Source organism: Nesterenkonia sedimenti, assembly GCF_012641515.1.
GTDB lineage: Bacteria > Actinomycetota > Actinomycetes > Actinomycetales > Micrococcaceae > Nesterenkonia > Nesterenkonia sedimenti.
In genome coordinates this window covers 1-57671 of the sequence record NZ_JABAHY010000002.1, presented here as the reverse complement: position 1 = coordinate 57671, position 57671 = coordinate 1, and the positions used below count along the sequence as shown (strand labels likewise).

The 57671-nt window shown below is 63.7% G+C and carries 55 protein-coding genes and 3 tRNA genes (1 of these 58 running past the window's edge); 26 read left to right on the top strand and 32 right to left on the bottom strand.

Annotated features, from left to right (window positions below):
- From HGQ17_RS03185 to HGQ17_RS03175, 3 genes are all read left to right on the top strand, one after another.
- Nucleotides 1-527, top strand: partial view of a pyridoxal phosphate-dependent aminotransferase gene (locus HGQ17_RS03185; RefSeq protein WP_168886524.1) — the end only. It extends 682 nt beyond the left edge of the window; only the last 527 of its 1209 coding nucleotides appear in the window; its start codon lies off the left edge, out of view; it ends in the stop codon at nt 525-527.
- 125 nt (nt 528-652) lie between these two features.
- Entirely contained in the window at nt 653-1684 is a 1032-nt protein-coding gene (locus HGQ17_RS03180) for a 6-phosphofructokinase (RefSeq protein ID WP_168886523.1), read from the top strand.
- Between the two features lie 165 nt (nt 1685-1849).
- Complete coding sequence (locus tag HGQ17_RS03175; RefSeq protein ID WP_168886522.1) at nt 1850-3730, top strand: InlB B-repeat-containing protein; 1881 nt, start codon at nt 1850-1852, stop codon at nt 3728-3730.
- Between the two features lie 438 nt (nt 3731-4168).
- Here the strand turns inward: HGQ17_RS03175 and ygfZ are convergent, their stop codons facing one another.
- From ygfZ to HGQ17_RS03165, 3 genes are read right to left on the bottom strand one after another with little or no spacing between them, the layout of a single operon-like run.
- Nucleotides 4169-5398, bottom strand: coding sequence for a CAF17-like 4Fe-4S cluster assembly/insertion protein YgfZ (ygfZ, locus tag HGQ17_RS03170; RefSeq protein ID WP_456093927.1), 1230 nt, complete (start codon nt 5396-5398; stop codon nt 4169-4171).
- Nucleotides 5398-5520, bottom strand: coding sequence for a hypothetical protein (locus HGQ17_RS15470; protein ID WP_267873132.1), 123 nt, complete (start codon nt 5518-5520; stop codon nt 5398-5400). Before HGQ17_RS15470 ends, ygfZ begins: the two co-directional genes overlap by 1 nt.
- 35 nt (nt 5521-5555) lie before the next feature.
- Nucleotides 5556-6398, bottom strand: a complete 843-nt coding sequence (locus HGQ17_RS03165) for a hypothetical protein (protein WP_168886521.1) — start codon at nt 6396-6398, stop codon at nt 5556-5558.
- A gap of 172 nt (nt 6399-6570) precedes the next feature.
- On the opposite strand from HGQ17_RS03165, the gene HGQ17_RS03160 reads away from it, so the two are divergent.
- The 12 genes from HGQ17_RS03160 (at nt 6571) to HGQ17_RS03110 (ending at nt 17965) form a co-directional block, all read left to right on the top strand.
- Nucleotides 6571-7275, top strand: a complete 705-nt coding sequence (locus HGQ17_RS03160; RefSeq protein WP_168886520.1) for a response regulator transcription factor — start codon at nt 6571-6573, stop codon at nt 7273-7275.
- Nucleotides 7276-7337: 62 nt separating this feature from the next.
- Nucleotides 7338-8324 carry a mycothiol synthase gene (gene mshD / locus HGQ17_RS03155; protein WP_168886519.1) on the top strand — a complete coding sequence of 329 codons (987 nt, stop codon included), beginning with the start codon at nt 7338-7340 and terminating at the stop codon, nt 8322-8324.
- 173 nt (nt 8325-8497) lie between these two features.
- A complete protein-coding gene (locus HGQ17_RS03150) occupies nt 8498-9514 on the top strand; it encodes an NUDIX hydrolase (RefSeq protein ID WP_324615167.1) in 1017 nt (338 codons plus the stop codon).
- A gap of 54 nt (nt 9515-9568) precedes the next feature.
- Nucleotides 9569-9904 (top strand): GNAT family N-acetyltransferase, encoded by a 336-nt coding sequence (locus tag HGQ17_RS03145; RefSeq protein ID WP_168886518.1) that lies wholly within the window; start codon nt 9569-9571, stop codon nt 9902-9904.
- Between the two features lie 31 nt (nt 9905-9935).
- Nucleotides 9936-10742: a thymidylate synthase gene (locus HGQ17_RS03140; RefSeq protein ID WP_168886517.1), complete on the top strand. Its 807-nt coding sequence runs from the start codon at nt 9936-9938 to the stop codon at nt 10740-10742.
- Nucleotides 10743-10746: 4 nt separating this feature from the next.
- The gene (locus HGQ17_RS03135) at nt 10747-11496 is read left to right on the top strand and encodes a dihydrofolate reductase (RefSeq protein ID WP_168886516.1); all 750 of its coding nucleotides are present in this window, start codon (nt 10747-10749) and stop codon (nt 11494-11496) included.
- A gap of 52 nt (nt 11497-11548) precedes the next feature.
- Entirely contained in the window at nt 11549-12751 is a 1203-nt protein-coding gene (asd, locus tag HGQ17_RS03130; protein ID WP_211090400.1) for an aspartate-semialdehyde dehydrogenase, read from the top strand.
- Between the two features lie 278 nt (nt 12752-13029).
- A complete protein-coding gene (locus tag HGQ17_RS03125) occupies nt 13030-14748 on the top strand; it encodes a sodium:solute symporter family protein (RefSeq protein WP_168886515.1) in 1719 nt (572 codons plus the stop codon).
- 5 nt (nt 14749-14753) lie between these two features.
- A complete protein-coding gene (locus HGQ17_RS14990) occupies nt 14754-14885 on the top strand; it encodes a putative transporter small subunit (RefSeq protein WP_211090399.1) in 132 nt (43 codons plus the stop codon).
- A 78-nt stretch (nt 14886-14963) separates the two neighbouring features.
- Nucleotides 14964-15932 carry a Bug family tripartite tricarboxylate transporter substrate binding protein gene (locus HGQ17_RS03120; protein WP_168886514.1) on the top strand — a complete coding sequence of 323 codons (969 nt, stop codon included), beginning with the start codon at nt 14964-14966 and terminating at the stop codon, nt 15930-15932.
- Nucleotides 15933-15938: 6 nt separating this feature from the next.
- Complete coding sequence (locus HGQ17_RS03115; protein WP_168886513.1) at nt 15939-16406, top strand: tripartite tricarboxylate transporter TctB family protein; 468 nt, start codon at nt 15939-15941, stop codon at nt 16404-16406.
- Nucleotides 16403-17965 (top strand): tripartite tricarboxylate transporter permease, encoded by a 1563-nt coding sequence (locus HGQ17_RS03110; RefSeq protein ID WP_168886512.1) that lies wholly within the window; start codon nt 16403-16405, stop codon nt 17963-17965. The genes HGQ17_RS03115 and HGQ17_RS03110 overlap by 4 nt, the downstream gene beginning before the upstream one ends.
- A gap of 53 nt (nt 17966-18018) precedes the next feature.
- Here the strand turns inward: HGQ17_RS03110 and HGQ17_RS03105 are convergent, their stop codons facing one another.
- From HGQ17_RS03105 to HGQ17_RS03015, 19 genes are all read right to left on the bottom strand, one after another.
- Nucleotides 18019-19086: an aldo/keto reductase gene (locus tag HGQ17_RS03105; RefSeq protein ID WP_168886511.1), complete on the bottom strand. Its 1068-nt coding sequence runs from the start codon at nt 19084-19086 to the stop codon at nt 18019-18021.
- Nucleotides 19087-19089: 3 nt separating this feature from the next.
- Nucleotides 19090-20232 carry a UDP-N-acetylmuramate dehydrogenase gene (locus HGQ17_RS03100; protein WP_324615166.1) on the bottom strand — a complete coding sequence of 381 codons (1143 nt, stop codon included), beginning with the start codon at nt 20230-20232 and terminating at the stop codon, nt 19090-19092.
- A 21-nt stretch (nt 20233-20253) separates the two neighbouring features.
- Entirely contained in the window at nt 20254-21018 is a 765-nt protein-coding gene (locus HGQ17_RS03095; RefSeq protein ID WP_168886510.1) for an amino acid ABC transporter ATP-binding protein, read from the bottom strand.
- Nucleotides 21015-21860, bottom strand: a complete 846-nt coding sequence (locus HGQ17_RS03090; RefSeq protein WP_168886509.1) for an amino acid ABC transporter permease — start codon at nt 21858-21860, stop codon at nt 21015-21017. Before HGQ17_RS03090 ends, HGQ17_RS03095 begins: the two co-directional genes overlap by 4 nt.
- A gap of 47 nt (nt 21861-21907) precedes the next feature.
- The gene (locus tag HGQ17_RS03085) at nt 21908-22825 is read right to left on the bottom strand and encodes a substrate-binding periplasmic protein (protein WP_168886508.1); all 918 of its coding nucleotides are present in this window, start codon (nt 22823-22825) and stop codon (nt 21908-21910) included.
- A gap of 117 nt (nt 22826-22942) precedes the next feature.
- Nucleotides 22943-23404: a MaoC family dehydratase gene (locus HGQ17_RS03080; protein WP_168886507.1), complete on the bottom strand. Its 462-nt coding sequence runs from the start codon at nt 23402-23404 to the stop codon at nt 22943-22945.
- Nucleotides 23404-23859 carry an FAS1-like dehydratase domain-containing protein gene (locus HGQ17_RS03075; protein WP_168886506.1) on the bottom strand — a complete coding sequence of 152 codons (456 nt, stop codon included), beginning with the start codon at nt 23857-23859 and terminating at the stop codon, nt 23404-23406. The genes HGQ17_RS03080 and HGQ17_RS03075 overlap by 1 nt, the downstream gene beginning before the upstream one ends.
- A gap of 4 nt (nt 23860-23863) precedes the next feature.
- Entirely contained in the window at nt 23864-24124 is a 261-nt protein-coding gene (locus HGQ17_RS03070) for a hypothetical protein (protein ID WP_168886505.1), read from the bottom strand.
- A 22-nt stretch (nt 24125-24146) separates the two neighbouring features.
- Nucleotides 24147-24551 (bottom strand): DUF4333 domain-containing protein, encoded by a 405-nt coding sequence (locus tag HGQ17_RS03065; protein WP_168886504.1) that lies wholly within the window; start codon nt 24549-24551, stop codon nt 24147-24149.
- Nucleotides 24552-24740: 189 nt separating this feature from the next.
- Nucleotides 24741-25298, bottom strand: a complete 558-nt coding sequence (locus tag HGQ17_RS14985; protein WP_211090398.1) for a hypothetical protein — start codon at nt 25296-25298, stop codon at nt 24741-24743.
- A gap of 93 nt (nt 25299-25391) precedes the next feature.
- Nucleotides 25392-25465 (bottom strand) — tRNA-Met (locus tag HGQ17_RS03055).
- Nucleotides 25466-25560: 95 nt separating this feature from the next.
- A tRNA-Thr gene (locus HGQ17_RS03050) sits at nt 25561-25632 on the bottom strand.
- Between the two features lie 161 nt (nt 25633-25793).
- Entirely contained in the window at nt 25794-27590 is a 1797-nt protein-coding gene (locus HGQ17_RS03045) for a DEAD/DEAH box helicase (protein ID WP_324615165.1), read from the bottom strand.
- Nucleotides 27591-27903: 313 nt separating this feature from the next.
- Nucleotides 27904-30423, bottom strand: coding sequence for a hypothetical protein (locus tag HGQ17_RS03040; RefSeq protein WP_168886481.1), 2520 nt, complete (start codon nt 30421-30423; stop codon nt 27904-27906).
- A 190-nt stretch (nt 30424-30613) separates the two neighbouring features.
- Nucleotides 30614-32425, bottom strand: a complete 1812-nt coding sequence (locus tag HGQ17_RS14980; RefSeq protein WP_211090397.1) for a hypothetical protein — start codon at nt 32423-32425, stop codon at nt 30614-30616.
- A gap of 179 nt (nt 32426-32604) precedes the next feature.
- A complete protein-coding gene (locus HGQ17_RS03030; protein WP_168886503.1) occupies nt 32605-33243 on the bottom strand; it encodes an MBL fold metallo-hydrolase in 639 nt (212 codons plus the stop codon).
- Between the two features lie 37 nt (nt 33244-33280).
- Nucleotides 33281-34378 carry an S-(hydroxymethyl)mycothiol dehydrogenase gene (locus HGQ17_RS03025; RefSeq protein ID WP_168886502.1) on the bottom strand — a complete coding sequence of 366 codons (1098 nt, stop codon included), beginning with the start codon at nt 34376-34378 and terminating at the stop codon, nt 33281-33283.
- Between the two features lie 91 nt (nt 34379-34469).
- The gene (locus HGQ17_RS03020; protein WP_168886501.1) at nt 34470-37007 is read right to left on the bottom strand and encodes a GcvT family protein; all 2538 of its coding nucleotides are present in this window, start codon (nt 37005-37007) and stop codon (nt 34470-34472) included.
- Between the two features lie 103 nt (nt 37008-37110).
- Nucleotides 37111-37884, bottom strand: coding sequence for an IclR family transcriptional regulator (locus HGQ17_RS03015; protein WP_168886500.1), 774 nt, complete (start codon nt 37882-37884; stop codon nt 37111-37113).
- A 140-nt stretch (nt 37885-38024) separates the two neighbouring features.
- On the opposite strand from HGQ17_RS03015, the gene HGQ17_RS03010 reads away from it, so the two are divergent.
- The 9 genes from HGQ17_RS03010 (at nt 38025) to HGQ17_RS02970 (ending at nt 48542) form a co-directional block, all read left to right on the top strand.
- Nucleotides 38025-38369 carry a bifunctional 3-phenylpropionate/cinnamic acid dioxygenase ferredoxin subunit gene (locus HGQ17_RS03010; protein ID WP_168886499.1) on the top strand — a complete coding sequence of 115 codons (345 nt, stop codon included), beginning with the start codon at nt 38025-38027 and terminating at the stop codon, nt 38367-38369.
- On the top strand, nt 38369-39664 hold the full coding sequence (locus HGQ17_RS03005; RefSeq protein ID WP_168886498.1) for an NAD(P)/FAD-dependent oxidoreductase: 1296 nt from the start codon (nt 38369-38371) through the stop codon (nt 39662-39664). Before HGQ17_RS03010 ends, HGQ17_RS03005 begins: the two co-directional genes overlap by 1 nt.
- A gap of 12 nt (nt 39665-39676) precedes the next feature.
- Nucleotides 39677-40873 carry an aromatic ring-hydroxylating oxygenase subunit alpha gene (locus HGQ17_RS03000; protein ID WP_168886497.1) on the top strand — a complete coding sequence of 399 codons (1197 nt, stop codon included), beginning with the start codon at nt 39677-39679 and terminating at the stop codon, nt 40871-40873.
- The gene (locus tag HGQ17_RS02995; protein ID WP_168886496.1) at nt 40873-42090 is read left to right on the top strand and encodes a sarcosine oxidase subunit beta family protein; all 1218 of its coding nucleotides are present in this window, start codon (nt 40873-40875) and stop codon (nt 42088-42090) included. The genes HGQ17_RS03000 and HGQ17_RS02995 overlap by 1 nt, the downstream gene beginning before the upstream one ends.
- Before the next feature lie 13 nt (nt 42091-42103).
- Nucleotides 42104-42373, top strand: a complete 270-nt coding sequence (locus tag HGQ17_RS02990) for a sarcosine oxidase subunit delta (RefSeq protein WP_168886495.1) — start codon at nt 42104-42106, stop codon at nt 42371-42373.
- Complete coding sequence (locus tag HGQ17_RS02985) at nt 42370-45297, top strand: 2Fe-2S iron-sulfur cluster-binding protein (protein WP_168886494.1); 2928 nt, start codon at nt 42370-42372, stop codon at nt 45295-45297. The genes HGQ17_RS02990 and HGQ17_RS02985 overlap by 4 nt, the downstream gene beginning before the upstream one ends.
- A complete protein-coding gene (locus tag HGQ17_RS02980; RefSeq protein ID WP_168886493.1) occupies nt 45266-45877 on the top strand; it encodes a sarcosine oxidase subunit gamma in 612 nt (203 codons plus the stop codon). Before HGQ17_RS02985 ends, HGQ17_RS02980 begins: the two co-directional genes overlap by 32 nt.
- Nucleotides 45878-45916: 39 nt before the next feature.
- A complete protein-coding gene (purU, locus tag HGQ17_RS02975) occupies nt 45917-46849 on the top strand; it encodes a formyltetrahydrofolate deformylase (protein WP_168886492.1) in 933 nt (310 codons plus the stop codon).
- A 130-nt stretch (nt 46850-46979) separates the two neighbouring features.
- Nucleotides 46980-48542 (top strand): OFA family MFS transporter, encoded by a 1563-nt coding sequence (locus HGQ17_RS02970; RefSeq protein ID WP_229503279.1) that lies wholly within the window; start codon nt 46980-46982, stop codon nt 48540-48542.
- A 23-nt stretch (nt 48543-48565) separates the two neighbouring features.
- Here HGQ17_RS02970 and fdhD read toward each other — a convergent pair whose 3' ends face one another.
- Genes fdhD through cysK form a run of 5 tightly spaced genes read right to left on the bottom strand, consistent with a single transcriptional unit; the run spans nt 48566 to nt 52648 of the window.
- Nucleotides 48566-49423 (bottom strand): formate dehydrogenase accessory sulfurtransferase FdhD, encoded by an 858-nt coding sequence (gene fdhD, locus HGQ17_RS02965; protein WP_168886491.1) that lies wholly within the window; start codon nt 49421-49423, stop codon nt 48566-48568.
- On the bottom strand, nt 49411-50661 hold the full coding sequence (locus HGQ17_RS02960) for a molybdopterin molybdotransferase MoeA (protein ID WP_168886490.1): 1251 nt from the start codon (nt 50659-50661) through the stop codon (nt 49411-49413). The genes fdhD and HGQ17_RS02960 overlap by 13 nt, the downstream gene beginning before the upstream one ends.
- Nucleotides 50658-50963 carry a DUF6457 domain-containing protein gene (locus tag HGQ17_RS02955; protein ID WP_168886489.1) on the bottom strand — a complete coding sequence of 102 codons (306 nt, stop codon included), beginning with the start codon at nt 50961-50963 and terminating at the stop codon, nt 50658-50660. Before HGQ17_RS02955 ends, HGQ17_RS02960 begins: the two co-directional genes overlap by 4 nt.
- Nucleotides 50964-51008: 45 nt before the next feature.
- The gene (gene mobA / locus HGQ17_RS02950) at nt 51009-51674 is read right to left on the bottom strand and encodes a molybdenum cofactor guanylyltransferase (protein WP_168886488.1); all 666 of its coding nucleotides are present in this window, start codon (nt 51672-51674) and stop codon (nt 51009-51011) included.
- 5 nt (nt 51675-51679) lie between these two features.
- Entirely contained in the window at nt 51680-52648 is a 969-nt protein-coding gene (gene cysK, locus HGQ17_RS02945; protein ID WP_324615164.1) for a cysteine synthase A, read from the bottom strand.
- A 58-nt stretch (nt 52649-52706) separates the two neighbouring features.
- Between cysK and HGQ17_RS02940 the strand changes: the two genes are divergently transcribed.
- Complete coding sequence (locus tag HGQ17_RS02940) at nt 52707-53789, top strand: DNA-3-methyladenine glycosylase family protein (protein WP_229503278.1); 1083 nt, start codon at nt 52707-52709, stop codon at nt 53787-53789.
- Between the two features lie 95 nt (nt 53790-53884).
- Here the strand turns inward: HGQ17_RS02940 and trxA are convergent, their stop codons facing one another.
- The 5 genes from trxA to HGQ17_RS02915 form a co-directional block, all read right to left on the bottom strand.
- A complete protein-coding gene (trxA, locus tag HGQ17_RS02935) occupies nt 53885-54268 on the bottom strand; it encodes a thioredoxin (protein ID WP_168886486.1) in 384 nt (127 codons plus the stop codon).
- A 127-nt stretch (nt 54269-54395) separates the two neighbouring features.
- Entirely contained in the window at nt 54396-56396 is a 2001-nt protein-coding gene (locus tag HGQ17_RS02930; protein WP_168886485.1) for an amidase, read from the bottom strand.
- A 120-nt stretch (nt 56397-56516) separates the two neighbouring features.
- Nucleotides 56517-56598: transfer RNA gene (locus tag HGQ17_RS02925), tRNA-Tyr, on the bottom strand.
- A gap of 36 nt (nt 56599-56634) precedes the next feature.
- Entirely contained in the window at nt 56635-56850 is a 216-nt protein-coding gene (locus HGQ17_RS02920) for a threonine/serine exporter family protein (RefSeq protein WP_168886484.1), read from the bottom strand.
- Nucleotides 56829-57020: a hypothetical protein gene (locus HGQ17_RS02915; protein ID WP_168886483.1), complete on the bottom strand. Its 192-nt coding sequence runs from the start codon at nt 57018-57020 to the stop codon at nt 56829-56831. The genes HGQ17_RS02920 and HGQ17_RS02915 overlap by 22 nt, the downstream gene beginning before the upstream one ends.
- Before the next feature lie 378 nt (nt 57021-57398).
- On the opposite strand from HGQ17_RS02915, the gene HGQ17_RS02910 reads away from it, so the two are divergent.
- A partial coding sequence (locus HGQ17_RS02910) for a homocysteine S-methyltransferase family protein (RefSeq protein ID WP_211090395.1) occupies nt 57399-57671 on the top strand: 273 nt, incomplete at its 3' end.

Genomic DNA, 57671 nt, shown 5'->3' with positions numbered 1-57671 from the left:
CGGAGCTGGCGGATCAGGTGGTCATCCTCTCCGGTGTGGCCAAATCCTTCGCGATGACCGGCTGGCGAGTCGGCTGGATGACCGGTCCTGCTGATGTCATCAAGGCCGCCACAACACTGCAGACCCATCTGACCTCGAATGTGGCCAATGTGTCCCAGCGGGCTGCCCTGGCGGCGATCACCGGCCCCACGGAGCCGATCGATGCCATGCGGGAGGCCTTCGACCGCCGGCGCAAGACCATCGTTGAGAAGCTCAACCGGGTCGCCGGCTTCGAAACCCCAGTGCCCAAGGGCGCCTTCTACGCCTATGTGGATGCCCGCGGCGCTCTGGGACAACCGATTGCCGGGCGCACCCCCGAGACGACCACCGAGCTGGCCGAGATCATTCTCGAAGAGGCCAAAGTCGCCGTCGTCCCCGGTGAGGCCTTCGGCCCCTCCGGTTACCTCCGGCTGTCCTACGCCCTGGGTGATGAGGATCTGGCAGCAGGAATCGACCGGATCGAGAAGCTGCTGGGCAGCAAGAGCTGACCCACACCAGCCTGAGCCAAGCAGACGACGACGCCGCCGACTGCGTAGACTAGCGCTGCAGATACCTGCCGAGGATGTCAGGACCTGAAACGTTTTTTCGTGAACGAGAAGGAAGTGAGGCATCCATGCGCATCGGACTGCTGACCTCCGGGGGCGACTGCCCGGGACTCAATGCCGTGATCCGCTCGGCCGTACTGCACGGTGTGAAGAGCTACCGGGATGAGTTCGTCGGCCTCAAAGCGGGCTGGAAAGGTCTTATCGAGGCCGACTACACCGAGCTGACCCGCCACGATGTGCGCGGTATCGCCCGCGAGGGTGGCACTATCCTGGGCACCTCCCGCACCCACCCCTATAACCACCCCGAGGGTGGGCCCGAGAACATCCTCAAACAGATGAAGCGGCACGATATCGATGCCGTGATCGCCATCGGCGGTGAGGGGACTCTGGCCGGGGCCAAGCGCCTGGCCGATGATGGCGTGCCGGTAGTGGGTGTGCCCAAGACCATCGACAACGACCTGCGTGCCACCGACTACACCTTCGGTTTTGATACTGCGGTCTCTATCGCCACCGACGCCATGGACCGGCTGCGCACCACCGGCGAATCCCACCACCGCTGCATGGTCGCCGAGGTCATGGGCCGGCATGTCGGTTGGATTGCCCTGCACTCCGGAATGGCCGCCGGTGCACACGCGATCCTCATCCCGGAACAGCGGCTGAGCCTCGATGAGATCTGCGAGTGGACCGAGCAGGTGCATTCCCGTGGCCGGTCTCCGCTGGTCGTCGTCGCCGAGGGCTTCATTCCTGAAGGTGCCGAAGAAGCCCTGGCAGATAAGGGCACCGAGGCCGATGGTCGTCCGCGGCTGGGCGGCATCGGGGAGTTCATCACCACCCAGATCGAAGAGCGCACCGGTATCGAAACTCGTAATACGACCCTGGGGCATATTCAGCGCGGGGGTAACCCCACCGGCTATGACCGGGTCTTGGCCACCCGGTTCGGCATGAGGGCCCTGGATCTGGTCCACGAAGAGGCCTGGGGTCATATGGCTGCCCTGCGTGGCACTGAGATCGTCAAGGTGGATCTCAGCGCAGCTCTGGACGGACTCAAAGAAGTTCCCACTGAGCGTTACGAGGAAGCAAAAATTCTCTTCGGCCGGTGAAACTCCCGGAAATCTGTGCTTTCCCTGTGCGGTTTGTGACATTTACGACTTTTGGCTAGACCGTGTCCGACATGGGGCTATAGAGACTCCGATCACAGAAACGTAACTTTTCAGCATCAGCACCGTTTCAGTGAGGAACTCACTCTGGCTGCTGCCGATGACCCCGTGTGGGGCGCATTCGAGCAGCACATCAACCCCGGTGATGTCACGGTTGAGCTCTACGATTATTCCGAGGAGGCAATAGCCTCCACGACCATGGAAGCGGTCACCATCACTCTGGAGGACAATCCGCAGGTGATCGGCGTCAACGCTCCGGAGCAGACCGGGAACACTATCGAGATCCCGGAAGTTGAGGGAATCACCTATTTTGTCAATGGTGAGCAGGCTGAAGCCGGCGAACTCCCGGTTCCGATGGAGGGCTTCACCGTTACTGCTGAGGCCAACGAGGGCTACGAGTTCCAGCACGGTGCCATCACCGAATGGGACTTCGAGTTCGACCCATGGGCGATTGACCCGGAGCTCAGCATCGATCCCGAGGTCATCATTCCGGAATCCGACTTCACCATCACGATCTCCGGCCTCGAGGACATAGCCGGTGAGACCGTGGAGTCCGCTCTCTGGTTCGACGCTGAGATTACTGACCAGCGCACGTTCGTCACCTGGCCCGATGAGTCCGATACTCAGGTCACAGTCCCCGAGGACGGCGTGGTAACCCTGGATCAGACTGCGATCCCCGCCGAGGCATTGGAGCCGGATCCATGGGAGGCTGCCGATGAGGGGGCAACCCTGACGGCAACTCTCGTCCAGGACGACGGCAATATTCTAATGGGTGAGCAGTCCGTGGAACTGGCCCTGGAGGCTCCGCCTGAGGTTGTCACTCCGATCGAGCCCGAGCACAACCCTGAGGCCAACCGGATCTACATCGCTGATCAGGAAGGCATCTCCTGGAGCACCGGTACTGGCGTCCACGATATTCCTGAGGAGGGACTGACCGTCACCGCAGAGCCGGAGGATGGTTACACCTTCGACGGAGCTCAGGACGAGTGGCACTTCGACTACACCCCGGAGGAGCCCACACCCGAGATGGCCACCCCGGTCGCACCGGCCCAGGACGGTAACTCTGTGACTGTCCCCGAGGTCGAGGGCGTGGAGTACTCCGCTGAGGGAACTGTAGACATCCCCGAGGAAGGTCTCACCATCGAGGCCACCCCCGCCGAGGGCTACGAATTCCCCGAGGACGCCACCACCAGCTGGACCTTCAACTACATCGACAGTGAGCCCGAACTGGTAGAGGTGGAGCCTGAGGCTCCCAGCCAGGACGGCAACACTGTCGTGGTCCCCGAGGTTGAGGGCGTGCTGTACTTCCCGGAGCCCGGTGAGCACAGCGTTCCCGAGGACGGCCTGACCGTCACCGCGGAGCCTGCTGAGGGGTACACCTTCCCCGAGGGCACCGATGCGGAGTGGAGCTTCTCCCACATCGAAGAAGACGATGATGATGACGACGACACCACACCGCCGCCATCTGACGACGACGATACGCCGCCGCCTTCAGATGACGGCACTCCCCCACCCTCGGACGATGACGACACCCCTCCGCCCTCAGATGATGACGACACTGTTGCCCCGAGCATCACTGTCGACGTCGACGAGGTGCGGGCCGGTGACGACCTCTCCATCGAGGGTGAAGGCTTCCCTGCCGGGGAGTCCGTGGAGTTCAGCCTGAACCCCGAGCTCGGCTCTGCTGAAGCCGACTCCGGGGGCACACTCAGCGCTACGGTCACCATCCCCGAGGACCTCGAGCCCGGTGAGTACACGCTGACCGCCACACCGGAGACCGGTGACGCGGCCACTGCGACCATCACCGTGCTGGAGCCTGAGGATGCAGGTGCCGGACCCGCAGGTGATGATGTGTCCGATGAAGAAGATCTCGCAGCAACCGGTACCATCCAGGGAGCAATCATCCTGGCACTGCTGGCACTGGCTGCAGTGAGCTTCGGCACGATGGCACTGATCATCGCTCGGATGCGGCCTCAGGAAATCGCCTGATCTGACCCGCTGACAGTTGAAGGCCCGGGCCCCATTGGGGTCCGGGCCTTCAACTATGTCTGGGACCTTATCTAGGCCCTTCCTCCTACCCCAAAGAAGTTCGTAGGGTTTTGCACTCTTCGTAGGGATATAAGCCTATGAAGAGTGCAAAACCCTACGACAAATGTGGGGACCGCGCTTGGAGACCGACCACGGCAGACCAAATGGGGAGAGGTTCACCATCGGGGGCCCAAATGCGGCCGGTGGTCGTGGGGTTGTTGGCCTTTCGCGTCCTTATAGGTATGCGGCATCCCAATAACCCCACGACAAGTAGTGGGCTACAAGGGTTGGGCCCGCTGAGACATGCTCAGGGAGAGCTCAGGCTTGCTCAACGGGCTTCACGCGAGAAATCACCCGTGGGAGAGTAGCCAGTCGTCTGTCTGGCGGGCTGACGGAGGCTCAGCGGGGTTTGCGCACGAAGTCGCCCTTGGGGCGGCCGACCTTCTGGCCGGCATCAGGACGGACGATGAGCTCCTGGGAGGCCGCGTAGTACACCGGAGTCGGCTCCTGTGCCTCTTCCTCGGCGGCTGCCTGCTCCTCGGCGCTGTCGGCGTCGTCGTGCTCTGTCTGCTCCGGGATATCCCGGACCACCAGAGTCGCCTCGGTATCGACCTTGCGTTTGACCAGGGCCAGGGCAATCGGCCCAGCCTCATGGTGGCGGGCCACTGAGGTCACCACACCGACGGCACGCTCACCGGCCAGCGAATCGCGGTCGCTGGGGTCCTTGGGCGCCAGCACATCGGATCCCGGTGCCGGCAGCGTGTGCTCGGAACCGTCCAGGTGCAGGAAGACCAGACGCCGTGGCGGGTGGCCCAGGTTATGCACCCGGGCGATGGTCTCCTGACCCTTATAGCAGCCCTTGCTCAGATGCACTGCGGTGCGGATGAGGTCCAGCTCGTGCGGGATCGCCTTGGCATCGACCTCGCTGGCCAACCGCGGGCGCCAGGCGGCAACTCGCAGCGCCTCAGCTGCCAGGGATCCGGCTACTTTCCAGCCCTGGTCCTCACAGCCGGCGACGACGGCCTCAAGCTGTTGACGCGGCAGGATGGTCAGCTGCCAGCTGTAGTCCTGCCCTGGGTGGTCTTCCTCGGCCACCGCGGCATATGATTCAGCGCCCACGCCCAGCTGGGGCCAGGGGTCCTGCCAGACCACGGGGGTCAGCTCGCCCAGGGCTTCTGGGGGTAGGGGGGCGGTGCTGCCGACTACGGCGTATTCCTCAGTCCGGTCGGTGATCTCGACCCGGAGCATGAACTTCATGGAGTCCAGCCACTGGGCCAGTGCAGCACCGTGTGAGGCTTCCGTGATCAGCCAGGCGGTCTCACCATCGTCAGTGATGGCAGGTGCCTGTTCAATCCGCCCTGAGATGTCCAGCAGCAGCAGTTCGGAGGACTCCCCCGGCTTCAGGGAAGCCACTTCCTGGGAGGACAGGGTCGTCAGCCAGGACAGCCGGTCGGGTCCGGTGACGGTGACCACCGACCGGTTGGAGAGGTCCACAAGGGCCTTCCCGGTCTCCAGGGCACGCTGTTCGGGAACCGGCTGGCCGTAATGGGCGGCTACACCAGCATCAATGCCCGCGCCGGCTACGGCGCCAGGCCGGTTCAGCAGCGGCGAGATACTAGGGGTAGTGATCAGCGCTGTCCTTTGAACAGACGGGAGAGCACAACAAAGCTGATCCAACCGATGACCAGCACGGCCGAGACCAGGAGGCCGATGAAGAAAATCTCCAGCGCAAGAATCTGTGCGTCGCTCATAACAGACAAGCCTACCTCAGAGAACGAATCGCTCCCTAGACGAACAGCAGCCGTTCAGTGAAGTAGACGACAGCGCCCATTCCGGCAATCGGGGCAGCACCTACTGCCAGTCGGGAGAGCAGCTGCTCGGGCGGGCCCTGCAGCACCAGGAATCGACGGAAGCTGGCCAGCAGCACACCTGCAGCCAGGCCAAGGACTCCGGCGAAGAGCAGGGTCAGCTCACCCCAGAGCAGTGCGATGCCCAATGCGGCCAGGGTGCTGGTGAGCACAATCAGCGGCAGCACGATCCGGTCGCGCACCGGCAGACAGGCCACTGCACAGCCGGCCAGCAGGCTGAAGGCCGCCAGGGCGACTACGGACAGTTCACCACCGGGGCCGGTGACCCCCAGGACCTCCCAGTCCTCATAGGGGAAGAGTCCGCGCACGCGCAGCATGCCCAGACCATCGCCCTCATCAGTTCCTGCCATACCTGCCGGATAGCGCAGTCCGGCGACCCAGCCAGCTGCCGTCGTCGTAATAACTACACCAGCGCAGGCACCCAGGGTGGATTCCAGGCGATGGGGACGTTCCGAACCGCGCAGGACCTGAATGATGAATACGATCATCACCCCGAAGGCCAATGCCACAGATGACCAAAAGAAGAGGCTCTCCACTTTGGTAACAATCCCGGCGCCTACCGCGGCCACCACACCGGTGGTCAGAATCACCGCCGAAAGTGACTTCCGGGCAGTGACCCCCATCAGCTGTGGCCAGCCCAATGCCACCACCAGGCAGAGGGCGCAGACCACCACTGTCATCGCGGCGACTCCCAGCCAGGAGGCGCCTGCTAGAGCGGCAGCAGCGACGACGGCGGCCAGGGCGACAGGCGAGTATTTCACTCCTCCATCCTGCCAGAGCCATGAAGATGGCTATACTCACTACGTTCACTCAATCGCTTTTCATAATGCGGAAAAGTTGCAGTGCATGATGCATCTCACGCTGTAATTCCGTGTGCCGAAACCGGCTGAGTGCGACACTTGATGACTACGTCAACTGAGGGAGGATGCACGGATGGCTCAGGTGCTGCTGCTCTCTGATGCCCCGGAAGACACCCTGCCGTCTCTGGAGCTGCTCAACCACCGAGTACGTCCCTTTCCCGCCGAGGCGGCCTCCATTGTGCGCGCACCGAATGCCGACATCACGCTGATCGATGCTCGTAGCAATCTGGCCCACGCCCGCTCACTGTGCCAGCTGGTGAAGTCCTCGATGCTCTCCCCGGTGATCGTTGTGGTCTCCGAGAGCGGCCTGGCCACACTCAATGAGACCTGGCAGGCCGATGACTTCGTGCTGACCACCGCCTCCCCCGGTGAGGTGGATGCGCGAGTCCGCATGGCCGCAGTCGAAGCCGAGGATGAAGCCCCTGCCGGGGAGATCCGCGCCGGTGCGATCGTGATCGATGAGACCACCTATATGGCCACTATCCACGGCAAGCTGCTGAACCTGACCTATAAGGAGTTCGAGCTGCTGAAGCATCTGGCTCTGCACCCGGGTCAGGTCTTCACCCGCGACCGGCTGCTGCACGATGTCTGGGGCTATGACTACTTCGGTGGTACCCGAACAGTGGATGTGCATATTCGACGCCTGCGCTCCAAGCTCGGACCCGAACATGAATCCCTGATCGGCACGGTCCGCAATGTCGGCTACCGGCTGCTGGCCGAGGGGGCGGAGACCCCGGAGTCCGAGGATGAGGACAACGGCAGCATCAGCGCTGCCTGAGACACCGGACCCATAGGCTTCGGCTATATCCGAGGCGCACTGCGTCACGCTACCCTGGGGCTGTGACTGATCAACACCTTGCTGAAGACGACCAGGATCTCACCATTGATCTGCTCCGGGGCGCCCCGGATACCCCGCAGCAGCGCGCACTGCGCCAGCTGGCCTCTGCGGCCCAGGATGCTGATGGAGCCCCGCCCTTCGGTGATCAGACCTGGGTGGAGCTCAGCAAAGGCAATGCCACAACTGCTTATGCCTGGGTGACCCCGGAATCTGGTGATCCTGTTCTGGCTGCGGCCGCCGTCGTGGTCGCCGGTTCTGATCAGGAGGGTGCTGAGACTGCCGAGGCAGAGCCTGACGTGCTGGAACTTGTGGTCCACCCCGACCACCGCGGCTCCGGTATTGCCACGCACCTGGGGCAGGCGTTGCAGGAGGCCGAGGAGCTGCAGGCTGAATCCGATCACCCCCAGCGCGCCTGGGCCCATGGTGGGCACCCCGGGGCACCGCGCCTAGCGGAGAATTTCGGCTGGCAGCCGGTGCGGGAGCTGTGGGTGATGCGGTTGGAGAACTCAGTTGAGCTGCCTCAGGCTGAGCTTGCCGAGGGTGTGCAGCTGCGCAGTTTCCAACCCGGTGTCGATGAGCAGCGATGGCTGGAGGTCAATGCTGCCGCATTCGCCGATCACCCGGAGCAGGGCAGCCTCACCCTGGAGGATCTCGAGGCCCGCAAGGCAGAGGATTGGTTCTCTGCTGAGGGATTCCTCATGGCCTGGGAGCCCACCGCCGCCGGTGAAGAGCTGCTGGGCTTCCACTGGACGAAAATCCCTACTGATGCCGGTGAGTATATCGGCGAGGTTTACGTCGTCGGTGTCTCCCCCACGGCACAGGGTCGGGGCCTGGGCGCTGCGCTGACCGTGGCCGGTATTGACCATCTGCGCCGCCAGGGAGTGGATGCGGTCATCCTTTACGTGGATGCCGGAAATACGGCGGCCGTGAAGCTGTATCAGAAGCTGGGCTTCGAGGTCTGGAAGACCGACACCCAGTACGCCCCGTGATGGAAGCGGGTGCCCTCCGGTGCGAACCCTCCGCTTCTGCGTGAACTGCAACTGAGCCTGTGAGGCACGAGCGCAGCGATGTGCCGACTTTAGGCCCGAAGCTCCGCGTAAGCGGAGCGAGAGCGGCCGCGACATGTGCGCGGCCGCGGGACAAGCACTGGTAGATTTCAGATGTGAACACTTCGCAGTCCATGACTGAGGTTCCGCGCCGCCGCGCCGCCAGAATCGCCGACGACGGCATAGACGCTCAGGTCATTGCCGCAGGTGCGGTTATTTGGCGGTTGTATAGGGGCGAGCTGCAGGTCCTTTTGATCCACCGCCCCCGCTATGACGACTGGTCCTTCCCCAAGGGCAAGCTGGACCCTTCAGAGACCATCCCCGAATGCGCCGTGCGGGAGGTTTCCGAGGAGGTCCGCCTCAAGGTGCGGCTCGGTGCCCCCCTGCCGATCACCCGTTACGAGGTCACCAAGCACACCAAACAGGGTGAGGTCACGCGGTCCAAGGCTGTCTGGTACTGGGCCGCCCAGGTGCTCGACGGCACCGCGGAGCCCGATGGTGAGGAGACTGACGAGGTCAGGTGGGTCACCCCTGAGGAGGCTCGCGACCTGCTGACCAATGAGGGCGATGCCGAACCATTGGCCGAGGTGGAGAGGCTGCATGAGCACAACAGCCTCAATACGGTGCCGTTCATTGTGCTGCGCCATGCCAAAGCCAAGCCGCGCTCATCCTGGTCCAAGGCTGAGTCTGAACGGCCTCTGGCGGCCACAGGCAAGCGCCAGGCCAAGGCAGTGGAGCGGCTGCTCGCCGCCTGGCGGCCCCGCCAGGTGCACTCCAGCCCTTGGAAGCGCTGCGCGGAGACCATCGCCCCCTATGTGAAGAAACACCGGCACCGGATCAAGTACCGCAAGCCGCTGACCGAGAAGCGCGCCCGGCAGGCCCCCGGCAAGACCGTCGCCCGGGTGCGGAAGTCCTTGGAGTGGACCCAGCCATCGCTGATCTGCACCCACCGTCCAGTGCTGCCGATTGTCCTCGGGGAACTGGCCCGCTGGGTCAAAGACCGCGAGATCGGTGCCGCACTGCCGCGGGAGGATCCATATCTGAAGCCTGGGGCCGTCGTCGTCGCCCAGCAGGCGGTGGACCGCGGCGGCGAGGTGGTCTCACTGGAGATCTACGAACCCTACGAAGACTGAGACCAATCCCACCCGTGGGTGACGTATGTCATACCTCAACGGTAAGGTTGGCACATGAGTGAGCAGAAGAACGTCCACCCGCAGGCTGAGCTGGTCCTCGACACCGATCGTTGCCGGGCCGAACTGTGGGACGTCATCGACGGCGAGCGCACCTTTATCGGGTTCATCGGCTATGCGGAGGAGACTATCGGCGGCGAGCCGGTCTGGCTGCTGATGCACACGATCGTCAACGAGCGCTTCGGCCGCAAGGGCTACGCACGCGCCCTGGTCACTCTGCTGCTGGATCATCTGGCCGCCGAGGGCAAACGCTTCACCTCCGAATGCACCTATATCGACCAGTTCCTGACTCGTTACCCCGAATACCGTAAACACCAGGCGCTCTTAGCCTGAGCGCTCAGCCGAAGTAGCTACACTAAGCGGCGTGACGTCAACTCCCACGCCCTATGAAGACCTGCTCGCTGATGTACTCGCCAATGGTGCGCAGAAAACCGACCGGACTGGCACCGGTACCCGCAGTGTCTTCGGGCGGCAGATCCGCTACGACCTCTCTGAGTCCTTTCCGCTGATCACCACCAAACGGGTGTATTTCAAAGCCGTCGCCCTGGAACTGCTGTGGTTCCTGCGCGGAGATTCCAATGTGCGCTGGCTGCAGGAACGCGGCGTGCGAATCTGGAACGAATGGGCTGATGAGAACGGCGATCTCGGACCCGTCTATGGAGTCCAGTGGCGCTCTTGGCCCACTCCCAATGGTGAGGAAGTTGACCAGATCGCCCAGCTGGTCGAGCAGCTCAAAGCCAACCCGGACTCCCGCCGCCATGTGGTCACCGCCTGGAACCCCGGGCAGGTCAGCGAGATGAACCTGCCGCCCTGTCACATCCTCTTCCAGTTCTATGTGGCCGACGGCAAGCTGTCCTGCCAGCTTTACCAGCGCAGCGCCGATATGTTCCTCGGGGTTCCCTTCAATATCGCCAGCTACTCGCTGCTGACCATGATGATCGCCCAGCAGGTCGGCCTGGAACCTGGCGAGTTCATCTGGTCCGGTGGGGACTGCCATATCTACGACAACCACCTCGAGCAGGTCCGTGAGCAGCTCAGCCGCGAGGCCCGCCCCTACCCGCAGCTGCGCATCAATCGGCAGCCGGAATCCATCTTTGACTACGACTACGAGGACTTCGAGGTCCTCAACTACGATCCGCATCCGACGATCAAGGCAAAGGTGGCTGTCTGAACGTATGAGCGAGACCCTGATCGGTGCCATTTGGGCCCAGACACCTGAGGGTGTCATCGGAGCCGATGGGCAGATGCCCTGGCATGTACCGGAGGACCTCACCCATTTCAAAGAGACCACCGCCGGCTCACCGGTGATTATGGGACGCAAAACCTGGGAGTCCCTGCCCGAGCAGTTCCGGCCCCTGCCGAAGCGGATCAATATCGTCATCACGCGCGACGCCGACCGCGCCACCGAACTGCAGTCCGCCGGTGCGATGACGGCCTCCTCATTGGAAGAGGCTATTGAACTGGGGTCTGCCCAGGCAAGCGGGCCCGATCCAATGGTGTGGATCATGGGCGGCGGGGCCATCTACGCCGAGGCCGTGGAGAAGGACCTCATTGATATCGCCTCGGTTACCACTATTGAAACCCCTGCCCCAGGTGATACCTACGCCCCGCAGCTGAACGCGGACAAGTGGGAGCAGGCCGAACCGGCTCCGGAGTGGGAAACCTCCCAGACCGGACTGCGTTACCGCTTCAACACTTATCGCCGTCGCGGTTTGAAGAAATCCCGGGGGTCCAAGGTCGCCGCGATCTTGATGATCGTGCTGGGCTCATTCCTCTTTCTGGCATCGGCCGCGGGCAATCGGGCCACCGAGGAGCGCTCTGGGGATACGGCGTATTTGGTGACCGGTGTGGTCCTCAATGTTCTGCTGCTGCTGATTGTGATCTGGGGCATTGTGATTCTGGTGCGCAAGCCTCGCCGCCGCTGATCGGGACGGGAGCCCTGACCAGAGCCCGGCGAAACTCGTTAGGCTAGAGTCCATGACTTCTGCTTCTGCTGAAACCTCTGCTCTGTCCGCTGCCGCCGGTGAGTCCCGTTCCGTGGGCCTGATCGGCTGGCGAGGAATGGTCGGCTCCGTGCTGATGCAGCGCTTCGTTGATGAGGGCGACTTCGCCCACTTCAACCCGGTGTTCTTCTCCACCTCCGCTGCCGGCAAGCCCGCCCCTGAGTTCCAGGGCGCGACCCCGGAGACCGCGGAGCTGCAGGACGCCTACGATATTGAGACCCTGGCGAAACTGCCGATCATCGTGACCATGCAGGGTGGGGACTACACCAAGGAGGTCTACCCCAAACTGCGCGAGGCCGGCTGGAACGGCATCTGGATCGACGCGGCCTCCTCACTGCGGATGTCGGAGTCCTCGATCATCGTGCTGGACCCCATCAACCGGGACGTCATCGACGCCGGCCTGGCTGCCGGGGTCAATGAGTTCGTCGGCGGCAACTGCACGGTCAGCTGCATGCTGATGGGTCTGGGCGGACTGTTCAAGAACGACCTCGTTGAATGGGGCACCGCCATGACCTACCAGGCGGCCTCTGGGGGTGGCGCCCAGCATATGCGGGAGCTGCTGAACCAGTTCGGCGCTCTGCACGGAACGGTGGCTGATGAGCTGGCTGATCCGGCTAGCGCGATCCTGGAGATCGACCGTAAGGTCCTGGCAGCCCAGCGTGGGGAACTGGATGCTTCCCAGTTCGGCGTTCCGCTGGCCGGTTCACTGATTCCTTGGATCGATGCCGACCTCGGCAATGGCACCGCCAAGGAAGAGTGGAAGGGCGGGGTTGAGACCAATAAGATCCTCGGCCGCGGCGATAACCTGGCCCCGGGCGTGGAGCGCCGCGGCGGCGCAATCCCCTTTGAGTCCCTGTGCGTGCGAGTCGGCGCCCTGCGTTCCCATTCCCAGGCCCTGACCCTGAAGCTGCGTGAGGACCTCTCGGTGGATGAGATCGAAAAGATCATCGCCGAGGGCTCGGATTGGGCCAAGGTGGTTCCCAATGAGAAGGAAGCCACTATGGAGCACCTCACTCCCGTGGCAGCCACTGGTGAGCTGACCATCCCGGTGGGCCGGATCCGCAAGCTAGAAATGGGCCCGGAGTACATCAGCGCCTTCACCATTGGTGACCAGCTGCTCTGGGGTGCCGCCGAACCGCTGCGCCGCATGCTGCTGATCACCCTCGACAAGCTCTGAGCCGCCCACAGGGCCTTTTTCCTATGGTATAACTCACATTCTTAGCCAGGGCCCCGGTGTTCCCCATGGAGCACCGGGGCCCTTTTTCGCCTTATGGAATAAGGCCATCAGCAGTATCGACGAACTCCAGAACCCCCAGAACCCCTCTCTGACCTGCACAGTCGCGGACCCTATGATGACCGACGGCTCAAATACTGGAACTCCAGTGAGAACGAGCTGAGTAGAAACTGGAAACTTTTGGCTCATCACCTGCCGCAGGGTATTACAGAAAGGACCGCATGGAGGAGACTGGTTCACCAATCCTCAGCACGGCAACTGTCGTCTTGCTGTTAATCGCGTTCTACGGGCTGACGCTCTACGTCGCCTTGCGCATCCGCAAACGCAAAGAAAACGCGGATGCCTATATGACCGCCGGCAATAAAGTCGGCTTCGGCGTTGCCGCCGCAAGTATGACCGCCACCTGGATCTGGGCGTCATCGCTTTATGCCTCTGCCACCTCTGGCTACAACTACGGGATCTCAGGCCCCATCCACTATGGCCTCTGGGGCGCCCTGATGATTCTGTTCATCTACCCCTTCGGCCGCCGTATCCGTCAGGTCGCCCCGCGGGCTCACACCCTCGCGGAGGTCATGCGAGCCCGCCACGGAAGTTCCAGTCAGCTGCTGCTGGCCGGATCCAATGTGGTCGGCAGTGTGATGAGCCTGATGACCAACTTCGTAGCCGGCGGCGCTCTGATCGCCATGTTCTCACCCCTGAACTTCGTCCAGGGCGTGATTGCCGTGGCTGCCGGTGTGCTGCTCTACACCTTCTGGTCAGGCTTCCGGGCCTCTGCCCTGACCGACTTTATGCAGGTTCTGGCCATGCTTCTGCTGGTGGGCGTGATCATCCCCATCATCTTCTTCGCCGCAGGCTTCCCCGAGGCCTTTGAGACCGGCTCGGCCAACCTCACACCCGAACAGGGCAATTTCTTCTCCTCGGAGGCGTTCCTTGAACAGGGCGCCCCCTATATCGCAGCAGTTCTGGCCTATGCCATCGGCAACCAGACCATCGCCCAGCGCCTCTTCGCAGTACGAGAAGACCTCATCAAGAAGACCTTCGTCACCGCCACAGTCGGCTACGGCGCAATGGTGATCGGCGTGGGCATGCTCGGTGTGATGGCGCTGTACCTGGGACTGGAACCCGTCGACGGCGACAGCAACAACCTGGTGCCGCAGATGGCCGCGGAGTACCTGCCGACCCTGCTGATCGCGCTGTTCCTGATCATCATCATCGGCGCACTATCCTCCACCGCTGACTCCGATCTGTCTGCCCTGTCCTCAATTGTGATGGCCGATATCTATGGTCAGAACATCGCCAAACGGGGCCGGGCCAACCCCAAGACCATGCTGTTCGTCGGCCGGATCACCATGATCGTGGCAACTGCCACGGCAGTGGTCATCGCGGGTCTGCAGCTGGATATTCTCGACATGCTGGTCTTCGTCGGAGCGCTCTGGGGTGCATTGGTCTTCCCGGTGATCGCCAGTTTCTACTGGAAGAAGGTCACCAACCCCGCCTTCGTAACCTCGGTGCTGGCAGCCCTGGCAGTATTCCTGCCGGTGCGCTTCGACTGGGTCCCGATGGATGTGGCCATCTTCGCTATCGGTATCGACCTCCTCAACGCCATCGGTATCGGCGTGATCCTGGGGCTTATGGCCTTCGGGTTCTTCGGCCTACGAATCGGGCAGATCACCGGTGTAGCCGCCACTGTGATCAGCCTTCCGTTGGTCTTCGGCTGGATGCATGAATACACCGTGCTCAGCGCCTCCCTGGTGGCCTACGCAGTCAGCACGATCGTCTGCATCGCCATGTCAGTGCGCAGTGGCGCCTCCTTCGACTTCTCACTGATCAAGGAGCGGGTCGGGGACTTCGACCGGCGCGAGGAGACTGACGAGCCGGCCGCAGCGACCACTGAGTCCGATGACGCCGACTACCAGACAACTGCTACCGGAAGGAGCTAAGCACCATGGAGACCATTCTTCTGACCCTGTACGTTCTCGTCTGGCCGGTCATTGTGCTGGCAGTGCTGGGAATCTTGGTCAAAGGGTTCATCGTCGACTGGCGCCAGGCCCGCCGCGACGGCGAGAGTCTCATCTGAGACGCCCCTCACAGTAAAATGTTACGCCCGATTGCGCGCCAGCAGCAGACAGGAGCCCGGGGGGTAAAATTGACTCTTATGTCCCCAAAAACCTCCCTTAAGGTTGCCAGTGTGCTGGCTGCCTCCAGCCTGCTGCTGGCCGCCTGCGGCGATAACGGCGATTCCGACGCCGACTGGCCAGACTCCAACCTCGAAATGCTCATCGGCTTCGAAGCCGGCGGAACCCCCGATCTGCTGGGCCGCGGCATCGCCGATCAGCTCGAGGACGAGCATGGCATCAACGTAACCTCCACCAACCGCACCGGCGGAGCGAGCACTATCGCATTGAACGAGGCGCTCTCCGCTGAGGCAGATGGCACCACCCTGGCCCTGGCCACCTCGAATGTGCTGCTCTGGCAGCCCCTTGTCGAAGAGGGCCTGGAGTACACCCAGACTGAGGGCTACGAAGCTCTGGCCAAGGTCGGCGAATCCGCCTTCTCCCTGATGGTGGCCGCAGATGGCGAATTCGACACTATGGATGACTTCATCGAGGCAGCCGAGGCCGGTGAAGAGCTGGGCGTGGCCGTCACCGGTGAGGGCGCACAGACTGACCTCACCGTCCAGCTGCTCAATGAGCAGAACGGTTGGAACCTGCGCAGTGTCCCCTACACCGACGGCGCAGGGGAAGGCATTCTGGCTGTCCTGCGCGGTGAGGTCGACGCCCAGATCAGCACTACTGCCGGTGTGCAGGGACAGATCGACTCCGGTGAGATCGAGATCCTGAGCATCCTGGCCGATGAGACCGAGCCGCTCAACCCCGATGTCCCGACCCTGGACGAGTTCGGCCTAGAGGTCCCCATGGGCACCACCTTCTACGTGGTGACTTCCGATGAGGTCGACGAGGAAGTCCGCGAGGATATGGCCGATGCTCTCGAGGACATCGTGGAGTCCGAGGATTGGGCTGCGCATCTCGAAGAGATCGGACTGCCCAACGCGGTGCTCGACTACGATGACACCCAGGATGAAATCGAAGACCTCATATCCCAGTACGAGCTCCTGGAGCCCTAGGAACTTATGAGCCAGGAATCCCTGGACGAGCCCCAAACTGATCAGAGACCGGCGACTCTCCCTTGGATTGTCGCCGGTCTCCTGGGTCTATCCCTGGCCGGGCTCACCGCCTGGGTGGGGTGGAACAACTACGATCTGGGCACACTAGACCGCCCCGGACCCGGATTCTTTCCCCTGCTGGTGGCCGGGTTCCTGGCCCTGACCTCGGTTATCGCGCTGCTGGAATCCCGGTGGGCGCGTTTTTCCGATGAAACCATTCCCTGGCGCCGCTTCGGCATCGCCGTTGCCATCATCCTCGGCGGGGCACTGGCGCTGCCCTATATCGGTTTCCTCGCGGTAGCCTTCATCGGCGGAACAGTGCTCGCGGTACTGATCGAAGGCAGCTTCCGCTGGCGGATCCCCATCGCGATGGCTGTGATGACTGTGGCCGTCTGGCTGATCTTTGAATACGTCCTGGAGATCAATCTGCCATGAACCTGTTGAACACCGTCATGGCCATGGGCCCCATGGAGGGCCTGCTCCACGGACTCAGCATCGCCCTGAGCCCTGAACTTCTGCTGGCCGCCCTGGTCGGTGCCCTGCTGGGCACCATCATGGGTCTGGTCCCCGGTATCGGACCGGTCACCGGTGCCGCCATCCTGCTGCCGCTGACCTATGTCTTCGATCCGCTGACCGGGATGATCGTCATCGCCGGAATGTTCTACGGGATCATGTACGGCGGCTCCACCACCTCAGTGCTGCTGAATATGCCCGGTGAGGCACCCTCCGTAGTTTCCTCATTCGAGGGCTATCCCCTGGCCAAACAGGGCCGGGCCGGTCCCGCTCTGGGTGTCATCGCCATCGCCTCCTTCGTCGCCGGAACCGGCGGTGTGATCCTGATGAGCTTCGTGGCCGCTCCGGTCGCCCAGGCCGCCGTGGTCTTCGGCTCCGCAGAATTCTTTGCCCTCACCCTAGGTGGGCTGATCGTGCTGGCCCGGATTATGGGTGGGTCCCTGGCCGGGGGCCTGCTGCCCCTGGCGTTCGGTCTGTTCCTCGGCATCCTCGGAGAAGACGCCATCAGTGGAGCGGCCCGCTATACCTTCGGCGTCCGGGAGGTCTCCCAGGGTGTGAGCATCGTGGCCCTGGCCGTGGGGCTCTTCGGCCTGGCCGAGCTGCTGCGGATCATCATCCACCGCGGCGATACCCCCTATGTCGGCTCCCTGCGCTGGCGCAGCCTCATCCCCACCCGCGACGATGTCCGCAACTCCTGGGGCAGCTGGTTCCGCGGCGGCGGCATCGGCTTCGGCATGGGACTGCTGCCCGGCCCCAGCATCTCGCTGGCCACCCTGCTCAGCTATAAGGTGGAGTCCCTGTTCGGCCGGGACCGCAAGAAGTTCGGCAAGGGCGCCATCTCGGGCCTGGCCGGCCCGGAGGCAGCCAATAACGCCGCCGCCACCTCCTCGATGATCCCGCTGCTGGCCCTGGGTCTGCCCTTTTCCGCAACCCTTGCGGTGATGCTGGTGGCCATGCAGGTCCACGGCATTCAGCCCGGCCCTCAACTGGTGAGCACCAACCCCGATCTTTTCTGGGGGCTGATCGCCTCCCTGCTGATCGGCAACATCATGCTGCTGGTGCTCAATGTGAACTTCATCCGCCTCTGGGTGGCCATGCTGCGGGTGCCCAACTGGATCCTGTTGCCGACTGTGGTGGCCCTGTGCTGGGCCGGCATCTACGCCTTCCGGCTCAGCTGGTTCGACCTCGCAGTCGCCGCGGTACTGGCGATCCTCGGCTTCTTCATGATCCGGTACAACTTCCAGATCGTCCCTGTGCTGCTGGGCGCACTGATCGGCCCCCTGGTGGAGCGGCATTTCCGTCAGGGACTCACCGCCGCCAATGGGGATCTCACCTATTTCTTCTCCCAGCCCATCGCCGTCGGCATCTGGATCACCGTGGCTGTACTGGTGCTGGGCCTGCCGATCATGCGCTGGTTGATGATCCGCCGCGAGAACTCTGAGAGCTCGGCTGCGACGACTCCCCCGGCAGCAACCAGCTAGCGGTCAACAAGGCCCGACGACGACGCAGCTGAGCCGCAGCGCCCTCTGGCCACTCAGGGGCGGGGCACTAGGCCCTCACGGCCCCCGGAGACCCAACCGGAGTTGAAGCTGCGCTCACCGGCCACCTCGGCGGCCAATCCCTCGAGCTGTTCCAGGGCCGCGGCGCTGACGGTTCCTCCGCTGCCATCGGCACCGAGTCCAGCCTGCAGCTCATTCCAGTGCTTGGCGTACCGGGTCCCCGGAATCGGTGAGATCGTCGCACCGAAACCTGCTGCCTTCTCGAACAGCCAGCTCAGGGCCAGTGCTGCAGTGGGGACACTGACCTCGGCGGCAATTTGCCGAACCTTCTGCGCCAGCTGCTGGTTATGTGTGAGGTTCTCTCCCTGGAACCAGGGGAAGTTATGTCGACCATCGCCCTCGGTGAGGTCATCGGGGCTGAAATGGTCAGTCAGCAGTCCTCGTCCCACCGGGGAGTAGGGAACGAAGCCGATACCTAGTTCGGCCACTGCAGGCAGCACGTGGACTTCAACGTCCCGGGCGAAGATGCTCCATTCGGACTGCACTGCACTGAGCGGGTGCACCGCATGGGCCCGCCGGATCTCTTCTCCGGTGGCCTCGGACAGCCCGATGCCGCGAACCTTACCGGCCTCGACCAGTTCCCCCAGTGCCCCGGCGCTCTCCTCGATGGGCACCTCGGGGTCCACCCGGTGGAGGTAGTAGAGATCCACATAGTCAGTGCCCAGCCGGCGCAGACTGTGGTCGATCTGCTCTTTGATGTAGGCAGAGTCGCCGCGTGCCCGGCGCTGGCCGACTCCCCCGCCCTTTTCGATGCCGACCTTGGTGGCGAGGACGAACTCATCCCGGCGTCCGGTGAGGAATTTGCCGACGATTTCCTCGCTGACCCCGTCGCCGTAGATATTGGCGGTGTCGATGAAGTTCACACCGGATTCGGAGACATGCTCCAGCAGCTGAAGTGCCGCGTCCTCGGCGATGCTGCCGTAGGCGCCGGCGATCGACATGGCGCCGTAGCCGATATTGGTGGTGGTCAGCGCAGCCTGACCGGTTCCGAGAGTGACAGTGGCAGGTGTTGGCAGGGTCTCAGGCTGTGCGGAATCAGTCATGCATCAGAGATTACAGCCAACCAGCACCGGTTCGGGATGCAGTGTCACATTGAAGCGCTCCTGCACCTTCTGCTGGGCTGCCCGGGCCACTGTCATGAGGTCTGCGGCCGTGGCCTGCCCGCGGTTGGTCACTGCCAGTGTGTGTTTGGTGGACAGGGAGGCCCGCCCATCGGTGAGCTCAGCACCGAAGCCTTTCTGGCAGCCTGCCCGGTCGATCAGCCAGGCCGCAGAGAGCTTCACCAGCGGCTCCCCCTCCGCTGAGGTGCCTGCGGGGAACAGGGGTGCCCCCTCGGGCAGTTCAGGAAGCGACGAGGCCGGCAGGATGGGGTTGGTGAAGAAGGATCCGGTGGACCAGGTGTCGTGGTCCTCGGCGTCGAGGACCATGCCTTTGCCGGCACGCAGCTGGAGCACCTTCTGCCGGACCTCGGCCAGCGGGGCTCGGCGCTGTTCCTCCTGTGCGGCAGGGTCCAGGCCGAGGCTTCTGGCGAGTTCGGCGTAGCGGACCGGTGCTGAAAGCGCCTGGCCGGCACGGTGGGTGAGCCGGAACCGGACCGAGAGAACAACGTAGCGGGGTGAGCCGTTGATCGTTTCGCGTTTGAGCAGGGAGTCCCGGTAGCCGAATTCCAACTCGGCGTTGCTCAGCTCAACCAGTTCGTCCTCGGCGCGGTCCCATGCCCGGATGTCCAGCAGGGTCTGGGAGACCTCGGCACCATAGGCTCCGACGTTCTGCACTGGGGTGGCCCCGGCTGCCCCGGGGATTCCGGAGAGCGCCTCGAGGCCGGTCAGGCCACGTTCGACGGTCCAGGCCACGGCCTGGTCCCAGTTGTGTCCGGCTGCCATGGTGACGGTGACGGCGTCGTCGTCGGTGTTTGTGGCTGGTTCGGCGCTGATACCGGTGAACGCCAGTTGCAGGACGGTTCCGGGGAAGCCCTTGTCATTGACCACCAGGTTGGATCCTCCGCCGAGCACCAGGAGGCTGTCCTTACCGGCGGCGCGCTCAGCCGCAGTGGGCAGGTGGTGTTTCTGCAGCACCTCGCGGGCGGTGGACTCATCCTCGGCGAGGATCCACTCCCCTGCCGGGCCGCCTACCCGGACGGTGGTATGGTCCCGGAACTGCCGGGGGGTGCTCTGGTTCAAAGTGGTCACAGCGGATAAGCCTACCGGCGACTATTCGCCCAGGGGGTTGAGCACGCGGCGCAGGAAATCCTGGGTGCGGGGCTGGCTGGGGCTGCCGATGACCTCATCAGCGGGGCCCTCTTCGACGACCACGCCTTGGTCCATGAAGACCACCCGGTCGGCGACCTCGCGGGCGAAGCCCATTTCGTGGGTGACCACGATCATGGTCATTCCGGCAGTGGCGAGGTTACGCATAATGCCCAGAACATCGCCGACGGTCTCCGGGTCCAGTGCGGAGGTCGGCTCGTCGAAGAGCATCAGGGAGGGTTTCATGGTCAGCGCCCGGGCGATGGCCACGCGCTGCTGCTGTCCGCCGGAGAGCTGTGCCGGCCGCCGGTCGGCGAGGTGGTCCAGTCCCACCAGCTCCAGCTGGTGCATGGCCCCCCGCTCGGCATCGGCCTTGGGCTGCTTGAGCACCCGACGGGGGGTGATGGTGCAGTTCTCCAGGACTGAGAGATGCGGGAAGAGGTTGAACTGCTGGAAGACCATGCCGATCTGCCGGCGCATGGCATCAAGGTTCACATCGGGATCGGTGGCCTCGAACTCGCCGACGGTGATCCGCCCGGAGTTGGGGTCCTCGAGCCGGTTCACACAGCGCAGCAGGGTGGATTTGCCGGAGCCGGAGGCGCCGATGAGGCAGACGACTTCGCCGGGGTTGACGGTGACGCTGATGCCTTTGAGCACCTCGTTATCGCCATAGGACTTATGCAGGTCCTCGATGACGACGCCGGCTGGTGCGGTTACTTCTGTGCTCATTTGACCCCTGCCGTAACTGGGGATTCGGTGGCTTTCTTCTTGCCGCGGCGTCGGGAGGACTTCCCCGGTGAGCGTTCCTCCATGCGGCGGGCCAGGATGGACAGCGGGACGGTGATCAGCAGGTAGCAGGCACCGGCGACCACCAGCGGGGTCATACCCGCACCGTACTGGAGGATGCCGTCGCGGCCGATCTTGGTCAGCTCGGCGGCGGAGCCGGCCATACCGACCACGAAGATCAGTGAGGAGTCCTTGGTCAGCAGGATCGCCTCATTGGTCAGCGGCGGCAGCACGATCCGGAATGCCTGCGGGATCTGGATGGTGACCATGGCCCGCCAGGCCGGCATACCCAGAGCCCGGGCGGCCTCCATCTGGCCCTTCGGCACAGCTTGGAGACCGGCCCGGATGGTCTCAGCGATATAGGCCGATCCCACGATGGCCAGGGCCGCTGAGGCGGTCTGGAGGGTTGAGAGGTTCAGCCCAAAGGCCAGGGATGCCCCGAAGCCCAGGGCGATGAACACCAGGATCGCCGGGATACCGCGGAAGAACTCGATGTAGATCGTGGCAATCCAGCGGTAGACCGGGAAGCTGGCGATCCGCATCAGGGCCAGCACGGTGCCGCCGAGCAGTCCGAAGAGGAACCCGAAGAAGGTGTACTGCACCGTGTTCCAGAGGCCGATGGTGATGACCTCGGGGAACATCCCGGAGACATTCTCCAGATCGAAGAAGCTCCGGCGCACAGCGCCCCAGTCGATGATCAGGATCAGGGCGACCAGGATGGCCACAAATATTCCGGCCTGGATTCCCAGTGAGAGTCGGGCCCGGTCTCGGTTGGATAGCGCCATCAGCGGTCAACCCACCCCTTCGGAGTGCTCAGCAGCAGGGTGACTCCTCAGTCCTCGTCCTCGTCGTTGTCATCGTCGTCGTCATCTTCCTCAGCTTCGCCCTCGTCGGGGGTGTCATCGGAGTGGAACCAGTTCTGCTGGATTTCCTCGAGGAGTCCCTCGGATTCCAGTGCGGCCAGAACTTCGTTGACGGCGTCGATGAGTTCCTGGTTGTCCTGCTGGGCTGCGATGCCCAGCTGCTCGCCGGTGTCGATCTCCTCGACGAATTCGAAGGCGTCGTCGTCGCCGGCCTGGTAGCCGATGATGGAGATATTGCCGATCAGAGCCTCAACCTGTCCTGCCTCCAGGCCCTGCAGCAGCAGTCCGGAGTCCTCGTACTGCTGGACATCGAGGCCGAGTTCCTCTTCGGCGTAGGTGTGACCGGTGGTGCCGTTCTGGACACCCACGGAAGCGCCCTCGAGGTCATCGAGGGAGGTGATGCCGGCTTCGGCGGCGGCCAGCAGACCCAGGTTGTCATCCAGGTAGGGGTCGCTGAAGAGCATATTGCCCGCGCGCTCCTCGGTGATGGTCATACCGGAGATGACCAGGTCGCAGTCCTGGGATTCCAGGGCGATGCCGGATTCCAGGCCTTCCCAGGAGGATTCGATGATCTCGAGATCAAGGTCCAGGGCATCGGCGATGGCGGCGGCGATGTCGATGTCGTAGCCGACCACATTGCCATCGGTGTCGTAGTACTCGAAGGGCGGGTAGGGAACATCGGAGCAGACCTGCAGTTCGCCCTCTTCGAGGGTCTGGACATCGGCGTCGATGTCGATATCAGTCTCCACCTCGGATTCGGCGTCGACGTCTTCTCCGTTGTCGTCGCCATTGTCGTCACCGCAGGCGGTCAGTGCCAGGGCGGCGATCGAGGCTGCGGCCAGTGGTTTCAGCCACGGCTTCTGCTGAAGGTCAGCAAGGCTGGTCATGGTGTGCTCCCCATTCCATGGTGCGTTGAGTGTGAGTGCTTCGAGATTATACGCATCCGGCCTGTTTCACGGATATCACGCCGCTCAACTCTGACCGGAGGGTGCTGAAGGGCCTGGTCAGCCGAAGCTCACCACGGCCTGAGATTTGGTGAGCACCTTGGTGCGTTCTTCGCCTTCGACCAGTTCGACGGTGAGGTCCACCCGTGCGGTTTTTGAATCCTCGTCGAGCTTGCCGATTTTGCCGGTGACGGCCAGTTCTGCGGTGGCGGTCTCCGGGGAGCCCTCGGCGGCGTCGGGCACCGGGACAGGTTTGGTGAACCGGGTCTGGTAATCGGTGACTGCGGCCGGATCGCCTGCCCAGTCGGTGACCAGTCCGACGGCGGCCCCCATCGTGAGCATGCCGTGGGCAATGACTCCATCGAGACCGACTTCGCGGGCGAAGCGTTCATTCCAGTGAATGGGGTTGTGGTCCCCGGAAGCGGCCGCGTAGCGGATGAGGTCGGCGCGGGAGAGGCTGAAGGTGGTGGAGCCGATGTTCTGACCCTTTTCCAGCTGGTCCCAGGTGGGTGTGGGGCTCATCAGTTCTCCTCTTCGTCGTCGGCACGGACCAGCAGGCTGGAGGTGACGGTGGCACGGCGGGTGCCGTCCTCGGTGTGGATTTCGGTGCTGGTGGTGACCATGGCCCCGGCGCCCATGATGCGGATGCGTTCCAGGGTGGTGGCTGCGGTGAGGTTGTCACCGGCGGTGATGGGGCTGTGGTGGGTGAATCGCTCATCGGCGTGGACAACCCGGGAGAAGTCGATGCCGACTTCGGGGTCTTTGACCACTTCGGCTTCGGCCTTTTGAGAGACGACGACGGCGAAGCTCGGCGGGGCGATGATGTCGCGGTGGCCCAATGCCTGGGCGGCTTCTGCCTGGTGGTGGGAGGGGTGCTGGTTCTTCACGGCAACAGCGAATTCACGGATGGCCTCGCTGCCGACCTGGTAGTCCACGCTGGGATAGGTGTGCCCCTCGCGGGCGGTGTTGATGCTCAAGTGTTTACTCGCTTCCGGCTGCGGATTGGCGGTTCCGGATGATCTGGGTGGCCTGGCGTTTGCGCAGGCCGATGCCGATCACGTGGCTGAGGATTCCGGCGCCGATGAGGATCATCCCGGTGGTGCGCAGTGCGCCGATGTCTGTGAATGCGGCGGTGATCAGCGCCAGGATTCCGAGGAACGTGGCGCCCATGCCGATCACCAGGGCAGCCCGGTATGCGGGGGTGCCTGTGCTCCATGGGTCCAACTGCGCGTTATTGGTCATCGCTGGACCATTCTAAGTGGGATTACCAGCCGACGCCGTTGCTCTGGTCTTCCTCGGACTCATCGTCGTCGTTGTTTCCGGTATTGCCGAAGGGACCGCCGGTGCTGCCGCCGGCGCCTTCGCCCTCGCGGTCGATGCCGATGTCGTCGAGGTAGAGCCGACCGCCGGCGGAGAAGTCGAACCGGTGATTCTCCTCGTCGTAGGTGACCGTGCTGTGCTCGGTCTCACCCTCGTATTCGACAGTGCACTCGGTGGAGCTGCCATCTTCGAGGTCGATACCGCTGTCGCAGCTGAGGTCAAAGTCCATGCCGGCGGGGGCGTCGCGGCCGAGGGCCTCTTCGAGTTCTGACTGCGAGAGGTCCTCACTGCCACATGCGGTCAGGGTCAATATGGCCAGGGCAGCAGCAGCCAAGAAGGTTTTCTTCACGAAAGTCTCCAGACAAAAGGAAGGAGTTTGAGCTTAGTGCCATCCTATCGGCGCGTGATTTCGCGCCTTCGCGCATTTCAGCATTACTACGCGAGTGCGGCCGGTGGTTGAGGAGAAAGCGATGGCGGCAAAGACCTCGCTCTGGGTCTCTGCCGCCATCATCAACCTCGCATTGGGCTCGGTCAGGGCTTACTCATCGGGGACGGGGAAAGACGAAGGCCCATGCTCTTCGAGTTCCGGGTCGTCGAGATCAATCTCGGCCTCTTCGTGCCAGGTGAAGCCCATGTGCGGTTTTGCTCCGTCATCTCCGTCGATCACACCTTGGTAGATCGCCAGAGTTTCATACTCTTCGCCGTCGTTGGTCTCATACGTGCAGGTTTGCTCTGCGTCCTCTTCCCGGTCCAGAGCCCCGTCGCAGTCGGCTGAGGCGACGTCGCCGTCGCGGAGATCGAACGCAGCGTGGTGACCAAAGAGCGAACCGACATAGCTCGGGGCAAGATTCTGCGCCGCTGGTTCGAGGAACGTGTATTGCCGACCTTTGCCGACCGCATACTGCCCTTTGATCTGCCAGCCGCGCGCATTCTCGCCACTTTCCGCGTTCCCGAGCACGCGCCATTGGATGATGCCCTCATCGGGGCTGTAGCTCAGTCTGCCGGAATGACCATTGCCACCCGCAACACCAAACACTTCGAACCCCTCGGAGTGGCTTGCTTCAACCCCTGGCATGGCCCAAATCGATAGGCGCATAGGGAGAATGACACCTTAAACACCTGGCTGTGTGGAGATGCCGAAGGCCCCGGGCGCTGATGCGATCCGGAGCCTTACATATTTGGGATTCTGTAGCTGTGGGCGGGCTCGAACCGCCGACCTCACCATTATGAGTGGTGCGCTCTAACCGACTGAGCTACACAGCCACGGACGATGGCTCGTCCAGAATGAGAATTGCCCGGGCGCAGCATAGATAAAACTGAATCAGTTTAGAACTGCTGCGCCGCGGGCTCTCATTCGGAGCCCCAACCGGGAATCGATCCCGGGACCTCAGTCTTACCAAGACTGCGCTCTACCACTGAGCTATTGGGGCAACGGCAGTACACTTTAGCACCAGTTTGGACCCGGTCTCAAATCCGCGTACTTCCGCATGCTAATGGGCATCTCTCAGCCGCCCTCACACCGGGCTCCAGCCACCTCATAGGCTCGAGCGAGGAGCCCCGTGAGGCGGCTTGGAGTCACCTACTCAGCCGATCAGCGCTTGGCAAAACCGCCCTTGCGGGGGCCCTTTTTATCGAACTTCTTGCCGCCGTCGAACTTCTTCTTGAAGCCACCTGTGCCATGGGGGCCGGAGTCCAGTTCGATGTTCAGCTGACGGCCACCCACCCGGGCCTTGCCCAGGGCTGAAAGCTGGTCCCGCGACAGATCCTTCGGCAGCTCCACCAGGGAGAAGGTCGGGTAGATATTGATGCTTCCCACCTGGTTGCCCCGGAGGTTGGCCTCACCGGTGATAGCCCCAACAATATGCCCGGGGTTCACACCGTCCTTCTTACCCACGGCGATCTTGTAGATCGCGTTCCCCGGATCAGCAGAGGGCTGACCGTGCTTACCGCCGCGGGGACCACGCTCGCGGTCGCCGCGACCACCACGGTCCTCCCGGTCGAAGCTCTGGTTAGCAGCGCGCGCAAGATCATCCTCAGCCTGCTCATCCAGCAGCAGCGGCCGGCCGTCGTGAACCATAGCCACCAGCGCAGCGGCAACATCCTCAGCCGGGGTGTTGTGCTCCGAGACATAGCTGGTGACCAGACCCCGGTACTCCTCCAGCTCCTCACCGGCCAGAGTCTGGGTGATCCGCTCTGAGAAACGCTCCAGACGCGAAGCATTCACATCGGCCACAGTCGGCAGGTTCATCTGCTCAACCTGCTGACGCGTTGCCTTCTCGATGGCCCGCAGCAGACGCTTCTCACGAGGAGTCACGAACAGGATGGCCTCACCGGAGCGCCCGGCACGGCCGGTGCGCCCAATCCGGTGCACATAGGACTCAGTGTCCAGGGGGATGTCGTAGTTGAAGACGTGACTGATCCGCTCCACGTCCAGACCGCGGGCGGCGACATCGGTGGCCACCAGAACATCAATCCGGCCGTCCTTGAGCTGCTCAACAGTCTTCTCACGCAGGTTCTGCGGGATATCCCCATTGATCGCCTGGGCGCGGAACCCACGGGCGCTCAGCTTCGAGGCGACCTCCTCAGTGGCCGAACGGGTGCGCACAAAGACAATGGCAGCATCATGCGGCTCAGTCTCCATGATCCGGGCCAGGGCCTCAGGCTTGGCGTGGTGCTTGATGAACACGAACCGCTGACGGATATTGGCACCGGTGGTGGTCTTAGTCTTCACCGCCACCTCCACCGGATCATTGAGGTAGTCCTCGCTGATCCGGCGGATGGCCTTGGGCATAGTGGCGGAGAACAGGGCAACCTGCTTAGTCTCCGGGGTCTGGGCCAGGATCTTGTCGACTTCCTCGGCGAAGCCCATGCGCAGCATCTCATCGGCCTCATCCAGGATCAGGTGCCGAACCTCGGAAAGGTCCAGAGATCCCTTGGCCATATGGTCGATGACGCGGCCAGGGGTACCGACCACAACATTGGCTCCGCGGCGCAGACCGGCCAGCTGCGGCCCATAGGGAGCACCGCCGTAGATGGGCAGCACAGAGATACCGTCAGTCTTGGCCGCATAGCTGCTGAAAGCCTCAGCCACCTGGATCGCCAGTTCGCGGGTGGGAGCAAGAACCAGCGTATTGGGCGCAGACCCGAGGTCGCCGGCGTCGTAGGACTGGGCCATATGGGTCAGGGCCGGCAGCGCGAAGGCTGCGGTTTTACCGGTCCCGGTCTGGGCAAGCCCGACGACGTCCCGGCCGGCGATCAGGTGAGGGATGGTCTCTGCCTGGATGGGCGAGGGGTTCTCGTAGCCCATCTGCTCGATGGTCTCCAGGACCCGGGGATCTAGTCCCAGCTCGTTGAACGGTACGGTCTGCTGCTGTGTTTCTTCGGTCACTATGACTCCTTAGTCACAATTGGGGCGGACCAATCCCCTGCGAAAACGCTTCGGTGGCAAGATTCTTCAACCACTGGTGCTCGAACTGGGCATGCTTTGGGCATGCCTGCAGTGCATGGGCACAGCAGGATTCATCAGGTGGTTTTCACACGGAGGTGTTCACAGGGACGGACCGCTATTGGGGTTCCGGAGTTGCCCGTGACACAACACAAGAGTCTCGACCGGACCTACCGCCCGGAGGTTAGTCGGGCGCGCCAGGAGTCTGCACAGATAAACGGGATATCCGGAGGACTCCACTAGTCTACGGCATCAGTCACTGATTTCCCGCATCGGGGTTCTGCTGCTGGCCTTGACCTGGGGATTGACCAGGATTCTGCTCCTGGTTCTGCCCGGTTTCGGTCTGCGGGTTCTGCTGCGGCGGGGCCCACTGACCCTGTTGAGGTGGCTGATACGGATAGGGCTGCTGGTACTCCGGCTGCTGCTGCGGGTTGCCCTGGTGATATGGCTGCCCCTGCGGCTGTTGGAACTGCTCAGGCTGCGGGTATCCAGGCTGCCCATAACCGGGTTGCCCCTGAGGTTGCTGGAACTGACCGGGCTGCTCATAACCCTGCCCCTGGTAGCCCTGCTGAGGGTACTGATGCGGCGGGTACTGATAGGGATCCGGCTGCTGCGGCTGCTGGGGGTAAGCCGGCTGCTGCACGGTATAGGGCTGGGTCGGCGCGGCACCGGGAGCAGCATAGGCCGGCTGCTGCTGAGGTGCGGATTGCTGACCCTGCTGACCGTAGGGGGCCTGTTCCTGCTGAGCAGGATCGTAGGTGGGCGCTGGGTTCCTTGGCTTCTTGGCTCCCCGGATGAACAGCGGCATCACGAATCGTGACAACAGCTCGACGACGAGGCCCACAATCATCAGAATCAGGAAGGTCCACCATGCCGGGGCCACAGAGATGTCTGCCGAAACCATGCTCATCATGTCCATACTGAAGTGAGTCTGGCTGAAGAACATCAGCAGCAGACCCAGCAGGCCGTAGCTCAGCGGCAGAGTCAGCCATCCGGTGACGGCGCGGAAACCGCGGGTGCGCTTCTCCCGGGCCTTGGCCCAGACCATGGCAGTGGCCAAAACGGCGATGACGCCCAGTGCGATGGCAATCGTGAGCTCCCACCACTGGAAGCCCTCGAAGATGACACCGGAGATCCAATCGGAGTCTTGGACATCATCAGCGAATTCGGAGCCGAGTTCGCTGTTCTGCATATCCTCCAGCCCGGAGCTCCACAGGTAGAAGGGCGCAGAACCGGATTCATTCATCTCACCGGAGGGATCGATTTCGGAGTTGGCGCGCATTCCGCCTGAGAAGTAGTTCGCACCCGAGGTCATCCAGACAATGGACATCGTTCCGGCGTTGGAGGCCCAGGTGAAGAAGGACACCAGCATGCTCCAGCCCTCATCGATGACCAAACGCACCGTGGTATAGATGATCGCGGGAAGGCTGAGGATCAACACATGGGTAGCCACTGCCTTGGGGGCCTTATTGCTCGAGGGAAGCAGCTTGCTGAGTCCACGGGGTGCAGTGGACTTCTCCTTCGGCGGCAGGGTGACCATCAGACCGATGATCAGGTAGAAGACGAAAGCGCCGATGAAGAGGCTGAACCCGGCAGTGCTGACAGTGAAGGACATGTCCATATCACTGACATCGACGTCGAAGAACTGCCCCATCTCTTCGAGGTCATCCTGGGTCATGCCGTCGGCCTCCATGGCCTGAGTCATGTCCAGGGACTGCCGGAATGTGGTGGCCCAGGTGAGCAGGAGGGTGAGTCCGGCCAGGGCGGCAGAGACCAGAACGCTGACGATGATCTTGGCTCCGGCGTGGAGTTCAGCCAACTGGGACTGTGCACCGCGGCGGGCCATCTTCCGTCCCGCCCAGACAGCGATGGAGGCTGCGATTGCGGCTACCAACAGGTTCGGCAACCAGGCCTCGACGACCATATCGGGGCTGGCGTTGAAGCCGGTCCCCGCGAAGATCTCACCGAAGAAGTCCGGCAGGCTCATCTCGAACTGAATCTGTCCGAAGAGCCACATTCCCGCGATTTGGAAGGGAACAGTCAGAATCGCCAACCAGTCGCTGAAATCGGGTGTGCCGAAGAGGTCAGTGAATTCTCCGATGGCCTCACTGTCGGGCAGATCGCTGGTGCTCACTGCGTCGATCATGAAGCCGATGGCAGTCAGCACCGAAAGGACCAGCACGACGGCGTAGCCGATGAGCATTGCACCGAGTGCTTTGAAGAAATGGCGGGGACGCAGGCCTTTCAGGAAGGCCGGCATCTCAGGTGCCGACGGGCCCTGATCCTGCGTCTGCACAGGAGAGTACTGCTGCTGGTAATAACCCTGTTGATACTGTCCTTGCTGATAGGGATCAGGCTGGTAGCCAGGCTGCTGCCCCTTGCCCTGCGGCTGCTGCTGGTAGGGATCCTGGTACGGCTGGCCGGCCTGCTGGGGCGACTGCTGTGGGTCCTGGGGCCACTGACCCTGTGCTGCTGGGTACTGCTGCGGCGGATACTGCGGAGCCTGGTAGTGCTGTGAGGAGTCCTGAGGTTGACCCGGCTGAGGCTGCTGGGGCGGGTAGCTGGGAGCCTGCTGTTCGGGCTGAGCCTGCCAGGCGGGGTCCTGCTGAGGGGAAGCCTGCTGTGGCGTGTATGGCTGTTGTGAGGTCTGGGCCTGGTCCGGAGCAGTGGGCTGCTCACCGGGCTCATGGGACGGCTCCTGGGGGCCCTGAGGACCGGGGGTGTTCCCGCCCTCCCCCTGAGGGTTTTGCCCGTCCTCATGCTCCTGATTGGTCACTGCGACTCCTCATTTTCTTTCCGCCCAGACTGCGTGACAGTTCCACCTTAGACGCATTTCTTGGTGTGTCCTGGAAGTTGTCCGAACGGTGACAGGTCGATGGAAACGGACTATGGGCCGGCTCCCCTCCGTGGAGGGGAGCCGGCCCATAGTCATTTCTTTACGAATATTTAGTTACAGCCTGAGCTGGTCAGCTCTGCGGCGGTGCCGGCGGCTGCCCCGGTGCAGGGGGCTGTGGCGGCTGGTGGCCGCCACCCTGCTGCGGAGGCTGCTGCGGCGGGTAACCGGGCTGCTGGCCTGGCTGCGGCGGCTGCGGCTGACCGTGTTGCGGGGGCTGGCCCTGGGGAGGCTGGCCCTGCGGCGGCTGCTGGGGTGGGTAACCCGGCTGCTGCGGGTAGCCACCGTGCTGCGGGGGCTGCTGGTAGCCGCCCTGGTGCTGGGGAGGCTGCTGCGGCGGGTAGCCCGGCTGCTGCTGGGTGCGCTGCGGGGCGGTAGCTCCAGCGAACTCGTGGGGCTTGCCCACAGCCAGCAGCTTCTTGATGCTGCCGGGCAGGAACCCGACGATGAAGGGGGAAACGAACCGGGAGAGCACATCAATGACCACACCGATGACGATGAACAGCGCGAAGGTCCACCAGGCCGGTCCCAGGTTGAAACTATCGGTGAAGATGTACCGGCCGAAGAAGGTGAAGATGACCGCGACCAGGAGGTAGATAGTCGGCAGGGTCGCCCAGGACAGTGGGTTGGCCAGGGCCTGCTTCCGGTTGTCCCGGACCAGACGCCAGCTCAGGGATGCTGCGAACAGAGCGATCAGGCCCAGCAGGATGCTGACCAGCACCTCCCACCAGGCGAAGTGGCCGGTGTAGAAGCTCAGGGTGTCATCACTGGTGGTTTCACCGAAGAGTTCGGCCGCCACGCTTGCTTCGGAGACTCCACCGGAGTTCAGAACCACAAAGGCGCCGATAGCGGCCTGGCTCATCCAGGCGAAGAAGGTGAGGATGCCTGCAGCACCGAGTTCTTCGCTGCCGAAGTTCCAACCCACGGGACCGACTTCAACACCGAAGAAGATGATGGTGTAGATCCATGCGGGGATGGCGATGATGAGGAAGTGCACTGCCACCACGCGCCATGCACCGCCAGCTGCGGGCAGGAAGCGGGAGAAGATCCGGCCGATCCGGCTGAGCAGGCTGACCGGGGTGGCGATCAGGAAGGCCACGGTGAGGTAGGTCAGGAATGCACCGAAGAACAGGGCGAATCCGGTGACCGACTGGGTTCCGCCGTCGCCGCGGTAGGCCAGGGCGAAGCTCAGCAGCAGAGTCAGCAGGCCAGCTGCCAGGGAGAGGGCTGCCACGAGCAGGATCTTGGCGCCCCAAGCGAGGTTCTCCAGGGGCTCCTCGCCCTTATTGCCGAACTTCCGGGCGATCTTGATCGCCACGAAGGCTGCGATCACCAGCAGGATGATATTCGGCGCCCACATGCCGCCGTCGTAATCGGCGTGGCCGAACACACCGAAGAGCCAGAGGCCGGCGAACTGGAAGGGGAAGGTGAAGAACGCCCAGGGCGCGGAGTAGCTGTCGAAGACCGCACCGGAGCCGATGACGTCACCGATCTGCAGACCAATGACGGTCAGCAGGCCGACGACGACCAGGATGCCGTAGAGAACACCGAAGCCGATGCCGAAGGCAGCCAGGTGACGACCGCGCACGGCCTTAAGGAAGTCGGGGACCGAAACCTCAGCATCATCCTCCCCCTGAGGCTGCTGCTGGTAACCCTGAGGCGGCTGCTGGTACTGGCCCTGCGGCGGGTATCCACCCTGCTGCGGCTGCTGCGGGTAACCGCCCTGCTGCGGGGGCTGCTGATACTGCGGCTGCTGGTACTGGGGCTGAGCCGGAGGCTGCTGTGGCGGTGGTGCAGCACCAGGTGGCGGGGCGGGGTTTGGCTGCGGGGGGTTCTGAGGCTGCTCAGGACCCGGTCCGCCGGGGTGGTTCGGGTTATCCGTCACGTCCGACTCCTCGTTCTTTCAATGGTCTGTCCGTTCCGGCTCTTATAGCCCTGACTATAAGAACGGCTAGCTCCACCTTACGCAATCAAGGTGCACTGGTGGTGATCCAGCACAGAAAAGTCATCTGACGAGACCATTCGGTGCTGGACCACCGCATCAGCGCTGCTCAGATGGGGACTTTACTGGCCCCGCTCAATCCACTCCTGCAGTTTGGGCGATTCCTCACCGATCCGGGTGGAGGGGCCGTGGCCGGTGTTGACCACTGTGTCACCGGGAAGTTCGAACAGCTTGGTCCGGATGGACTCGATGATGGTGTCGAAGCTGCTGAAGGAGCGACCGGTGGCTCCGGGGCCGCCCTGGAACAGGGTGTCGCCGGAGAACAGCACGGGCTTGCCCTCCAGCTCCTCGGCGAAGAAGCAGGTGGATCCCGGAGAATGCCCGGGTGTGTGGAGGGCCTTCAGCTGGATGCCGGCCACGGAGAAGGTATCGCCCTCCTGAATCTCGGCATCGGGTTCAACACCCTCGAAGACCTGGTCCCAGAGCATCCGGTCCTCAGGGTTGAGGTGGATCTGACCACCGATCTTGCTCTTGACCTCCTGGACCTGGCGGATGTGGTCATCATGTCCGTGGGTCAGCAGGATGGCGGCCACCCGCCGCCCGCCGACTGCCGAAACCACAGCCTCGACATCGTGTGCGGGGTCGATGACGATCACTTCGGAATCGTCGCCGACAATCCAGACATTGTTATCCACCTGGTGGGTCTCGCCGTCGAGGGAGAAGGTACCCGAGGTTTCCAAATGGTCAATACGTGCAGCCATGTTCTGTTACTCCTTCGTTGGGTGATGTACTTCTGGCTCAGGCGGAGAGTTCGACGACGGAGCGCAGCACATCTCCACGGTTCATGGTCTCGAAGGCTTCCTGGACCTGGTCCAGTTTCACCCGCTCGGTGACGAAGGCATCGAGGTCCAGTTTGCCCTGCTGGTAGAGGTCCACCAGCATCGGGAAGTCCCGGGAGGGCAGGCAGTCGCCGTACCAGGAGGACTTCAGGGATCCGCCGCGGCTGAAGAAGTCCTGCAGCGGCAGCTCGATCTTCAGGGTGGGATCGGGAACCCCCACCAGCACCACACGACCGGCGAGGTCACGGGCGTAGAAGGCCTGCTTATAGGTGGCCGGGATGCCCACGGCGTCGATGACCACATCGGCACCGAATCCTCCGGTGAGCTCCTGGATAGCCTCCACGGCGTCGGTCTCCTTGGAGTTCACCGTGTGGGTTGCGCCCAGCTCCTGAGCCTTCTCCAGCTTCCGGGGGTCAAGATCCACCGCGATGATGGTGGTGGCACCGGCCAGTTTGGCCCCGGCGATCGCGGCAGTTCCGACGCCGCCGCAGCCGATGACGGCCACAGATTCGCCGCGCTTGACCTCACCGGTGTTGATCGCAGCACCGATTCCGGCCATCACACCGCAGCCGAGCAGGCCGACGGCGGCATTGGAGGCGTCGTCGACGTCGTCGATCACTGTGCACTGTCCGGCAGCGACCAGGGTCTTCTCGGTGAATGCTCCGATGCCCAGGGCGGCTTCCAGTTCGGTGCCGTCGGTCAGCGTCATCTTCTGTTCGGCGTTATGGGTGTCGAAGCAGTACTTCAGATCGCCCTTCTTACAGGCCCGGCACTCGCCGCAGACGGCCCGCCAGTTGAGGATCACCTTGTCGCCGACCTTCACATTGGTCACACCGTCACCGATTTCGGAAACCCGCCCGGTGGCCTCGTGGCCGAGCAGATAGGGGAAGTTGTCACCGACCTCGCCCTGCTGGAAGTGCTGGTCGGTCTGGCAGACGCCGCAGGTGAGCACATCGACGATCACCTCACCGGGGCCGGGGTCGGGGACGATGATCTGGGTAACTTCGGCCGGAGCGTCCTTCTCAGTGACGATAACTGCGTTGACGGTATGCGGCATGGCAGGCTCCTTCTGCTTACAGGTGCTTGAACTCGGTCTACAGGTGCTACTTCGAGCCTAATGGAGTGTGATCTATGACACTAGGGGTCGGTTAGCTTCTCATTCGCGAGGCCGTGGGGTCGAACAGCGGCTCCTGACTGACACTCGCCCGGCTACGCTCTCCAAAGTATGCCACTTCTAAGGTGGTTCCGACCTGGGCGTTTTCGTTCGGCACCCAGGCGTAGGCGATGGAGGCGCCGATGGTGTAGCCCTGGTCCGCACTGGTGATGTAACCGATGGGTTCGCTGCCCCCTTCGGCGTAGACCGGCTCATGGCCCATCAGCACCCGCGCGGAGTCCTCCAGGGTGAGACAGACCAGCCTGCGGGTGGGGGTATCAGCCCCCAGTTCGGTGAGTTTCTGTGCTGCGGCCCCTCGTACGGCGAACTCCAGTCCGGCTTCTGCGGGGGTGTGCTCGGCAGTCATATCGGCACCCCAGAGCCGGAAGCCCTTCTCGAGCCGGAGGCTTTCGAAGGCCCGGCGGCCGACCGGAAGAATATGCTCGCCCTTTCCGGCGGTCATGAGCTCATCCCAGAGGTAGCGGCCGAATTCGGCTGGAGCATAGAGCTCCCAGCCCAGCTCCCCCACATAGCTGAGCCGCATGGCCAGCACCGGGACACCGGCGATGCTCAGTTCCCGGCAGCGGTAGAAGCCGAAGGCCTCGTGGGAGATATCCTCCTCGACCAGCGTGGCCAGAACCTTACGGGCTGCCGGCCCCCAGATCCCGATGCCGCAGGACCCGGAGGAGGCATCGGTGAGACTGAGCCGGTAGCCGAGTTCGCGCATCTTCTGCTGCAGCCAGGCGGCGTCCTGATTGCCATTGACCCCCAGGTGGTAGGCATCCTCCCCGGTACGGGCAATGGTCACATCAGAGAGGATCCCGCCGTTGTCATTGAGCATCAGGGCGTAGACGATGGTGCCGACCTTCTTACCCACGGGCCGACTGAGGGCACCCTGCTCGGCCAGTTGAGTCAGGAACTCGGTGGCTCCAGGCCCACTGAGCTGCAGTCGGGGCAGGGCGGACATATCCACCAGGCCCACTGATTCACGCAATCGCTGGGCTTCGACGGCGACCACTGGGTTCCAGTGCTGGGCGGCCCAGCGGTCGCGTGGGGGCAGAGGGTGCTCCCCGAGCATCGGCACCGCTGGAGTTCCATCGGGCAGGGTCATATTGGACTGGTACCACAGGGGCCGCTCCCACCCATTGGCCACACTGAAGGCCGCCCCCTTACCGCGTTGGCGCTCATAGAAGGGTGAGGTCCGCAGCCCACGCATGCGCAGGGTGGAGGATTTGGGATGGACGATGTCGTAGACCTCGTCATAGGACTCCTCACCCTGCTCGCGGCTCCACTGTTTGGAGGTCAGGATGGGGTCGAAGCGGTTGAGGTTGAGGCTGTGCGTACCGATGCCGGGATCACCGTTGACGATCCATTCGGCCATCACCTGCCCGACCCCGGCAGATTGAGTGACCCAGACGGCTTGGGCCATCCACAGCCCCTCGGTGGCCGACACCGGTCCCAGCAGGGGCCCGCCGTCGGGGGTGAAGGAGAAGATCCCGTTGAAGGATTTCTGTTCATCCAGACTGCTCCCGCGCAGAGCGGGGATAAGTTTCTGCACTTCCTCCCAGGTGGACTCGTAGTCAGCCCGGGTGAAGGGGTGGATGGAGGCTTGGACCCCGCTGCGCCGGGCCTCTTCGGGGCTGGTGATCTGGTGGTGCTCCACCGGCAGGGGCTGATGCTCATAGGCGCCGATGGCGATCCGGTTGCCCCATTCGCGGAAGTACATGCCGTGACCCTGGTGGCGCAGCATGGGGCGGGCAACTTCCGTGGCCTCATCCAGGGAAGTCACCTCTTCCACCGGTTGGCTGAAGCCGAAGCCGTGCTCCACCGGCAGCATGGGGATCTCCAGGCCGAGCAGTTCCCGGGCCAGGCCCGGCCCCCAGAGCCCGGTGCAGCAGACGACGACGTCGGCTTCGAGCAGCTCGGGCTCTGCCGCGGCTCCGACCGGGAGAATTTCGACGCCGGTGACCTTATCGGCACTGCGGCGGATGCCGGTGACCTTGGTGTTGGCCAGAATGCGTGCGCCACCGGCAACGGCTCGACGGGCCTGGAATTCCACCGCCCGCACGCCCTTGACCACCGCATCGGTGGGGGTGTGCAGACCGCCGAGGACCTCCGAGGTATCCAGCCCGGGCCAGAGGCGAGCGACCTCCTCGGGTGAGATCAGCTCGGCGGGGACACCCCAGGATTGAGCGAAGCCGTAGCGGCGGTGCAGCTCCTGGAGTCGCTGTTCAGTGGTGGCCAGTTCGATGCCACCTACACGTTTCATCACCCATTGGCCGCCCACTTCGGCGCCGTCGAGCTTATCCAGGGTGCGCTGGGCGAGCTCAGTCAGAGCCTTATCTGGCCCCGTCTGGAAGACGAAACCGGGGGCGTGAGAGCTGGAACCCCCGGTTTCATAGAGCGGCCCTTGGTCCACCACAGTGATGTTCTGCCAGCCGCGCAGGACGAGCTCATCAGCCAGTGAGGCACCGACGACTCCCAGTCCGATGATGACCACGCGGGGGCCGCCTGAGGGGGCATAGTGCGACATATGTCCTCCAAATGTTGCGCTAGTTGCAACAGGGTTTATTTGGTGCAACCACTCTAGGAAGAAAGTGAATAGTTGCACAAGAGGTTTTCACCCTCTGATGAGGCTATCCACCGAAAAACCCCAGTCGAGCCTCCAGTCGCGCGGCCTCTTCGGCAAGAATCTCCGCCACTTCCGCGAAATGCGACTCCGGCAGCCGGAAGGAGGGGGCAGTAGTGGACAGCGCGGCAACCACTTCCCCATCGGAGCCGCGTACAGGCACTGCGAGCGCATTGATCCCCCGCTCCCATTCGGCAACGGCCGAGGCCCACCCCCTGCGGCGGACAGTCTCGAGCTCGGTAGCCAGTACATCGGGGGCAGTCATGGTCATACCGGTGAAGCTCTCCAGCCCCCGGCTGATGAGACGGTCAAACTCTTCCTCCCCGGCATGGGCCAGCAGCATCTTCCCGGTTGAGGTGGCATGCAGAGGCCCGCGCTGACCCACGTATTGACGGGTAACCCCAACCATCTGATCCCCCTGGGCCTGGGTGATGGTCACGGCATAGCCCTCATCCAGGATGGCGGCGTTGACAGTCTCATTGAGCCGCTCGGCCAGGGCATCGCAGCTGCCCTGGGCATCCCGGGAGAAGTCGATCTGATCGGTGACCGCACTGGCCAGCCGGAGAATACCGAATCCGAGGCGATAGGAGCCGCGTGCCGACTCCTGCTCGACGAGGTCATGGGCCTCCAACGTGCCCAGGACCCGGAAGACTGTCGAGCGGTGCACTTCCAGGCGGCGAGAGATCTCACTCATGCTCAGCGAGGGCTCCTCGCGCAGCAGCTCCAGAATCTGGATTGCGCGCTCCACGGACTGAACGGGGGCAGCCTTGGAAGATTTCATCTGAGTTAAATCCTTTTCTTTCGCTGAGAACTCTTGACATCGCTGGAGACCCTACTGCGATACTTATCACACTCAGTGTTGCGCATATATTCATTCGTTGCGCTATTCGCAACATTAGTCCTAGCTGGTGGTGATTGCAAGTGAGTTTCAAAGCCTGTTCCCTACAGGACCTGACCCCGGGTGAGGGGTTGCGCATCGACTCCGTGAGTCCACCTATCGCCATCTTCCTCACCGAAGAGGGCACAGTTCATGCCATTGATGACACCTGCACCCACCAGGACGCCTCATTGGCAGCCGGCTGGGTGGAGGACTGCCGAGTGGAATGCCCCCTGCATGAGAGCACCTTCTCGCTGCGCACCGGAGCGGTGGATCAGCCACCGGCCAAGAAGGGCGTACGAGTCCACACTGTGGAGCTCGACGGCGATGACGTGCTGGTCGAACTCTCCCAAGACGCACCCAATCTGCCCCCAGGAGTGAAGATCTGATGCCTACCGCTGCACTGCCTGCTGAAGGCCATCTGCTGATCGTCGGTGCCGGATTAGCGGGCTACCACACCGCGCGCGGGGTCCGAGCCAATGGTCACACCGGCCCCATCACGATCTTCGGTGAGGAGACCCGGCCGGCCTATGACCGCCCGGCCCTGAGCAAGGCTTATCTCACCGGGGCAGTGGCCGAAGAGGATCTGCTGCTCGATGACCCCGAGGATCCGTTGGACGTCACCTGGGTCAGCGGGGTCGGCGTCGTGAGCCTCTCCGGAAACCCAGAGGGCACCGAGACCTTGGGCGTGCATACTGCCGATGGCCGTTTCCACCCCGGTGACGCAGTGGTGATCACCACTGGAGCCTCGGCACTGAGCCTTCCGGTGGCCTCCTCCGAACAGGGGATCAGTGCCCGGCCCTATGTACTGCGGAATATGGAGGATGCCCTCGCCCTGCGTGAGACCAGCCTTCAGGGTTTGGCTGTGGCGGTGGTAGGCGGCGGGTTCCTCGCCCTGGAAGCTGCTGCCACCTGCACTGAGCGCGGCGCGGGATCAGTCACGGTCGCCGCCGGAGAACAGCTGCCCGGTGCCCGCCGGCTGGGGACGGCAGTCGGTGAAGCCATCCTCTCTGCCCACCAGGCCCATGGCGTGCAGTTCGCACCCCCGGCACGCGCCCAGGCGGTGCGCAGCTGCACCCGCGGACATGAGGTGATTCTGGCTGCTGGGGAGACCATCACTGCCGATGTGGTCATCTGCGCCATCGGGGCCAAACCACGTACCGAATGGCTGCTAGATTCGGCCGTGCAGCTGACCTCCGGGCATGGGGCAGTGATGTGTGACGACACAGGGGCGACCTGTATCCCGGGAGTCTATGCCGCCGGTGACTGCGCCCAATGGGCTTCGCACTCCAGCGGGCTGCGACCGGTGGGGCACTGGCAGGAGGCCGTGGAGGAGGCCGCCGTCGTCGCCGCCGCACTCACCGGTGCTGATCCCGTTCCGCTGCAGGAGCCCTATTTCTGGTCCGATCAGTTCGATCTGCGCATTCAGGGAGCCGGCCGCATCCATCTGGCTGATGAGGTCACAGTGGTCGATGGCACCCCGCAGGAGGGCAACCTTCTGGTCCACTACGCCCGGGGCGGGCAGAACCTGGGCATCCTGGGGATCAACCGGCTCCGGGACGTCACCCGCTGGCGGAAACAGCGCCGTATCCGCCCGGCCCAGCTCCACTCCCCCGCCGCTGAGCACCCCATGACTGTGGGTTCACATCCCACCGCTGCAGAAACCGCACCCACTGCCGCCTAGGAGACCTCACCGATGATTATCGACCACCTCGAGGAGCCGCTGCCGGGTTCCTCCCTACTGCCGACCCCCAGCGGAGATGCCTATACCGACCCCGAGATCTTCGGCACTGAACAGACTGAGATCTTCGAGAAGATGTGGAACTGCGTGCTGCGCGCCGATGCCCTGCCTGCCCCCGGCCACTGGCAGAAGGCCACAATCGGGCGCGAGGAGATCATTGTGGTCCACACCCGAAAAGCCGGTATTCAGGCCTATTTCAATGTCTGCGCCCACCGCGGCATGCGAGTCTGCACCGCGGAATCCGGGAAGAACAAGACCCTGCAGTGCGGCTACCACGCCTGGACCTACGCCCTCGAGGGAGATCTGGTCGCTGCCCCGAATCTGACCTCGATGCCCGACGTCGACCGGAAGGAATACGGGCTCAAGCCTGTCCACGTCCGTCAATGGCTGGGCTATGTATGGGTATGCCTCGCCGAGGAGCCCCCGGACTTCGAACAAGAGGTGCTCGGCGAGGTCCGCACCCGGTTCGGTGAGGTGGAGTCCATCGATAACTACGGGATCGAGAACCTCAAACTCGGGGAGACCAAAACATATGATGTGGCCGCGAACTGGAAGCTGATCATCGAGAACTTCATGGAGTGCTACCACTGCGCGACCATCCACCCGGAACTGACCGAGGTGATCCCCGAATTCGCGGACGGTCTGGCCTCTCAGCGGAAGAACGGGGAGGTCCACGGTTCGAACTTCGGTGAGGAGATCCAGGGGTTCACCGTGGACGGCACGGCCTCCGGGGTCGCCGAACTGCCGGCCATCGCACCGGATCAGGACCGGAAGTACTTTGCGATCACCGTCAAACCCCAGGTGTTCATCAATACGGTGCCCGACCATGTGATCATCCATCGGACGTTCCCAGTCTCCGAATCCCGCACTGTGGTCGAATGCGACTGGCTGTTCCTGCCCGAAGTCGTCGAACACGTCCAGGCCGGGGAGCTGGACATCTCGAAGTCCGTGGAACTCTTCCACCGAGTCAACCAGCAGGACTTCCAAGCCTGCGAGCTGACCCAGCCCTCGATGAGCTCAGCAGCCTATGCCTCCGGCGGGGCCCTGGTACCCAGTGAACACCACATACAGGAGTTCCACAGCTGGTGGTACCAGCGGCTGGGCCTGCAGGCACCGCTGCCGGCGGCCTCCGGATCTGAGAAGGTTGCTTAATGGCTGAGAAACTGCCCGAGCACCCGAAGTTCCTCTGGAACAATCCTGAGCCGAAGAAAAGCTACGAGGTCGTCATCGTCGGTGGTGGTGGCCACGGACTGGCCACGGCCTATTTCCTGGCCGCCCGGTATGGCATCACCGATGTGGCGGTCCTGGAACGCGGCTGGCTGGCCGGTGGAAATATGGCGCGGAACACCGCTATCATTCGGTCCAACTACCTCTGGGATGAAAGCGCCCATATCTACGAACATTCCCTGAAACTCTGGGAGCAGCTGCCCGAGGAGCTGGACTACGACTTCCTGTTCTCCCAACGCGGGGTGCTCAACCTCGCCCATACCCTCGGCGATGTCCGCGAGTCGGTACGGCGGGTGGAGGCCAATAAGCTCAATGGGGTCGACGCCGAATGGCTGACTCCCGAAGAGGTCAAGGAAGTCTGCCCGATCATCAATATCGGTGAGGACATCCGCTACCCCATCATGGGGGCGACCTACCAACCCCGGGCCGGTATCGCCAAGCATGACCATGTCGCCTGGGCTTTTGCCCGGAAAGCCCAGGAACTCGGCGTGGATCTCATTCAGAACTGCGAGGTCACCGGGTTCCTCAACGACGGCGACCGGGTCACCGGGGTCGAGACCAGCCGGGGCACCATCCACGCCGGAAAAGTGGGGCTTGCCGCCGCCGGGCACTCCTCAGTGGTGGCGAAACTGGCCGGGTTGGATCTGCCGATCCAGTCCCATCCGCTCCAAGCTCTGGTCTCCGAACTGTTCGAACCTGTCCACCCGACAGTGGTGATGTCCAATCATGTCCATGTCTACGTCTCCCAGGCGCATAAGGGAGAGCTGGTCATGGGTGCCGGAATCGACCAGTACAACGGCTATGGGCAGCGCGGAGCATTCCATGTGATCGAGGACCAGATGGCCGCCGCCGTCGAGCTCTTCCCAATATTCGCCCGGGCGCATGTGCTGCGCACCTGGGGCGGAATTGTGGATACGACCTTCGACGCATCCCCGATCATCTCCAAGACCCCGATCGACCAGCTCTACGTCAACTGCGGTTGGGGAACCGGCGGATTCAAAGGCACCCCGGCCTCCGGGGACACCTTCGCCCACACCATCGCCACCGATGAGCCCCATCCGCTCAACGCGCCCTTCTCCCTGGAGAGGTTCGAGACCGGATTCCTGATCGACGAACACGGCGCCGCCGCCGTCGCCCACTAATGGAGGCCCGCCCATGATGCTGATCCCCTGCCCGCACTGCGGGCCCCGTAATGAGACAGAGTTCCGCTATGGGGGCCAGGCCCATGTGGCCTACCCCCGGGACCCCTATGCGCTCACCGATGAGCAGTGGGGCCGGTACCTCTTCTACCGGGAGAACCCCAAAGGGCAGTTCGCCGAGCGTTGGGTGCACACCGCCGGCTGCCGGAAGTGGTTCAACGCCCTGCGCGACACCGTCACCTATGAGTTCCTCTCCACTGAGGCCACCCCAGGAGCCGCTTCATGACCGCAGCGCCGCGCCGGATTGCCCCCGCATTGGCCCCCTCCTGCCGGGTGGAACCCACCCGGACCCGCCAGTTCAGCATGGACGGTCAGGCCCTGACCGGAATCGAGGGAGACACCTTAGCCAGTGCACTGCTGGCCAATGGGATCCGGCGCACCGGGGATTCCATCTACTTAGGCCGGCCCCGCGGGATCTACGCGGCGGGGGTTGAGGAGCCCAATGCCCTGGTCACGGTCACCGATAGTCGCACTGATCAGCCGGCCGAATCGATGCTGACTGCCACCACCGTGGAGCTGACCGAGGGGCTGAAGGCCCAGCTGCTCTCCGGTTTGGGGCAGCTGGATCCCCAGACCGATACCGCCTATTACGACCATAAACATGTCCATACCGATGTTCTGGTGGTCGGCGCGGGTCCGGCCGGATTAGCTGCAGCCCGGCAGGCTTCCCGGACCGGGGCCCGGGTGATACTGATCGATGAGCAGTCGATACCCGGTGGTTCGCTGCTCAGCGACCCAGGGGCACGGATCGACGGGCAGCCGGCCAGCAGCTGGATCGAGGGGGTCCGGGGCGAGCTGCGGGATAATCCGGAGGTCAGTTTCCTGCCGCGGACCACCGTCATCGGCAGCTATGACGCCAATTATGTGGTCGCCGTCGAGCGCCGCACCGCCCATCTGGAGCTGCCCGCACCTGAGGGTATGTCCCGGGAGCGGGTCTGGCATATCCGGGCCAGCCAGGTGGTCCTGGCCACCGGCGCCCATGAGCGGCATCTGATCTTCGCCAATAATGACCGGCCGGGGATCATGCTGGCCTCGGCAGTGCGGAGTTACCTCAACCGGTACTGTGTGCTGGCCGGAGACCGGGTGGTGCTGACCACCACCAATGATTCGGTCTATGACCTCGCCGGGGAGCTGATCGACGCCGGAGCTGAGCTGCTCGCCGTGGTCGATTCCCGTGCAGAACTCAGCCCACGGGCCCAGGCCCTTCAGGAACGTGGGGTGCGGGTGCTGCCCGGTTCTGCCGTGGTGGACACCACCGCCGATGACGAGGGCGCCCTGCACACTGTGCATATCGATCAGCTGACCACCGAGGGTCTGGCCGGGGAGCAGTTGGATCTGCAGGCTGACCTCCTAGCGGTCTCCGGTGGGTGGAATCCGGCGATTCATCTGCATACTCAGCGGCAGGGCAAGATCCGCTGGGATGAGCAGCTGCGCTCCTATGTGCCCAGTGCGCAGGTGCAGGATCAGCATCCGGTTGGAGCGTTGACCGGGGAGCTCAGCCTTCCCGGGGTTCTGCGGCAGGGGGCTGAGGCCGGTGCCCAGGCGGCACAGGCGGCGGGTTTCTCCACTGGTGCTGCCGGCGTCGATATCCCGCATGCGGAGGCCGAACCGCTCACCCCCGCAGAGCCGGTGTGGCTGGTGCCTTCCCCGCTGGGCAGCGACGCCGAAGCCTATCGGCGGCATTTTGTGGACCTGCAGCGGGATCAGACGGTGGCTGATGTAATACGCGCGGTCGGTGCCGGGATGGAATCGGTGGAACACGTCAAACGCTATACCTCCATCTCCACCGCCCATGATCAGGGCAAGACCTCCAGTACTGCTCTGGTGGGCGCTCTGGCTCAGCTGCTGGGCCGCGGCAGTCCCGGTGATGTCGGTATCACGGCCTTCCGTCCGCCCTATACTCCGGTGTCCTTCGCGGCCCTGGCCGGAACCCGCCGGGGTGGGCTCTTCGATCCTGCGCGGGTGACCTCCATTCACCGCTGGCATCTGGCCCATGGCGCTGAGTTCGAGGATGTCGGACAGTGGAAGCGGCCCTGGTACTACCCGCAGCGCACCGCCTCCGGTGAGTTGGAGGATATGGATGCTGCGGTACTGCGTGAATGTGCCGCTGTTCGGGAGTCGGTGGGTTTCCAGGACGCCAGCACTCTGGGCAAGATCGAGATCCGGGGTAAGGATGCCGGGGAGTTTCTGAACCGGATCTACACCAATGCCTTCGCCAAACTGGCTCCGGGTAAGGCCCGCTATGGGGTGATGTGTCATGCCGATGGGATGATCTTCGACGACGGCGTGACCCTGCGGCTGGATGAGGACCGCTACCTCATGACCACCACAACCTCGGGGGCTGCCGATGTGCTGGACTGGTTGGAGGAGTGGCTGCAGACCGAATGGCCCCAGCTGGATGTCTACTGCACCTCAGTCACTGAGCAGTACGCCACCGTGGCAGTTGCCGGCCCGAAATCCAGGGCCGTGATCGCTAAGATCGCCCCGGATCTGGATGTCTCCGCCGAGGCTTTCGAGTTCATGTCCTTCAGGGAGACCACCTTGGCCTCCGGAATCCCGGCTCGGATCTGCCGGATCTCCTTCTCCGGGGAGTTGGCCTTCGAGGTCAATGTGGCCACCTGGTACGGGCAGACGGTCTGGGAGGATATCGCCGAGGCCGGTGCGGAGTTCAACATCACCCCCTATGGCACTGAGACCATGCATGTGCTGCGGGCTGAGAAGGGTTTCATCATTGTCGGGCAGGACACTGACGGTACGGTCACCCCACAGGACGCCGGAATGGATTGGGTGGTCTCGAAGAAGAAGGACTTCATCGGAAAACGGTCCTATCTGCGGGCGGATAATCAACGCGGGGACCGCAAACAGCTGGTCTCAGTGCTGCCGGTGGAGCGCTCGCTGAAACTGCCCGAGGGCACCCAGCTGATCCACCCCGATGCCTGCCTCACCGCTCCCCCGGTTCCGATGGAGGGCTGGGTGACCTCCTCCTACCGCTCCGCCGCCCTGGAGCGGACCTTCGGGCTGGCGCTGATCACTGCCGGCCGGGAACGGATCGGGCAGACCCTGCATGCCGTCGTCGATGGTCAACGGGCTGCGGTGACCATCGGGCCCACTGTGCTCTATGACCCGGAAGGGAGCCGCCGCGATGGATGATCTTCGCATCTCGCCTCTTCAGCATCTGCACCACCGGTTGGCTGAGGCCGGCTCCGATGGCCCGCGGGGAGTGCGTCTGCGGGAGTTGGCCTTCTCCACTCAGATCGGGCTGCGCGCTGAACCTGGCTCAGCAGCACATCAGCGTCTGGCCGAGGTCCTCGGGGGTCTCCCCGGGGCTGTGGGTGAGACCACGGGAAGCCCTCAGCAGACGGCCACCCTCTGGTTGGCCCCTGATGAGTTCCTCACCCTCGCTGCCCCGGACAGCGACCACCTCCTGGATCAGCTGAAAGAAGCCCTGGGCGATGATCCGGGACAGGTTGTCGACCTCTCGGCCAACCGGACCACCGTGGAACTGATCGGTGGGGCCGCACGCGAGACCCTCGAGAAGGGGGTCCCGGCGGATCTGCATCCGAGAAGTTTCGGTATTGACCAGGCGGTGACCACCACCCTGGGGCCAGTGCCGGTGCTGTTATGGCGGACTGGGGAGAACAGCTTCCGAGTGCTGCTGCGCTCCTCCTATGCCGAGTATTTGGCCCATTGGCTGCTGGACGCCGTCAGGGAGTTCCAGGTGACCAGCTGACCCCTATCAGGCAAGACCCTCACCGAAGGAGGATTGACCATGGCAGTACAGACTGAGGGAATCGGCACGGAAACCACGACGACGACCCGGGCCTCCGCCCAGCCGAAGCAGGGCAGCCCGGAGGGACTGGTGCTGACCTTGGACTGCCCCTCGACCCTGGGGATCGTCCATGCGGTCAGCGGAGTGCTGGTCGAGCATGGGTTCAACATTATGGAACTCGACCAGTTCAACGACACTCTGGGCGAGCGGTTCTTCATGCGGGTCCACGCCGAGCCGGGGCAGGATGACTACTCCGCTCTGGCTGATGTCCGTCAGGCAATGACCCCCGTGGCCGAGAGTTTCGGGATGCAGTGGCGACTGCGCTCCCCGGTTGAGGCGCCACGAGTGCTGATCATGGTCTCCAAGACAGAGCACTGCCTGAATGATCTGCTCTTCCGGACCCGCAAAGGCGACCTGCCCATCGAAATTCTCGGGGTGGCCTCAAACCACCTGGACCACCAGCGACTGGTGGAGTGGCATGGGATCCCCTTCTTCCATATTCCCATCACCAAAGACACCAAACCCGAGGCAGAGGCCAAGCTCTTGGAGCTGGTGAACCGCTTGGAGGTGGATCTGGTGGTCCTGGCTCGGTATATGCAGATCCTCAGTGATTCCCTGGCGACCCAGATGGCTGGCCGGATCATCAATATCCACCATTCCTTCCTGCCCAGCTTCAAAGGCGCCAAGCCCTACCATCAGGCCTTTGAGCGCGGGGTCAAGACAGTCGGTGCCACCGCGCACTACGTCAACAGTGACCTCGATGAGGGGCCGATCATCGCCCAGGAGGTTCTGGCGGTGGACCACACCTATGGACCGGAGGATCTCATTGCTGCAGGTCGGGACACCGAGGCCAAGGCCCTCTCCCAGGCTGTGCGCTGGCACGCCGAGGGCAGGGTGATCCTGCACGGGAACAAGACTGTCGTACTGCGCTGAGCACCGCTGATTGCCCTGCGCTGCCCAGCTGAACTGTGATTCATATCTCACTGAAGCGCCCTACACAAGCCCCTGGATATTAGCTAGTGTGACTCACAGCACACTCAATCTATTGAGGAGCACGCTACTTATGACGACAGCTGCGCAGCAGAACCGGTCCGAGCCCATGCAGCGCATCACGGCCAGGCCAGGCTTCAACAGATGGCTGATTCCTCCGGCAGCACTTGCCATTCATATGTGCATTGGGCAGGTCTATGCCACCAGCGTCTACCGAGATGCCATTCAAGTTCACTTCGACGCCAGCCATACCGCCATCGGAATCATCTTCTCCCTGGCGATTGTGATGCTGGGGCTCTCCGCGGCCCTCTTCGGCACCTGGGTGGACCGCAATGGCCCCCGTCGGGCCATGTTGGCCTCCACCGCCTGCTGGGTCACCGGCTTCGTGGTCGGCTCCGCCGGTATCTTCACCTCCCAGCTCTGGCTGGTGTATCTCGGCTATGGGTTCATCGGCGGAATCGGCCTGGGCATCGGCTATATCTCCCCGGTCTCGACTCTGATCAAATGGTTCCCCGACCGTCCCGGGATGGGCACCGGAATGGCCATCATGGGTTTCGGCGTCGGTGCGATGATCGCCTCCCCGCTCTCGGCCTTCTTCATGAATCTCTACAACGGTGGGGCACCAGAGGGCGATGACGTACACAGCGGCCAGTCTGTCGGCTTCCTCTTCCTGACCCTGGCGGCGCTGTATCTGGTGATGATGCTCTTCGCCGCCTGGATCGTGCGGGTCCCGGCACCGGATTGGAAACCTGCCGGCTTCGATCCGGATAAGGCAAAGAAGTCCGCCATGATCGCCCAGGGCAATGTCACCGCAAATAACGCGTTGAAGACACCGCAGTTCTGGCTGCTGTGGATTGTGCTGTTCGTCAATGTGACAGCCGGCATCGGCATCCTGGAACAGGCCAATGCCTTCGTGCGGGACTTCTTCCGCGACGGCGATGGCAACACTGTGGTGGCCATGGCAGCCGCCGCCGGTTTCGTGGCCTTCCTGAGTCTGACCAATACCCTGGGCCGGTTCATCTGGGCATCCACCTCGGACAAGATCGGCCGCAAGCCCATCTATATGGTCTACCTCGGCCTGGGTGCGCTGCTGTACTTCAGCCTGGCCACCTGGGGCAACACCTCTATGGCCCTGTTCGTGGTGCTGGCCGGCGTGATCCTGTCCTTCTACGGCGGAGGATTCTCCACTATTCCGGCCTACCTCCGGGACCTCTTCGGGACCCTGCAGGTCGGGGCCATCCACGGTCGGCTGCTGACCGCCTGGTCCCTGGCCGGTGTTGTCGGTCCCCTGATCATCAACAGCTTCCTGGACCGGGCAGGCGGTGAACCCGGGACGCTGACCGCAGATGCCTACCGGCCCGCGCTCTACACCATGGTGGGGCTGCTGGTGATCGGTTTCATCGCGAATCTGCTGGTCCGCGCGGTCAACGAACGCCATCACGAGGAGAACAAATCCGGTGACGAGGCCACAAAGAAGGCCGATGAGAATGGCAAGGGTAAGAAGGCTGGTCCTCGGACGGTTGACCCGGCAGCCACACCAGTGGTGCCGGTGCCGCTGGCCTGGGTGATCGTGTCAGTGCCGATCCTCTACGGCCTGACCTATACCTTCATCAACGGCATCCAGCTCTTCGCCTGAGCCCCGGCTCGACTCCGGCCTGTTCAGAACCTGACTCGCTCGGGGTGGGTGTAGAGATTGATGGTCCTGCCGCGGGAGAACCCGGCCAGGGTGATCCCTGCCCGGTCGGCGAGATCCGCGGCCAGGGAGGAGGGCGCACCCACTGCGGTGAGCATCTCCACTCCGGCCAGGGCGGCCTTCTGCACCAGCTCGAAGGAGGCCCGGCCCGAGACCTGCAGGGCCGTGCCGCTCAGCGGGAGCTGGTCATCGAGGAAGGCCCGGCCGATGACCTTATCCACCGCATTATGCCGACCGACATCCTCTCTGAGGATCAGCAGCTTCCCCTCACCGTCGAAGAGTCCGGCGGCATGGACCCCGCCTGTTTTGGCGAAGATTTCCTGGGCTTCCCGGAGGGCACCGGGAAGGTCCAGCAGGGTCTCCGCACTGATGCTGAGCTCCTGGGTGGCCTCGGCATGGGGCAGTGATTTCTCCACGGCATCGATACTGGTGGTCCCGCAGATGCCGCAGGCGGAGCTGGTGAGCACATTGCGCTGCTGGCTGACCGCAGTGGCCATCGCGGCGGGATCAGCCAGTTCCAGATCGATGACGTTATAGGTCTGATTGCCCTGGTCATCAGTTCCTGCGCAGTAGCGCATACTGCGCAGCTGATCAGCCCCGGCAAGATCATCAGTGCTGCGCAGCAGCCCCTCGGCCACACAGAACCCGGCGGCTAGTTCAAAGTCATGGCCGGGGGTGCGCATGGTCACGGTGAAGGATTCCCCGCCGATGCGCAGTTCCAGGGGCTCCTCGGCGGCCAGGGCATCGGGGCGGGTGGCCGAGGTGATGCCCTCCTCGGTGCGTCTGATCCGGGTGATCCGCCGGCGTTGGGTCAGTCGTCCCACGGCTGTATGCCTACCTCCTGTTGAGTGGGAATCGGCAGGCAGTCTACCGGGGCGCCGGCGGGGATGCCCTCTCCCCTGTCCCCGGTGGGCACGATGGCGAAGGCCTGGGCATGGGCCAGCCCACGCATCATATGGGGCCGGTCGAAGCCGGCTGGGACAACACCATTGGGGGTATAGCGCACCGGCAGCAGCCGGGTGCCCTTTCGTGCCGGTTCCAGATCCTGTCCTGCCCGCATCCTCCGCGGCTGTGCGGCAGCGGATTCCGGGAATCCGCGCAGGGCGTTGATCAGGGGCAGGCCGATGGCGGTCAGGGCTGCGTATCCGGCCAAGGGGTTGCCGGGCAGACCCAGCACATAGGTGGCCTGCCCAGGAGCCGATTCCGGCAGCTGGGCCAGCACCACGGGATGGCCCGGGCGCATATCCACTGCCGGGAACAGGATCTGCGCTGATCGGGCTGCCAATGCCCGGCGCAGGGGGTCGGCGGGGGAATGGGCAGTACCTCCTACGGTCACCACAAGTTCGGGCGAGTCTGGGCCGGGGGCCAGGGAGGCGGCCAGCGCCTCGGCGTCATCGGGGTTTCTCAGGATCTGCCCCTGCGGCTGGGCACCCATGGCGGTGAGCAGGGCCGGCAGAGCCATGCTGAAGCTGTCCCGGACCTCTCCGGGGGCGGGGATTCCGCTGCTGATCACCTCAGTGCCGGTGGCGATGATCTGGGCCCTCGGCCGGGGGCGCACCAAGAGGGTGTCCACACCGGCCACCGCGGCAGTGGCTGCGCGCAGCGGAGTCAGGAGATCCCCTGCCGCCAGCAGCTCTTCACCCTGATCAGCCTCGGCTGCGCGGGTACGGATATTGCGCCCGGGACTCAGATCCGGGGTCTCTGGTTCGGCGTGCAGGCGCCCCTGCTCATCCCGGCGAGAGTGTTCCGAGCGCAGCACTGAGCTGGCCCCCTCTGGGATCGGTGAGCCGGTGACCACTCCGGCAGCCTGGCCAGACTGCAGGGGTTCGAGGATATCGGCCGGTCCGGTGGCGGCGATAGGGCTGACCTCCCAGCCCTGCCCCGGCGGATCTGCGGTGACCGCCCAGCCGTCCATAGCGGAGGTATCGGCATGCGGGATCGGCAGCAGGGTTCTCACCGGCTCGGCCAGAACGCAGCCCAGCCCCTGCTCGACCGGCACCTGGACCGGGCTCAGCGCAGCCTGGGCTGCGGCGAGACCACGGGCCTCTTCCAGGGGGATCATGGGTATTCGTCGTCAGTGGTCTGCTGGACGGCGTCGCGTTCCTGCAGCAGACGTCTGGCCACACCACTAGCGGCAGCCTGGGCGGTGGTGAAACTGGCCTGTCCGGTGGCCTCGGCGAGACCGGCGACATAGCCGATGATGAATGTGGTCACCGGGGCGGCGGGCCGGACCACGGTATGGGCGGCCTCGCCGGCGAGGCTGAGGATCGCATCGATATCCAGGGCGGTCTCTTCGACCTCGAGGGCGCGGGCCAGTTCCCGGGCCCATTCCTCCACAGTGGCCAGTCTTGCGTCATCGCTCATGGTGGTTATTGTTACAGCTCAGATCAGCTGCGGTCGATGCTTTTCTCAATCTGCCAGCTCCACGCCGAGTTCGGCGGCATCCTCAGGGGTGTCCACATCCCGGTTCAACCCCGCCGGCAGCACGGGGTGGGCGGTGCGCGCCCCGGCAAGCAGCCAGCGCAGGGATTGACCGTTCTCCTCCCCCGGGCTCAGCTGCTGCACCCGGGCGCTCAGCCAGTCAGTGCTGATCATGGAGCACAGCATCTGGAATCTGCCCTCGGCATCCCGGGGCACAATAGCTTCCTCACCAGAGGGGTTCTGCTCGGTGCGCAGGGCCGGCAGCCAGTCGATGAGCCAGTCCAACAGCGGGGCCGGTTCCACAGTGTCCACTGATAACAGCAGCACCGCGCCGTCGTCGGTTCTCTGTTGACCAGCCACCGGGGCCTCTTCGACCAGGGCGCGGACTCCGGCGCAGACCCCTGCGGCGGGACCGGCCAGCGGAGGGTCCTCCCGGGTCAGGGAGAAGCCCTCGGCAGGCAGCAGTGCCCCGAGGTTCTCAGGACCGACGACGACGCCGCCGATCCCCCGTTCTGCCAGGGCTTCTGTCCAGTGACGGAGGAGGCTGCGGCCGTCCCGGCGCAGCAGGGCCTTATCCGCTCCGCCCAGTCGGGATCCGGCCCCGCCTGCCAGCAGGACGGCGGCCAGTCCGGGGCCGGGTTCAGCGGCAGGCACTGGGCTCAGACCGCTTCCCCGGCGGTGGGGATATTGCCGCTGTAGAGGCCGGTGGAGAGATAGCGTTCGCCGCTGTCGGGGAAGATGGCGACGATGGTCTTACCCTTGTTCTCCTCGCGGGTGGCCAGCTGTTCTGCGGCGTGCAGGGCCGCACCGGAGGAGATGCCGACGATCAGCCCCTGGGATTCGGCAAGTTCTCGGGCCACCCGGTAAGCCTCAGCCCCGGGGACATCGAGGACCTCATCGGCCAGATCCAGATCCAGCACCGGAGGGATGCCGTTGCCGCCGATGATCCCCTGGATGAGGTGGGGGTTGAAGCCCTCGCCGCCATTGCGCAGCACTGGGGCCTCAGCCGGTTCCACGGCGATCACCTTGACCTCGGGGTTCTGGGATTTGAGGTATTCCCCGGCTCCGGTCATGGTGCCGCCGGTTCCGGTGGTGGAGACGAAGAAGTCCACCTCGCCGGCGGTGTCACGCCAGATCTCGGGTCCGGTGGTCTCGCGGTGGATCTTGGGGTTGGCGGAGTTGCCGCCCTGACCGGCCAGGAATGCGCCCTCGATCTCCTCGACCAGTTCGCCGGCGCGCCGATTGGCTCCGGCCATGGACTCCGGTCCGGGGGTCAATTCCACCTCCGCGCCCAGGGCTGCCAGGAGCCCGCGGCGTTCGGTGGAGACATCATCGGGCATGGCGATGACCACCCGGTAGCCCAGGGCGGCGCCGATCCAGGCCAGGGCGATACCGGTGTTGCCGCTGGAGGCCTCCACAATGGTGCCGCCAGGTTTGAGCCGGCCATCGGCGATGGCCTCCTGCACAATCGACAGGGAGGTGCGGTCCTTCACGCTGGATGCTGGATTGAAGAACTCCAGCTTGGCCAGGATCCGGGCCTGGGCTCCGGGGACGGCGTCGGTGACATCGAGCAGCGGGGTGTTGCCCACCAGCTCGGTGAGGTTGGCATAGATGCGTTGAGAAGTCACCTTAGACATTCTTACAAAGACATCTGGGATTTCCCTCCCCTATGCGACAGTAGTGGTAATGCCAGGTCATATTTCTGCCCCTGCGGCACCTGTTCAACCCAGTCTGCACACTGCGGAGACTGTGGTGGATTTCGGTGGGTCCCCCTATGATCTTCCAGCCACTCTGGGTGTACTCCAGCGCGGCTTCGCGGATCCGGCCGTTCAGATTGATGCCCAACACCGGGGCCGCTCCGCTGCCTCCGGGACCCCGGGGGCAGGTGCCTGGCTGTGTCAGCACATCTACGACGACGCCGGGGCTCATCTCGGTGCGGTCACCTACCGCTTCGACCAGATCGACGCCTCGGCCGTGGAGGTCCAGGTGACCGCGACCACTGCCGAGGCTGCCGCTGCAGCCCTTCAGCGGGCACCGGCAGTGCTGGGCGCCGGGGATGACTGGTGGGAGTTCGAGCTGCTGCTGGATGCTCTCGGGGATCGGATCTCCACGGAGCTGGCCGGGATTCGGCGCCGGAACCCGGGGCTGCGGCTGCCGGCCACCGGGGCGCTTTTCGACCAGCTGGTGACAGTGACCCTAGAGCAGAAGGTCACCCATGATCAGGCCCGGCACAGCTGGCGGAATCTGCTGCGCCGCTTCGGTGAGGCCCCGCCGCTGAGCGAGGAGATGCGCAGCAAGCTCAGCCAGGGCCAGCTTCGGCTTCCGCTGCGGCCTGAGCAGCTGCGGGGGATTCCCAGTTGGCAGTGGCATAAGCTCTGGGTTCAGCCGCCACTGTCGAAGACTGTGCTGCGGCTGGCCGAACGGGGCTCGGCCATCCACCGGTTGGCGGCCGTGCCGGCCGAGACCACCCAGGTGGCTGAATTGGCTGAGACCCTGACCAGTATTCCGGGGATCGGTCCGTGGACCGTGGCCGAGGCCCTGCAGCGCTCCCATGGTTCGGCGGATCTGCCGGCGGTGGGGGATTACCACCTGGCGCATTTCGTCGGGGAGGCTCTGACCGGCCGCAGGACCGACGACGCTGGGATGCTGCGGCTGCTGGAGCCCTTCCGTCCCCACCGGCAGCGGGTGGTGCGGCTGCTGGGGCTCTCCGGTTTCCGGATGAGCCGCTTCGGCCCGCGCCTGGCCCCTGAGGACCACCGGGACCGTTAAACACAGAACGTCTCAAAACCTTTGGGAAACTGCCCCCGGTCTGGGTGGTCAGTTCCCGAGTTTTGAGACGCTGTGCTGAGGTTTAGGGGTGGGGCTTAGCCCTGTTCCTGACCCTGGTCCTGCTCCTGTTCGGCAACCTGCTTGTGGACTTCTTCCATATCGAGGTCCTTCACGGCGGTCACCACCTGGTTGAGCTGCTCGGCGTTGAGCGCGCCGGGCTGGGAGAAGACCAGAACCTTCTCCCGGAATGCCATCAGGGTGGGGATGGAGGTGATGTTGGCTGCTGCGGCCAGCTCCTGCTCGGTCTCGGTATCCACCTTGGCGAAAGTGATTTCCGGATGCTGCTCGGAGACCTCCTCGTAGACCGGGGCGAACTGCTTGCAGGGGCCGCACCATTCGGCCCAGAAGTCGATGAACAGGATCTCGGAGTCGTCCAGCGTCTTCTGGAAGTCGTCGGCGGTCAGTTCTGTAGTAGCCATGGGCGCCACAATACGTCAGCCGACCGGCGTTGTAGAGCCTGGGAGCCCATTACGCAGTAGGCGAATCCCGGAATAGCCCCGGCATGAGCCTTCCGGAAACCCCTGACCGGACCCCGCTGCCCCGGGCTCAGTCCAGTGCTGCGGTGGTGTAGGCCGCGGTGGTGGCACCTGCGGGATTGGTGGCCTTGACCACCACGAAGATCTCCTCCTCCAGGCGCCGGCGGGCCCGGGAGACCCTACCGCTGAAGACCCCGCTGCGCCCTTGGGCCGGCAGCAGGATATGCCCATCGGCCCAGGCCTGGATCTCCAGGTCCTCTCTTCCGGTGGTCGCCACACTGACGGTGACCTCCCAGAAGGTCTCGGTCTTGGTCACGGTGACCTCAGGTGTCAGGCTGGCCCCGGCGTCGTCGTCGGTTTTCTGTACTTGTTTGGCCCGGATCTGGTTACTGGGCAGGCTGGGGGTCAGGAAGGCGCGCTGGCGGCGCTTGCTGGCCTGCTCATAGGCCCAGGCGTAGTCCAGCAGGGCGTCATCGGTATAGGCGGCTCCGACGAAGGTCAGCCCCACCGGCATCTGGATATCGGGCATCACGCCCATGGGCACCATGACCGTGGGGATGCCCAGGTGGCGCAGGGCCCGGTTGCCATTGGAGTAGACCACGCCGTTGCGGATGGCTGCGGCCATGGACTCCTCACGGTGGAAGAGGTCATCGCGGGCGACATCGCCGGCGGCGGGGAAGACCACGGCATCCAGTCCTTGGTCGGCCAGCCATTGCTCCAGGTCTTGACGCCGGGCTTCCTCGAGACCGCGCAGCACCTCGGGCAGCCCTTCGATGGCGTCATAGTTCTCCGGCAGTCCGGCCTTGACCAGTTCCGCTGAGCGCTGCCAGTCGAAGCCGCCGCGGGCGCGTTCGACCCAGGTATGCATGGGCTGATCAGCCAGCGGGAAGACGGAGTCGCCGTCGACATCGGCCCAGCTGTTCAGCTCGGGGTCGCCGTTGTTCTTCAGGAACTGTTCCAGGGCCAGGGCAGACAGCGGTCCGCCTTCGATATCCCGCCACTGCGGTGGGACCAGGCCGCGCTGGGGCAGGCCCTGGGCATCGGGGCGGTCCTCCTCATAGTTGGACATCACCGGGAAATCGCATTCGATGACCTCAGCACCCAGGGCTTCGAGATCGGCCCGGGCCCGCTCCCAGAGCACTTCGACTGAATCGCGGATCACCGGCGGCACCCAGGATTCCTGGTCCTTACCGATGTACATCTTGGGGATGCCGAAGCGCTTGCCCTCAAGCCGTTCGGGCCGCTGCCGCAGGAAGGGACGCTGGCCGATCTCCTGGGGTTTGGGCAGTTCCACGGCGGTCTGCTGGCGCCAGAAGTCACCGGTGGTATCGGGATCATCGACGACGACGACATCGAGCAGCCGCAGCAGATCCTCCACGCTGCGGGTATGCGGGACCACGACATCGCAGGTGGGCCGAAGCGGCCAGTTGCCGCGGATGGAGATCAGCCCACGGGAGGGGGTGTAGGCGACCAGGGAGTTATTCGAGGCCGGGGAGCGCCCGGAGGAGACGGTCTCCTCCGCCATGCCGAAGGCGGAGAAGCTGGCCGCGGTGGCGGTTCCGGAACCATTGGAGGAGCCGGAGCCGTAGGCGGCGGTCATGTAGTCGGGGTGGTAGGGGCTACGGGCGTAGTCATAGGCCCCGGGCTGGATACCGCCGGCGGCCATCGGGGGCATATTGGTCTTACCGATCAGCACCGCACCAGCTGCGCGCAGCTGCTCCACTGTGGCCGCATCCTTATGGGCGATAAGGTCCTTCAGCGCCGGGGAGCCGGAGGCCACGGTCAGCCCCTTGACCATATAGCTGTCCTTGACCGTGAAGGGCACACCTTCTAAGGGGCCGAGTTCCTCACCACGGCGACGACGGGCATCGGAGGCCTCGGCCTCGAGCAGGCACTCGGGGTTGAGCACCGGGACCGAATGCAGGCACAGGCCGGTTTTGTCGTAATAAGCGATCCGGTTGAGGTAGGCACACACCAGGTCGACACTGGTGAGCTCTCCGGCCTCTAGGGCCTGGAGCATCTCAGCGGTACTCATTTCGACGACGTCGTGCACTGTGGTGTTGTTCGGCATACCGAACACTGTAGAACACTGATCCCTGACCAGGGGTTTAACTCGCCCCTGGAACGACTTAGGGCCTGAAGGCATCCTCTGGGAGGAGCTTTCAGGCCCTAAGTGCTTGAGCTGAACTCGTGGCGGGTGAGGGATTCGAACCCCCGTAGGCAGTGCCAGCTGATTTACAGTCAGCCCCCTTTGGCCGCTCGGGTAACCCGCCTCGAAGAGAGGTTCAGCGGTCAAGCACCGGACAACTTTACCCCACCATCGGGGGATTCCTCCAATCGGGGTGCTGAGCGGCGTCAGCGGCGAAGACCGCGACCATAATTCCGGCGGTGAGGCCGGCGAAGGCCACCAGGGATGAGACCAGCCTGCCGGCAGCGGTGATCGGGAAGGCATTGATCGCATCCTGGATGGCCGAGACGATCCGGACACTGGGCAGCAGAATCATCAAACCGCCGGCGACCACCATGGATGGGGTGTTGCAGGTGCCTCGGCGCGGATGACCCGGCGGAAGACGTAGCGCAGGGCCTTCTGCCGTCCCGGGTGGAAAGTGGGAGCGGAGTTTAGTGATTGATGCGTGTAGTGCAGCGCAGGAAAACTGTTTTCGGGGTCGCCGAAATAGGGCGGGGTTTCAGGCAAGGGGCCTCCCTAACGGGGCGGCAGGGGCAGGTCTGGGTTATGACTCGCCGGAGTTTGGGAGGCGGGGAGATAGCCAGCGGGAACCGCGACTCGACCTGTTCACTACTTTCACCAAATGCCCTGATGGGCTGTACCTGAAGACGCCTCATCTCCGACGTGGGGCCATCCTCCCACGGCCGAAGTTCTGTACACAACAAGGGTGTTAGACCCTGACAGTGTGTCGTTTTCAGCCGGAACCAGTTGACGGCTTTGTGGAACCTTCTATACAGTCTTCGGCACTGCCACAATTCTTGGTAACACCGGCCGGATAATGCGAGGCCTCGCCTCGGCCGCTCCTCAGGTGGCAGTTTCATGTCCCACGACTGAAAGGAGCGGTAAATGACCGCCCCCAATTCTCTGACAGAACGGCTCAACGCCGGCCCGGTGATCTGCGCCGAAGGTTTCCTCTTCGAACTTGAGCGCCGCGGCTACCTCACCGCCGGGGAGTTCGTCCCCGAGGTCGCCCTGGAATACCCCGAAGCCCTGCGGAATCTGCATGTGGACTTCCAGCGGGCCGGATCCGATGTTGTCGAGGCCTTCACCTATAATGGCTATTCACCGTTGAGCGTGGAGCCCTTGTTGGTGGGGGATCCTGCGGCGTCGGCGTGTCTG

Excerpts from the sequence above, each read along its gene's own strand:
- HGQ17_RS03180 (WP_168886523.1), top strand. The coding sequence starts at position 653 with ATGCGCATCGGACTGCTGACCTCCGGGGGCGACTGCCCGGGACTCAAT.
- HGQ17_RS15470 (WP_267873132.1), bottom strand. The coding sequence starts at position 5,520 with ATGAGCGACGCACAGATTCTTGCGCTGGAGATTTTCTTCATCGGCCTC.
- HGQ17_RS03160 (WP_168886520.1), top strand. The coding sequence starts at position 6,571 with ATGGCTCAGGTGCTGCTGCTCTCTGATGCCCCGGAAGACACCCTGCCG.
- HGQ17_RS03145 (WP_168886518.1), top strand. The coding sequence starts at position 9,569 with ATGAGTGAGCAGAAGAACGTCCACCCGCAGGCTGAGCTGGTCCTCGAC.
- HGQ17_RS03135 (WP_168886516.1), top strand. The coding sequence starts at position 10,747 with ATGAGCGAGACCCTGATCGGTGCCATTTGGGCCCAGACACCTGAGGGT.
- asd (WP_211090400.1), top strand. The coding sequence starts at position 11,549 with ATGACTTCTGCTTCTGCTGAAACCTCTGCTCTGTCCGCTGCCGCCGGT.
- HGQ17_RS03125 (WP_168886515.1), top strand. The coding sequence starts at position 13,030 with ATGGAGGAGACTGGTTCACCAATCCTCAGCACGGCAACTGTCGTCTTG.
- HGQ17_RS14990 (WP_211090399.1), top strand. The coding sequence starts at position 14,754 with ATGGAGACCATTCTTCTGACCCTGTACGTTCTCGTCTGGCCGGTCATT.
- HGQ17_RS03120 (WP_168886514.1), top strand. The coding sequence starts at position 14,964 with ATGTCCCCAAAAACCTCCCTTAAGGTTGCCAGTGTGCTGGCTGCCTCC.
- HGQ17_RS03115 (WP_168886513.1), top strand. The coding sequence starts at position 15,939 with ATGAGCCAGGAATCCCTGGACGAGCCCCAAACTGATCAGAGACCGGCG.
- HGQ17_RS03110 (WP_168886512.1), top strand. The coding sequence starts at position 16,403 with ATGAACCTGTTGAACACCGTCATGGCCATGGGCCCCATGGAGGGCCTG.
- HGQ17_RS03105 (WP_168886511.1), bottom strand. The coding sequence starts at position 19,086 with ATGACTGATTCCGCACAGCCTGAGACCCTGCCAACACCTGCCACTGTC.
- HGQ17_RS03095 (WP_168886510.1), bottom strand. The coding sequence starts at position 21,018 with ATGAGCACAGAAGTAACCGCACCAGCCGGCGTCGTCATCGAGGACCTG.
- HGQ17_RS03090 (WP_168886509.1), bottom strand. The coding sequence starts at position 21,860 with ATGGCGCTATCCAACCGAGACCGGGCCCGACTCTCACTGGGAATCCAG.
- HGQ17_RS03085 (WP_168886508.1), bottom strand. The coding sequence starts at position 22,825 with ATGACCAGCCTTGCTGACCTTCAGCAGAAGCCGTGGCTGAAACCACTG.
- HGQ17_RS03080 (WP_168886507.1), bottom strand. The coding sequence starts at position 23,404 with ATGAGCCCCACACCCACCTGGGACCAGCTGGAAAAGGGTCAGAACATC.
- HGQ17_RS03070 (WP_168886505.1), bottom strand. The coding sequence starts at position 24,124 with ATGACCAATAACGCGCAGTTGGACCCATGGAGCACAGGCACCCCCGCA.
- HGQ17_RS14985 (WP_211090398.1), bottom strand. The coding sequence starts at position 25,298 with ATGCGCCTATCGATTTGGGCCATGCCAGGGGTTGAAGCAAGCCACTCC.
- HGQ17_RS03030 (WP_168886503.1), bottom strand. The coding sequence starts at position 33,243 with ATGGCTGCACGTATTGACCATTTGGAAACCTCGGGTACCTTCTCCCTC.
- HGQ17_RS03025 (WP_168886502.1), bottom strand. The coding sequence starts at position 34,378 with ATGCCGCATACCGTCAACGCAGTTATCGTCACTGAGAAGGACGCTCCG.
- HGQ17_RS03020 (WP_168886501.1), bottom strand. The coding sequence starts at position 37,007 with ATGTCGCACTATGCCCCCTCAGGCGGCCCCCGCGTGGTCATCATCGGA.
- HGQ17_RS03015 (WP_168886500.1), bottom strand. The coding sequence starts at position 37,884 with ATGAAATCTTCCAAGGCTGCCCCCGTTCAGTCCGTGGAGCGCGCAATC.
- HGQ17_RS03005 (WP_168886498.1), top strand. The coding sequence starts at position 38,369 with ATGCCTACCGCTGCACTGCCTGCTGAAGGCCATCTGCTGATCGTCGGT.
- HGQ17_RS03000 (WP_168886497.1), top strand. The coding sequence starts at position 39,677 with ATGATTATCGACCACCTCGAGGAGCCGCTGCCGGGTTCCTCCCTACTG.
- HGQ17_RS02995 (WP_168886496.1), top strand. The coding sequence starts at position 40,873 with ATGGCTGAGAAACTGCCCGAGCACCCGAAGTTCCTCTGGAACAATCCT.
- HGQ17_RS02990 (WP_168886495.1), top strand. The coding sequence starts at position 42,104 with ATGATGCTGATCCCCTGCCCGCACTGCGGGCCCCGTAATGAGACAGAG.
- HGQ17_RS02985 (WP_168886494.1), top strand. The coding sequence starts at position 42,370 with ATGACCGCAGCGCCGCGCCGGATTGCCCCCGCATTGGCCCCCTCCTGC.
- HGQ17_RS02980 (WP_168886493.1), top strand. The coding sequence starts at position 45,266 with ATGACCCGGAAGGGAGCCGCCGCGATGGATGATCTTCGCATCTCGCCT.
- purU (WP_168886492.1), top strand. The coding sequence starts at position 45,917 with ATGGCAGTACAGACTGAGGGAATCGGCACGGAAACCACGACGACGACC.
- HGQ17_RS02970 (WP_229503279.1), top strand. The coding sequence starts at position 46,980 with ATGACGACAGCTGCGCAGCAGAACCGGTCCGAGCCCATGCAGCGCATC.
- HGQ17_RS02960 (WP_168886490.1), bottom strand. The coding sequence starts at position 50,661 with ATGATCCCCCTGGAAGAGGCCCGTGGTCTCGCCGCAGCCCAGGCTGCG.
- HGQ17_RS02955 (WP_168886489.1), bottom strand. The coding sequence starts at position 50,963 with ATGAGCGATGACGCAAGACTGGCCACTGTGGAGGAATGGGCCCGGGAA.
- HGQ17_RS02940 (WP_229503278.1), top strand. The coding sequence starts at position 52,707 with ATGCCAGGTCATATTTCTGCCCCTGCGGCACCTGTTCAACCCAGTCTG.
- trxA (WP_168886486.1), bottom strand. The coding sequence starts at position 54,268 with ATGGCTACTACAGAACTGACCGCCGACGACTTCCAGAAGACGCTGGAC.
- HGQ17_RS02930 (WP_168886485.1), bottom strand. The coding sequence starts at position 56,396 with ATGCCGAACAACACCACAGTGCACGACGTCGTCGAAATGAGTACCGCT.
- HGQ17_RS02920 (WP_168886484.1), bottom strand. The coding sequence starts at position 56,850 with ATGGTGGTCGCCGGCGGTTTGATGATTCTGCTGCCCAGTGTCCGGATC.